Genomic DNA, 57,671 nt, shown 5'->3' with positions numbered 1-57,671 from the left:
CGTGTGGGGGAGCTTCCTGTCACCGCACATGTTGATCGAGCGACGTGCGATCAGGGGCGGTTGGTAGTCAGGGGAATTGATCCGTCGAGCAGTATTGAGCTGGTCAGTTCCGGGCGTCCAGCCAGTGATATGGATATCAAGATTGTGAATCCCGACACGCTCGAACGCTGCGCGGACGGCGTGATGGGCGAAATATGGGTCGCAGGAGCAAGCATCGCTCGCGGGTATTGGCGCAACGCCGAAGAAACCGCCAAGACATTCCATGTTCCGTTGGCCGGAGTAGCGGATTATCGGTATTTGCGCACGGGGGATATTGGTGCGTTGTTAGGCGATGAACTCTTCGTCACCGGGCGCCTGAAGGATCTGATCATCATCCGTGGCCGCAATGTTTACCCTCAGGATGTCGAATTGACCGTTCGTAATTCCCACGCCGCGTTCGCCGTGGTCAACGGCGTCGCTTTTTCGATCGAGCAGGGCGGTGAAGAGCGACTGGTGATCGTCCAGGAAGTGGATCGGGTGTTCAGAAAATCCATTGATGTCGACGAATTGAAGGCTATCGTGCGTGAGGCGATCTGGGCTGACCACGATATCCAGGTGGCTGACATTGTCTTCATCAATCGTGCATCACTGCCCAAGACCACCAGTGGCAAGGTGCAGCGCAAGGGTACTAGACAAGCTTATCTCGACGGATCGCTTGTCAGTATTGAAATAGCCGCTAAAGAATCGCCAGTGGCGGCGGAGCGTGACCGTGAAGCTCCAGTGGTCGGCCCATCTGTCGCAGAGCAGCGCGCGACCCTGGCTTCAGAGCATGTTGCATGGGTGCGTGACTATGCATCCCAACGGTTGAACATTCAGTTGATCGATGGTCGCCGGATGTTGCCTCCGTACGTGGCGATGGACCTCGCCGAGCGCGGGTTGATGGGCACGCTGGTACCCAAGGCTTATGGCGGTCAGGATCTGGGTTACGTCGCCACGCTCAGGGTCATCGAGCAGATGGCGGCGATTGATCTCACGTTTGCGCACTATGTGTTGGTGCACAGCTTTCTGGGAACATTACCGGTTCTGCTGGGCGGCGATGCAACCTTGAAGGACGAGGTCTTACCTCAGCTTGCATCTGGACGTCGGCTGGCCGCTTTTGCTTTGACCGAGCCGGGGGCTGGGTCTAACCCTCTGGCCGTTTCCACCACTGCGAGTGTCACGGCGCATGGGGTCAACCTGAGCGGCGAAAAGTGTTACAGCGGGCATGCGTCGTGGGCTGCGTTTATCAGCGTATTTGCCGCAGAAGTCGACGAGCGTGGGAAGCATCTGGGCATCAGCGGTTTTCTTGTACGCCAGGGGGCGACCGGTCTGAGGATGGGCAAGGAAGCGATGACCATGGGGATGCGTGGCATGGTGCAAAGCAGCTTCTCCCTGGTCGATACCCCGGTTGCCAACAGTTGGCGCCTGGGCGCGCCAGGCGAAGGGATGAAGGTGGCGCAACCTTCGATGACCGCCACCCGGCTGCCAATTGCTGTGGCGGCGCTGGGTGCGATGAAGCGTTGCGTGCAGTTGATGCATCGCTACTCATCAAGCCGGCAGGTGGCGTCCGGGCGGTTGCTGGATAACCCGACTACGGTGCTGGCGATCAAGGAAATCGTGTTCCAGATCGCCGAGGTCAAGGCGCTGGTGTATGGCATTGCAGAAAGGAAAGACGCAGGGACCCACGTGCCCATCGAAGTCCTGCATATCGCCAAGATCGTCGCGCCGGAATATCTCGGCAGGGCTGTGGATCGCCTGGTGCAAGTGCTGGGGGGGCGTGGCTACACGGAAAACAATATTGCTTCTCAGATGATGCGCGATGCGCGGGTCATGAGGATATTCGAAGGCCCAACGGAAACGCTTTTGGCGCATCTGGGGGCGAAACTGGCACACGACAGTGAAGAGTTCGATCACTTTCTCAGGCATACGCTGAGTCAGCCCGCGTTGGCCGATCTCTTGAAAGGTGCAATCGAGCAGGCTACCCGGCTTGAGTCGATGGCGCCTTTCGAGCGGGTTCAGGACCAGAAGAAATGGAGCCACAACCGCATCGCCGAAGTGGCGTGCCGAGTAGGACTTCACGCCTTTCTATTGTCCAGCACCGCGCTTCTGCACGACCCGCAGCGTGCCCAGATCGTCACCTGGTCCGAACTGCTGCTGGATGAGGCGCTGCTCAAACTGACACGGGTGACGCCGCTGGAGCAGCAAGGTTTCGCTGTTGCGGATATCGAATCCTCTCTGGGCTCGTACCTGGCCGATATCGGCGATGTCGAAATGAGCCTCCCCGGAGAGGAGTGGGAGCTGGATCCGTTGCTGCGTCGCAACCCGGCACCCGCGGTTACGCCGGTGTCGAGTAAACCCGCAGTCGTGAATACCGTGGTGGAACCGGTAGCTGACCTGAACCTGTTGCCATGGCTGCTGGCAAAAATTGCCGAGCTGGCGGAGCTGCCTGTGGATGCGGTGAGCGCCAGGGAAAGTTTCGGGGCGTTGGGCGTTGATTCGGTCATCGCCGCGCAGTTAGCAGCGGCGATTACGGATTATGCCGGCCTGGAAGTTGACCCACCGATATTTTGGCATTTCCCGACGCCGGAAAAACTGATTGCTCACCTGGCTGGGGCAATGGCTGCCTCCAAGGGGGCACCGGTGCAACAGGCTGTCGCGTCGGAGAAAACGACGCCATCCGCCGCTTCGTCGCTGCTCGCTCGGCTGCGGGCTGAGCTCATCTGATGTTTGAATTTTCCTTCGATTTCCAACCATTGTTGAGTATGCCGGATGAGTGAATCATACGTTTCGACCGCTTCCCCTCACGCGCCGCAGAATCAGTTGCCTGATGACCTCCAGGCACCCATAGCGATCATCGGGATCAATGCTCGCGTGCCCGGTGCCAATGACCTCGACAACCATTGGGAAAACCTGCTGCACGGCCGTCAACTGTTGACAGAAGTCCCGCCGTCTCGGTGGGACTGGTCGGCGATTTACGGTGATCCGGAAACGAGCGAGAAAACCCGCGCAAATCGCGCAGGGTTCATTGAAGATGTCGACAAGTTTGACGCGCGTTTTTTCGGGATCTCGCCCCGCGAAGCCAAGTTGATGGACCCCCAGCAACGCTTGTCGCTGGAGTCGGCGTGGCTATGCATCGAAGACGCTGGCTACGCCCCCGCGGACCTGGCAGGTTCGGAGACTGGTGTGTTCATTGGCGTCAGCAAATCTGATTACGAAGAGCTGCTGTATCGACAGGGTATTGCCGTTGAAGCAGGCACCAGCACGGGGGTTGCTTCATCGATTATTCCCAATCGGATCTCCTATGTGCTTGGGCTCAATGGCCCCAGCTTCCCGATTGATACGGCCTGTTCAGGATCACTGATTGCGCTGCATACAGCCTGTCAGGCGTTACGCGCAAACGACTGCACCATGGCATTGGCTGCCGGTGTCCACGTCATGCTGACCCCGACGTTGACGATCTCATTTGACAAGGCCGGCATGCTGAGCCCCGAGTCGCGTAGCAAGGCATTCGATGCCTCGGCCGATGGATATGCCCGGGGTGAGGGGGTTGTAACCTTGCTCCTCAAGCCCCTGGCACAGGCACAGCTTGATGGCGACCAAATCTACGGGGTCGTCCGCGGATCGGGCGCCGCGCATGGTGGCCAGACCAACAGCCTGACGGCACCGAACGCGTCCGTGCAGAAAAAACTGCTCAAGCGTGTCTGGCGCAGGGCGGGCATTGATCCTCGGACCATTACCTATATCGAAGCTCACGGCACAGGAACCCGGCTGGGCGACCCGATCGAGTTCAGTGCGATTCGCGAGGCCTTCAATGAAGCGTGCGAGGACTTTGCGCCCGCATCGTGGCAACCCAGCTGCGCCATCGGTTCGGTCAAGACCAACATCGGGCATTTGGAGGCGGCCGCCGGTCTTGCCGGTGTGCTCTCCGTGCTGTTGGGGTTTCGCCATGGGATTATTCCTGGCAACCCTAATCTGCGCGACGTTAACGAATACTGTCGCACCCAGGACACGCCGTTTTATTTCCCTGATAGCGCGCGACCCTGGCTGCGGTTGAACCAAGGTGTGGACTCACCGATCCCGCGCCGGGCGGGCGTCAGCTCTTTCGGATTTGGTGGAGCTTACGCGCATGTGTTGCTGGAGGAGGCTGCGCCAGCGGCGCTGCGCGCGCCTGTCGAAGTGCTGCCAGTGCTGCCGTTGTCGGCAAAGGATCCCGCCGCCTTACAGGCGCAAGCGCACGCGGCGCTGCAGCTCATCAATGCCGAGCTTAAATGTCGCACGCTGAGTGAAAATATTGCGCAGACATTGCATGAACTGATGAACAATATCGCCGGTGATTCCCAGTCGCTGGACCATCGAGCCCGCTTCCTTCATGCGGTGCAAGCCGCGTTCAAGGTGAAAGTCCCCGATACAGTCAGCGTCTCTCCCGATATCCTGGAAGCCTGTGGTGCCTGGCTTGCTGTCTATGATTGGTCTGCCGCTTCTTCGCGGCGCTGGGGGTCGATCCTGAGCACCTACCAGGTTGGTCGAAATGAATTGCCACTGCGCATCGCGGTCATCGCCGCTGATTGGCAGGGTCTTGCCGACGGCCTGCATGCCATCGTCGCGGGCCGGGAGCATGCGAACGTTGTCGGCCCGCACGGCAAAGGTCAGTCTGCTCAAGGGCCGGATGACCAGGAACTTCTTTCTCTGGCTGGCAAGTTCGCAGAGCGCTGGGTGGGCGGTGAGGTCAGTTTCAAAACTCTTTATGCCGATTCCGAGGCGCCGCACGCCTCGCTTCCGGGCTACCCGTTCTTGCGCACTCGCCACTGGTACGACACGCCCGCGTCGGTGGACTCGCCAAGCAAAGCCTTGGCAACCGATAACGTCCCGGTACCGACTGCATCCGTCGATATACAGGTACCCAAATCAGCACCCGCACAGCTCTCGGCCAAGGAACCCGTTGCTGAAAATGTGGCGCAAGACGTCGTGCGAATGACACGGCCTGCGCAGGGCGTGGTGCAGTTGGAATTGGCGGAGGTTGATCAGGCGAACATGTTTACCTCGGCGCTGACGGGCTCATTGGCAAAACATTTCGCAGAACTCGAAAATGATCACAGCGTGCGTGCCGTCATTGTCACGGGGTCCCCGCGGGTATTCAGTATGGGCGGCACTCCCGACTGGTTGAGCGGTATTGCCCGAGGCGAACGCTCTTTTACGGACGAGCCGTTCCTGTACAAAGGTTTCCTGACATCCCGCGTTCCGGTCATCAGCGCCTTGCAGGGGCACGCATTCGGTGGCGGCCTGTTACTGGGGCTGTATGCTGATGTACCGATCCTGTCACGCGAAGCGCTGTACGCGGCGAACTTCATGGAGTACGGCTTCACCCCTGGAATGGGCACGACACTGGTCCTGGGCGAAAAGCTGGGGCGCGCACTGGCCACAGAAATGATGTTCAGCGCCCAGAGTTATGCGGGAGCTGAATTGGCTGTGCGCGGTGCCGGGGTGTTGATTGTGCCATCCGTCGAGGTGCTACCGCGTGCACTTGAGATCGCCAAGCGAATTGCCGCGATGCCAGCCACGTCGGTCAGTGAGTTGAAAAAGGAGCTGGCCGGAGCACTATTGGAGAAGCTTGAGCCTTGTATCGCTCGTGAGGATGCCATGCATCGCCGGGTGATGGCTTCGCCGGAGATCTTGCATCGGGTTGAGGAAAGGTTTCTTGATAGCGCCGCTGCTGCCGCTGCTGCCGCTGCTGCCGCTGCTCCCGCTGCTCCTGCTGCCGCTGCTGCCGCTGCTCCCGCTGCCGCTGCTGCCGCTGCTCCCGCTGCTGCCGCTGCTCCCGCTGCTCCCGTAACTCCCGTGAGTCTCGTGGTACCTCGTCAGATTCCGCTGACACCCGTGAGTGCTGTCGTACAGCCTGCTGCGTTGCCCTCGGCACCAGCCAAAATCCAGTTGCGTACCCTGCACAGTCCTGCTAGCGAACAAAGCTCGGGTGCCGGGCAGAACCGAGTTTCCCACCTCTCGATGGTCATGCAGTTACTCGCCGGTGTGTTGCAGTTGCATAGCGATGAATACACCCCGCAAACACCGCTTCGCGATCTGGGACTCGACTCCATCAACAGCATCGAATTTGCCCGGGCTCTGGAAGGACAGCTTGGCGAGGGGATTGACCGGGATCGGTTGCGACACCTGGACTGCGCCCAGGCAATCGCCAATTGGCTGGATGGTCAGAGCCAGCCGCACACCGCTGTTGCTCAAGTCGAGCGCCCGGTGTCGCCGGTTGCGCCGAGCATACCGATGGTCACGCCCGCATCTTCTTTCCATGCGGTATTAGAGGTTGTCGAGGAGGTGTTGGGCAAGATCCTGCATCTGGCGCCCGAGGATTATGACGCCAACACGCCATTTCGCGACTTGGGTCTGGATTCGATCAACGCGATCGAACTGGTGCGTGCGCTCGATTCTCGTTTCGTGTCACTCGCCGGCCATTACAACAGCAGTGCATTGCAGGCGTTGGGCACGGCGCAGGCGTTGGCCGTTGACCTGGCTGAACGTCTGAAGACGTCAGGTAACTCTGACGGGGCCAAAGGGGTTGCCTTGAAGGATATCAATGAGCTTCTGGATGGCGTTCTTGGCGGAACGATGAGCGTCGACACTGCGCTTAGTCACCTCGCCTGAGCCCTAATCATCATGAACAAGGACAGTACGATATGGAGCTTGAACGCAACGTTCTAGACCAGTTGGTGCAGGGCAAGATCAGTAAGGCTCAAGCCAGCCAGCAATTGCGCTGGGCACGCCGGCATGCTCAGGCATCTGCCTCGCTGGCGCCGGTTGCGATCATCGGCCTAGCCGGGCGATTCCCGGCTGCAGCATCGATGGATGAACTCTGGCGTCTGCTGACGGATGGCAAAAGCGCCATCTCTCCAGTGCCTGAAGATCGCTGGGATATGGCCCAGTACCACGATCCCGATCGCAGCAAGCCGGGCAAGACCCCGTCCCGGTTTGGCGGCTTTCTCGACGGTTTCGATCACTTCGATCCGTTTCTATTCAAAATCGCGCCGCGCGATGCCGCCGCCATGGATCCGCAGGATCGCATCATCCTGCAGGTCGCCTGGGAGCTGTTCGAGGATGCGGGCTACAGTGTGGGACAACTCAAGTCGTTCCGTGAAGCCGGAGGACGGGTCGGTACTTTTGTCGGGGCGTGTTTCCAGCAGTACGGTTTGTTTACCGAAGCGGGCCAGTCGAAGGCGGACGCGCTAGTTTCTTCGTTCGGTGGCATGGTCGGCAGGTTGTCCCAGGCTTTTGACCTCAACGGTCCGAGCATTGCCATTGATTCTGCCTGTTCTTCGGCAATGATGGCGATGAACCAGGCCCTTGTGGCGCTGGATCGGGGCGATTGCCAGATGGCACTGGCAGGCGGCGTCAATCTGACCGAACATCCCTTGAAAATGGTTGGTCTCAAACACTTGCTGGGAACCAGAGACTTTTCCAGCCCCTTCGCCGAGGGGGACGGTTACCTCACGAGCGAAGGGGCGGGTCTGGTATTGCTCAAGCCCCTGGCAGCGGCACTTGAGGATGGCGACAACATTCACGGCGTGATTATCGGCAGCGCCGTCGGGCACAGCGGGCAAGGAGGTGGCTATCGGATCCCCAGCGCCCTGGAGCAGCGCGAAATATGTGCACGGGCACTGAGCGTGGCGCGTGCGACGCCCGGTGATATCGATTATGTCGAATCCGCTGCGATGGGCCTTCCCGCTGCTGACGTTGCCGAGATCGACGCCTTGACGGCGCTGTTTCCGGCAGACCAGCAGCGAAAGGTCATGCTAGGTTCGGTAAAGTCCAACCTGGGCCATGCCGAAGCGGCCTCGACGATGGCGCAAATGGCAAAAGTGCTCCTGCAATTCAAGCACTCGACGCTGGTACCGACGCTTAATTGCCGGCCGCTGCACCCCTCCATCGAAGCGTCGTTGGCCACCAGCGCATTACAGCTGTCGGAAGTTGCCCGCGGTTGGGACGGGCAACTGGCGCTATTGCATTCGGTGGGCGCAATGGGCGCCTCCGGGGCACTCGTGGTGCAAGCCTTTAGTCTGCCAGCAGACGCGGTGGATGACGAGGAGGGGTTGGTGTTCGTTCCGTTGTCAGCGTCCAGGCCCGAACTGTTGGCAGCCACTGCGAGCAGGCTGGCCGACTACCTCGAACGGCATCCACAGCTGCGGCTCACCGACGTTGCGTACACCCTTCAGTCAGGTCGTACCGACCTCAAGAGCCGGCATGTCCTCGCGGTGCGCTCGATCCCTGAACTCATCAACCGCCTGCGTGATCTGCGTGCCGATGAGGCGACGGCGTGCGTGGAGGAAGGGGTGCAACAGTGGCTGGGCGGTGCGAGTATCGACTGGAGCCGGTACAATCAGCCGGGCAACCGCAAGCGGATCTCGCTGCCGGGGATTGTCCAGGACGCGCGGCGGCTCTGGGTTCAGCAGCCTGACGCGGACGAGACTGTTCGCACACCCACTGGCGCAGTGCAACGGCCGGCTGCAGAGTCTCGCGACAGCGCACCCGCGACAGACCTGCCGGTGGTCGTGATTGGTGCCGGCCCGGCGGGTATCGCCACGGCGAAATCGTTGTTGGAGGAAGGACTGCGTCCGATCGTGCTTGAGCGCAGCAAGGTCATTGGCGGCATCTGGACGTATCGCGAGGATTACCACGGAGGCCCTTATAAATCGACCCAGACTCAAAACTCCAAGCATACGTTCTTCTACTCCGACTTCCCCCCGCTGGATACCGACCCGCTATTCTGCAATGTGGATTCGGTTCAGGCCTACTTTCAACGCTACATCGAGCATTTCAATCTTGCCTCGTTGATCCAGCTCGAAAGCCAGGTGCTGCAAGTCACAGCCGAAGGCGCGAACTGGCGCGTCACGTACTATCAGGCGAACAAGGGCGTGCAGCAGATCCTCGCCAGGGGCGTGGCCTGTTGCACCGGCGAGTTCTGGGAGCCGCAAGTCAGCCAGATACCGGGGCGTGAGCGATTTCGCGGATTGCAAATAACGTCCAGCGCCTACCACAGCGGCGCTTTGTTTACTGACAAGACGGTGTGCGTGATTGGCTCCGGGGTGAGCGGTGCCGACATCGCGGCAGATGCGGTGGAGAACGCAAGCAAGGTTCACTGGTCGGTCAGGAACCCTGCCTGGTTCCTGCCGCGCATGACCGGTTTCGTCCCTAACGATTGCAGCCAGTCTTACGTCGCCAGGGCGCATAACCGCGAGCGCAGCCCGGCACTTTTTGCCGAGCAGTTGCGTCAGGCGTTGCCCGATTACATGAAGCTCTATGAGCAAAGTGGTCTGCTGCCCACCGAGGTCGACACAACACGCATTCATATCAATGACCGGATCGTGGGGTATGCCGCCCAGCAACGCGTCGAGGTTTGCCCTGGCGCTGTAGCCATTGATGAAAACGGGGTGATTTTTGCCGACGGCAGCCGTCGTGATGTTGACGTGATTGTCTATGCCACCGGATTCGTCGCGCCGCGTTACGAGTATCTGCGCCCGCTGGCGCTGAACGATTTCTCGCGACGCCTGTTTTATCGAGACAACCCTTCGCTGTTCATTTGCAACCACCTGCCTGGCGCGTCCGGGTTTGGCGCTGCACTGCCGTACTTTGAATTAATGGCGCGCTGGTATGCCGGTGCGTTGAGCGGTCGCTATGCGCTGGGTGAGGGTGCCCTGGAAGGTACCCCGTGGGGGGCAGATGGCACCCCCGGGGTGTTCGATACCTGGACCGAGTCACTGGAAGTTGCCCAGGCCATCGGGGTATTGCCGGATCCGCAGACAGAGTGGGCGGCGTACTGGCAGTTCATCAACATGCCGCCGATTCCTGTTTTATTTCGCCTGCAGGGACCGCATGCCTGGGCCGAGGCGAGTGCCTACGCGGCCAAGGCGAAGCGCGGCTTTTTCGTCCGGCAAGATGAGCTTCAGGTACAGAAGGTGAAGAACGCGGTGCTGGCCGGCTTGGGTGAGAGTGCCCTAGCCAGCATGGTCGAGCGCCATGAGATCGGCGCCGAGGAACAGGCTGCGGCTCTGGCATATCGAGGGCGTCGGATGACGCCATGGTTGGCGTGGCAGGAGCCACAGAATCAGCGGTTGGTTAAGGCTGCTCAAACGTCGCGTTGACAGGGATTGAAACGGAGAATATGCACATGGCCAATAACGTAGCGACTTTGGTAAAGCAGCACCTCAGCCAATTGCTGGGGTTGCCATTGGATGAAATCAGCCCGGACTGTGCGTTGAGCGATTTGGGTATTGATACGGCAACATTGCAGCGTCTGATTACTGCGTTGAGCACGCAGCTGGAGATCCCTCTGGGTTATCAGGATATCAAGACAGGCCGAACCGTTCGCTCGGTCATCACGCTGCTGGAAACGAAAACGCAGGCGTCGACCGCAAGTCCGCAGTCTGTCGCTGACCAGCTCATGGCGCTGGCGGCGCAGGTCACCGGTTGGACCGTCAGTGATATGACGGGCGACACCGCATTGAGTGACCTGGGTTTTGATTCAATCAAGTTGACGGTGTTCGGCAACCTGATCCACGAGCAGTTTGACATCGTCCTGGAGCCGGTGGCATTTCTCAATCACGGGACGCTGTCGGCGTTGAGCGAGCACGTTTCCAGCAAGCTCGTTGTATTCCATGCCCCTCGCACGGAGACGACAGCCGTAATTGGCAACGCTGCAGCAACCACCGATACCATGATCGACAGGTTGATCGAATTGACGGCCGGTATCACCGGCTGGGCTATCAGCGATATCACTTCCGACAGTGAGTTGAGTGATCTGGGATTTGACTCAATCAAACTGACGGCATTCGGCTCCGCCATTACCCAGGCATTCGGGGTTGTTCTGGCCCCGGTGGTTTTTCTCGAGCAAACATCGCTTAAGGCGTTGGCCGCACATGTCGCCGGACTGGTGACCGCAGGTGAGCCGCGTGACGAAGACGTGGCGCAGCTGCCGCCAGCACGCCCTGAAGAGGTCGCCAACCTGGTGAACGCGGCGCCAGGGCGCAGTACCGGCCAGCGTCTTGCACCGGGTAGCGTGGTGGTGGTCGTGGGTGCCGGTCCGGGCGGGTTGGTGACCGCCAAGTGCCTGCGTGAAGACGGGATGCGGCCGATCATCCTCGAACGTACCGACCGGCTCGGCGGCACCTATGTGTTTCGCGATGATCACAAGGGCGGAGCATACAAATCGCTGAAGATGCAGAGTTCTAAGCACACGTTTTTCTTCTCGGATTTTCCGCCACCGGCGTCGACTGATCTTTTCCCTCCGGTCGAGCAAGTCAACGCCTACCTGCACGCCTACGCCGACCATTTCGGCATTCGCGAATGCTTGCGCTTTTCGCATGCGGTGAACGACATCGCCCGGTCCGGTGATGGTTGGGTACTCAATGTGCAAACGCCCGAGGGTGCCATCGACTTGCAGGCCGATGGCGTGGTGCTTTGCACAGGTAGCTACTGGGTGCCCAATGTGCCTGAGATCGCCGGTGCGCAGGAATTCAAGGGACAAGTGTTGACTGCCGACTGCTATCACGACAACAGCATTTTCGTGGGCAAAAAAGTCCTGGTCATTGGCGGTGGCGTCAGTGGCTGCGACGTGGCCAGCGAAGCCTCGGACACCGCGCAATCGGTGCACTTGGCGAGCCACAATCGTTTGTGGATTCTGCCCAGCATGCTGGGCTTTGTGCCCAATGAGTTGACTGCATCATTTGTTGATCGAGTGCTGAATGACCAGCTCGATGAGTCGGCGTTCAAGGCCCGACTCGCCGGTGTCATTCCCGATTACATGCGCAAACTGGAAGCCAGCGGATTGATGCCTGCTGGCATTCCCAACAACGCCATTGGGCGCAGCGACGAGATTATTGCGCGGATCGATAATGGCCAGGTGAAAGTGTCTGCTGAGATCGCCCGGTTCGATCAGGGCGGTGTGTGGTGCGCGGATGGCACGTATCAACCCATCGACATCGTGGTCTATTGCACGGGATACCGTGAATCGCCGACACCCTTTGCGCCGGCCCTCAGTTCCACTGATTTCTACCAATATACGTTCCTCCCTGAAGCACCCTCGCTGGCAAGAATGAGCGTGCCGTACGCCGTCGGCAAACAGAAGACAGTACTGGCCTCGGTATTGCCTTTCCTAGAATTGGTCGCGCGATGGTATTGCGGGGTCATCACTGGCCGCAATGCCTTGCCTGACGCGCCAGACATGCAAGCGTGGGTCGCTGAACGCTCGCGCTCGGGCCAGCATCCTGTGGTGTTTGACGGATGGCTCGAATCCCTGCGTATTGCGCTGGAAATCGGCGCGTTCCCGCGACCGGAAGAAGACTGGGCGCGTTATTGGGAACTGATCGGGTTGCCGCCGTTGTCCGCCCTGTTCCGCCTGGTCGGTCCACATGCCTGGCCGGGTGCCGAGCAGGCCCTGACGGCGGTCAAGCGACAACTTTTTCGAGGCAAGCGCCCAGCGGAGCACGAGTCGTTGCGGCTGGGCGTGCTTAAAGGGCTGGGCGTCGCCACCTTGCAGAAGATGGTCGAGCAAGGGCAGATCACCGAGTCTGATCTGCAGGCAGCAGCGCTATACCTGGGGCCGGCCTTGACGCCTGCCTTGCAACGGCTCGGTGCCAGCGATGTGCAGACGCCTGCGCCGCTCCCACGTTTGCAAGCGACGGCCAGTGCCCGTGCCGATGCACCGGCGACGGCTGACGCGGGTGTCGACAGTCAGGCGATTGCAATCATCGGCATGGCGGCGAGGATTCCGGGCTGCAAGGATCTTGGCGAGTTTCGTGATTTGCTCGAGCGCCAGGGCTCGGTCATCACTCAGGTGCCTGCGCAGCGTTGGCGTTGGCAGGATTTTGACGGCAATCCGGAGACCGAGCCGGGCAAAACCGATGCTCATCACGGAAGTTTTATTGCCGATGTGGAAGCGTTCTGTCCGGCAGAATATGGGTTAACCGATGCGCAGGCGATGTTTCTCGACCCCCAGGCGCGGCTGTTGCTGGATACATGTCGCGAACTGGTGGAGAGCGCCGGTTACGGCCGTGATGGCCTCAAAGGCAGAGACGTCGGGGTGATGGTCGGTGTGCAACGCCAAGAGTTCATGGCGCAGTTGCTGGATGCGCCGGAGCGGTTCACGCCTGCGGTTGAGAACGGCAGTTTTCATGGCCTGATGATCAATCGGATCGCTCATCATTTTGATTGGCGAGGTGGCAGTTATGCCGTAAATGCCGCCTGTGCCAGCTCTCTGGTGGCTATTCACAACGCGGTCGAAGCGCTGCGGCGCAAAGAAATCGAAGTGGCGGTTGCCGGTGGCGTCAACTTCCTGATGAGTCCGCTGTCGGCAATCGCCGAGCGCCAGCAACTGAGCATGTCACCGGGAAACACTGTTCGTGCATTCGATCAGCAAGCCGACGGAACCATTATCGGCGAAGGTTGTGGGCTGTTGCTGCTCAAACCTCTCGAGGCCGCATTGGCAGATGGCGATTGTGTGCTCGGCCTGATTGCCGGCAGCGCCGTGGGTAACAACGGTCGAACACTGCACGAGCTGGCGCCAAGCCCGGAAGGACAGGCTGCGGTATTGAAGCGAGCATTAAAGCGGGCGGGTGTTGAGGGTGCGAGCGTGGACTACGTGGAAGGTCAGGGCGCGGCGACTTCCCTGTCCGATCAAGCAGAACTGCATGCCTATCACCGAGTGTTCAGTGCCGCCCACGGCAGCCCGGGGCTGACCAATGCCAAGGCCAATATCGGCCACCTCGAAACGGCTTCGGGGGTGCTGGGCATCATCAAGACGTTGATCTCCATGAATACGGCTCAAGTGCCGGGTATCGCCAACCTGGCGCAGCTGAATTGGCCCGCGCAGCAACCGCTGGCATTGCGGCCTGTGCTGCAAAACGAAACATGGGTCCAGCATGATCCCTCACGTAAGGTCGCAGTGGTGCATAACTTCGGCGCAGGTGGCATCAATGCTGACGTGGTGCTTACCAGTTATGAATCACCTCGGAACGATGAAGAGCAAGGGCCGCGACTGTGCGTGTTTTCCGCACAGGACGAGCAGTTGCTGCGCAGTCACCTGAAGCGGCTGATCACCTGCCTGCGGGGGGCGGAACTCGCCTTGTATGGCTTTGACCGCGTCACGTTGAGCGATATCGCCACGAGCCTCTCTCGGCAACGGCAGCGCCGCACCCGATTCGCCGTTTATGCGGCCGACAAGGACCAACTGCTGAGCTATCTGGAGCAACGCCTATTCGGCGACGAGGCCTTGGCTGGGCAGATCGAGGCGGCTGGAGTGCCGATTCCGCCGGCCTCCTTCGCTGCCGCGCAGGCGTGGGTGCAGCATGGCAGCATCGAGCTGCCTGCGGGTGGGCGCGTCGTGCCCTTGCCGGCATCGCCGCTTGCTAAAAAACGCCTGTGGCCGTTTGACTTGCCGGTACCGGCGTCGCACATCGCAACGCTACCATCCGAGCGCGTGGAGCTGAGCCATGCGGCGAATGGATCGACGCTGCGTCAGGTGAAAAGCATCGCCTCGACACTGTTGACGGTGGACGTTGACGAGCTGGATGAGCATGAGACATTCGGCTACCTGGGGTTCACCTCGGTGTTGCTCAAGCAGTTCGCCAGCGACTTGTCCGCAGCCTTTGGTATTGCTGTCGGGCCAACTGTGCTGTTCAGCACCGCAACGCTGGGCAAGCTTGCGGGCTGGCTGGAGGAGCAGGGCGTCGTGCCGGTGCAACCGCCGATCCGCGACGCGCAAACGCGTGAAGCGTCGAGGCAATCCGCAGAAGCCCAAGACGATGCCATTGCGATCATCGGCCTTGCGGCTCGGTTGCCGGGGGCCGATAACGTGGAAGCGTTCGGGCAGAACCAGTTGCAGGGACGCAATTGTATCGTCCAGATCCCGGCGGATCGCTGGCAATGGCAAGACTATGAGGGCGACCCGCGACGTCAGAAAGGCAAGACGAATGCACGCTGGGGCGGATTCATTTCGGGTGTCGACCAGTTTGCACCGGAATTTTTCGGGATCCTGCCGTTTGAAGCGGAATTGATGGATCCGCAGCACCGGCTGTTTCTGAAAACGGCGTGGGAAGCGGTGTGGAGTGCCGGTATGGAACCCACGGCGCTGGCCGGGCAGTCGGTCGGGGTGTTTGTCGGCATGCAGTTTCAGGATTACCAGCAACTCTTGCTGATGCAGGGGCGGTTGGATGCGCAAACGTGCACCGGCAATGCGCAGACAATGTTGCCCAACAGGCTGTCATATCTGCTGGACATCAATGGTCCGAGTCAGGTGATTGATACGGCTTGCTCAAGCAGCCTGGTCGCGGTGCACGCGGCGGTCCAGGCGCTGCGCAATCGGGATTGCGAGATGGCCATCGTCGGTGGCAGCAACTTGATGTTGACGCCGGACATCCACATCATGGGCAGCCAATTGGGTGTGTTGTCGCCAACGGGGCAGTGCCGGACCCTGGACGCGGGTGCGGATGGGTATGTTCGCGGTGAAGGGGTAGGGGTCGTAGTGCTCAAATCCCTGGCCAGCGCGCGGCGCGATGGCGACCCTGTGGTTGGCGTGATTCGTGGTTCTGCGGTCAATCACGGTGGCAAGTCGGCGTCATTGACCGCCCCTAATCAGCAAGCCCAGTCAGCATTGATGGTCCGTGCGCTAGACGATGCAGGTCTCTCTTCCGACGCCATCAGCTATGTGGAAATGCACGGTACGGGCACTGAACTGGGCGACCCTATCGAGGTTGAAGCCATCACGGCGGCGTTTCGCGCACGTGGTACCCAGCGGCTTGCGCCTTGCGCCCTGGGTTCGGCCAAATCGAACATCGGCCACCTTGAAGCCGCGGCCGGGATGGCGGGGTTAATCAATGTGCTGATGGCCATGCGTTCCGGGCAACTGCCGGGCATGTCGTCTTTTCAATCGCTCAATCCTTACATCCAGCTGGGGCAAACCTTCGAAGTCCAGTCTTCGACGCGCGCCTGGGCCGATAATGGTCAGGGCCGGGTCGCGCTGGTCAACTCATTCGGTTTCGGTGGTACCAACGCCAGTGTTGTGGTCAGTGAACCGCCGCGCGGCTATGTGCCGACACATCAGCCGATTGCTGCCACGCCCTGGAATGACCGACGGTTCTGGATTCCAGGCGCTCCAGTGGTGACGACAGAGACCGCCCCCGGCCCCGCGACACAAGAAACGCATGTTGTTCTGGAGACGGTCGGTGCCGACCAGCCGGAGTCGCTACTGGCATTGCGCCCGGCGTGGAAGCCCGCGCCGTTGCATGCTTTGCAGAGCAATTCGCTGGAGAATCGCTCGGTCATTCTGGTCGGACGGTCAGACCGCGATCTGGCGACGGTTCATGATGCATTGCGCGGCCGAGGTGCCCACAGCGTTACCCGGCTGTCACTGGTCGACGATGAGGCCGATCCACTGGCTCGCCAATACGACACCCACTGCGCAATGGATGACCAGCTCAACCTTGCCGACCCACAGAGTTGGGCGACTCGATTGAGAGCGATCTGCCTCACCTCGGGAAACCCGGATGTATTGGTTGTTCTGGCGGATGAACAGGCTGACACCTCACCGTTGGGGCCGCAGACCGAGCGCTGGTTCCAGCTGTGCAAAATGGTCGTCGAAGGCGCTCTTCCGCGTTCAACGGCATTGATCTTCATGGCTCCGCCCAACAGCGTGGCGACCCCGGCCATCAGCGCGCTGGCGTCATTGCTGCAGACGGTTGTTCAGGAGGGCAATAATCCCAAGTTCATGATGCTCGATGTGGGCTGCTCGCTGGAGGAGCCGGCTGGCGTCAAACGCCTGCTGGAGGAAATCGAGCATTCGGCAGGCGCAGGGTGGGTAGCCTATCGTCCCGATCGCGTGCAGCGCGGCCTGGCTGTAGCCGACCTTTCGGCGTCAGATGAAAGGTCGCCACCAGGCTGGTTCAAGCACAAGGGGGTGTACCTGATCCCTGGTGGTGCTGGAGAGCTGGGTATTCAGTTGGCGAGCGCCATTGTGAGCACTTTCGACGCCACCATCGCGATGGTCGGTCGCTCCCCCGAAACGGGTGAAATCGCGCGCCGAATCCAGACATTACAAGCGTTGGCCTCGAACCCCACGAAGGTCATTTACTGTCAGGCGGACATCACTCAGTTGGCTCAGGTCGAAGCTACCGTGGCCGACGTGTTGCGCCAGTTCGGCCGAATTGACGGGGTTATCAACCTGGTCACTGATCACCGTGACGCGTTCCTTTACAACAAAAGCTGGAGTGATTTCCAGGAAGTGGCAGCGGCCAAAGCCGTTGGCACCGAGTTGCTTGATCGGGCTACTGCGGGACTGGATCTGGACCTGTTTGCGGTGTTCTCTTCCCAGGCTGCGCTTGGCATGGCAGGGGGGGCCGACTATGCCTACGGTTGCGCTTATCAAAATGCGTTTGCGGCGAGGCGGCATGAGTTGCAACAGCAAGGGCGCCGCCGGGGCCGTTCGCTGGCGGTCAGTTGGTCGCGGTGGGAGTGGGACAAGTACGTCACCCCCGAATTTGACCAATGGGTGGTCAGCCTCGGTTACCAATTCCTCAATGTCAGTGACGGCCTCGCGGCGTGGAAGCTTGCACTGGCAAGTGGAGAGCCTGAACTCTTTGTATTGAAAGGGGATCGTCAGCGGATTCTGGCCGGATTCGACCTTGAACTCGGCGCAATGACTGCCAGCAGGGCTGCCAAACAGCCGCTGGCGTCGACTCCGCCGGCAGTGGCGACCGTCGAGCCAGCGGCTCAGGTGGACACGTTGCTGTCGGGTCTTTCGGATGACGCGATCCGCGCGTTGGCAAAGAAATGGCTCGACGCCCCGCAGCCAGTGGCTGGCACCGTTGAGTCGAGAGACAGCCGAGACATTGGCGCAGAACTGATCGAACAGTTGAGGCGTTTCCTCAAAGTTGACCAGGTGGACGCGCATACCGATTTCCGGCGCCTGGGCATTGATTCGGTGATTGCATTGCAGGTGGTGAGGGAGCTGGAGAGTCTGTTCGAGATTGATATTCCATCGGTCTGGCTCTTCAAGTATCCGACAGTCAGCGCATTGGCCGCGCAGATTGAAGAGCAGCGTCGTGAGGTTGCCAGGTAAACCCGCAACAACCCTGGCAACAGGTTCTCCACTAAAAGGAATAGCAATGAAATATGGACTGATGTTGTTTTCGGAGTTGCAGCAGGAGGGGCCGTCGAACCCCTACGAGTTTGTTTCCGAGTTGAGTGGTTTTGCTGATCGGCAAGGTTTTGAAGCCATCTGGTTTCCCGAGCGCCATTTCAATCCCGTGGGTGGCAATTATCCCAACCCGGCACTTGCCGCCGCTTACGTGGCCGCCTGCACATCGCGCATTCGCCTGCGCGCTGGCAGTGTGGTCTTGCCGCTGCACCACCCGGCGGCCGTTGTAGAGGCGTGGGCAATGGTTGACCGCATGTCGGGCGGGCGGGTCGATCTGGGTGTTGCCAGTGGCTGGAATGCCGATGATTTTGTCCTGGCGCCGTCGTCCTTTGCTAACCTGAGGGATCTCTGGTTCGAACGCCTCGATCTGGTACGCAAACTCTGGCAGGGCGAGCCGTGTCGTTTTGCCAATGGCCATGGAGAACTGACGAATATTCAGACCTACCCGAGGCCCGTGCAGTCGTCCGTCAACCTGTGGATGGCGATCTCGAAACAGGCGGACTCGTTCGTCCGGGCGGGTGAACTCGGGGTGAATATCCTGACGATGTTGGCCGGGAGCAACCTTGAACAACTGTCCGAGAAAATCCAGATGTATCGCGCCGCGCGTGAGCGCTGTGGGCATGACCCTGAGGCGGGAACGGTGACATTGATGTTGCACACCTACCTGCATCCCGACGCGGCCACCGTCGAGCGCGTGGTTCGCGAACCGTTTCTCAAATACATTCGCAGCAGTCTGAGCAGTCACGTCAACGGTGGCGCAGTGAATGCCGGGGCCGCTACCTCCGCGCGCGAACTCGATCAATTGGCCGAGTATTCCTTTGAGCGCTATTTCACCACGGCAGCCTTGTTCGGCAATCTCGAGGACGGGCGGCGGATGGTTCGCCAGGTGTCCGCGGCAGGTGTCGACGAAATCGCTTGCATGCTGGATTTCATTACGGATGCCGACCATATCCGCTCAGGCCTGCCGCTGCTGAGCGCATTGGCCCGGGACGAACTCGTCCCTGCCAAAGGTTTCAAGGCAACCGAAAGGGAGCAAATCTGAAATGGATATCGAAATGCTCCGCCAACGATTGGCCAGCGAAATGGGGCTCAATTCGTCATTGCGCGACGAGGTGCTGCAGGCGCGTGATATCGATGACCACGGCGCTGTCCGGCCAGTGGTCAGCGATGAGGATATCGCCATCATCGGCATGTCCTGTCGCTTTCCGGGCGGTCAGGACCCTTGGGAGTTTTACCGTTCGTTGATGGAGGGGCGTGACCTTTTCTCGGGCTTGCCTGACGATCGCTGGCCCAATGCGTCCGGTGCCGGCACCCAAGGATTGAAAGTTGCCCTCCTGGACGACGTGCTGAGCTTTGACCATAAAACCTTTTCCCTGTCGGCTCGTGAGAGTGAGGCGCTCGACCCCCACCACCGACTGTTGCTGGAAGAGGTGCAACGGGCAATCATTGCGAGCAAAAACGACCCAACCAACTTTGGCGCGCGGCGTACCGGCGTCTTTGTTGCCATGTACAACCAGGACTTTGCTCATTACGCACGTTGGGGATGTTGGGAAGACCTGTCGAAGCTGTATCTGGCGACTGGCAATGCACATTGCATCCTGGCCAACCGCATTTCCTATCTGTTCAATCTCCAGGGGCCCAGCGAGATCATCGACACGGCATGCTCCAGTGCATTGGTCGCTTTGCACCGAGCTTGCCAGGCCATACGCTCGGGAGAGTGTGAGCAGGCCGTCGTCGGCGCGGTCAGTTTGCTACTCGAGCCTGGCCGGCTGTCGATGCTCAATAATCTCGGCCTGCTCAGCAATACAGGTATCTGCTCCCCGTTCGACCAGGCTGCTGATGGTCAGGTGATGGGTGAAGGGGTTGGGGCGGTCATCCTCAAGACCCTCGGTGACGCGCGTCGCGATGGCGATCCTGTGCTGGGGGTTATTGTCGGCTCCGCAGTGCAGCACCAAGGCAAAGGTGATGGCAGTCTGGTGCTGCCTTCGGCCGATGCTCAGCGCACGCTGGTTGAAAATCTGCTCAGCGCGCGCAACCTCGCGCCAAGTCATGTGAGCTATGTTGAGGCGCATGGCAATGGTGGAGGCGGTGACGGTATCGAGCTTCAGGCCATGCAGAGTGTCTATGGCCCTCAGGTTCGTCTGGGCTCCGTGAAAGGTAACGTTGGCTTTCTTGAAGCCGCGGGCGGCTTTTCGCAATTGGCCAAGGTATTGGGCGCCATTCGATTTGGCGTGATGCCGGCAACCCGCAATCACCAGCAGCTTCCCGCAAGCGCTGGCACGACACCGATTCTCAAGCGTCCGAGCGCATTGAGCGAGCTGGCAGCGCCAGCCTCGTTCATCGCGGCGATCAACAGTTACGGCCTGGGTGGCGTCAACGCCCACCTGCTGGTCACGCCGGATCCGGATCCCGAGCGCCAAGCTCCGGCGATCCCGCCAATCGGGGCCAACCGTCGATCCTTCCCGTTACCCAGACTGATGTGGGAGACCGCAGATATCCGGGCGCCCCAGGCACCAGCCAAGAACCTGGCGGGCGCGAGGGTGCCTGACATGCTGACGGCTGTTTGTGCTTGGACGGCGAAACAGGCGCAGGTTGAATTGGCTCAGGTCGATGTCGATCAGCCCATCAGTCGGCTGGGCCTGGACTCAATTGCATTGACCGGGTTCTGCAGCCTGGTGCGACGTGCGCTTGATGTAAACGTGCAAGCGTCGGCATTCGGTGCTTCGCCGACACCGCTGCAGATGGCCGACGCTCTCGAGATCTTGATCCAGTCGCGCGAGATGGACGGGGTTGAATCGCTCGCTGCGCTTGCCGATGTGCTGGATATCCTGCCGGGCTACGAACGTGTTCCCGTTGATCTCTTGGCGCGTCAGCATGAGATTGAGCGGCAATACCAGACGCTGTCAGCCGAGCTGGGCCCTCCCGGCACTCCGGCGCTTGCCTCACTTGCCGGCCGCTACAGGCAGACATTCGATCTGCTGCAAGACACCTCGGCAAACCTGTGGGTGTTCCTGCACATGGACGAAGGCAACACCTTTGATTTACCGGCGCTGGAAGCGTTGGTCGACATCCTCACCGCGGCCAGTCAGGCTGCCGACGCCGCGCTGATCAAAGGCGTTTTCCTGTCCCATCGCGGCCGTAACTTTTCTCTGGGCGGTAATCGACAAGCATTCGTCAACGACGCCGAGCAGCAGGACCACGGCGCTTTGGCACTGGTGGCGGGCAAATACCGGGACCTGCTCGACCTGCTTGAGCAGATGCCCTGTCTGACCTACGGCATTGCTTACGGGAGCGCCCAGGGCGGAGGGTTTGAGCTGTTGATGGCGTTGGATTATCAGTTTATTTGGCCGGGCGTCATGGTGGGCGTACCGGAAATCAAATCAGGGCTGATTGCCGGAATGGGCGGTATTTCCTACTTGGCTTCGGTTGTCGGCGCTGCTCGCGCGGCGACCCTTAACCTGACTGGCGAGTTACTGCCCAGCGAGGCTGCGGTCGATCTGGGACTATTGTCCGCATTGGCACACTCGCCGTTTCGCGACGCGCAGCGGTTTGACGCTGGGTTGCCGAATAAGCAGGTTGCTGTTCGGATAATGAAGTTGCTGCGACAGGAAAAACTGGCGCTCATGCGACGCGACATTAATGCGTGGGTAGCCTCGGTCAATGCCGGCGAGTTTATCGAGTTCAGTGACAAGATCCGTGAGGATTTTCAGTTGATTGCCCAATCTGGCGTGGTCCAGGCCGAGGAACCAATGAAGGCATCTACACACCTTGAAAACCGGCAAGGAGCACAAAGAATTGGATATTGATCAGGCTCAGGAAGGTTTGGTGACGCAACCCACCCATGGGTTACGCAAGACGGTCGGGTTGTGGGGTGCGGTCACGCTGGCAATCGGGATTGTGGTCGGGGCAGGCGTTCTGGCCTTGCCCGGCGTGGTATTCAGTGAGGCGGGTGGGGTGGCTTTGCTGTCGTGGGCCATGGATGGACTGCTGGTGCTGCCGCTGCTGGTGGTGCTAGCCACCTTGGGGCGTCGCTACCCGAGTGCAGGTGGCGTCGTAGGGTTCGTCGGGGTCAGCTTCCCTTGGGCCAAGGCAGGTAGCGGCTACGTCATCCTCAGTGCCTTCGCGCTTGGCTTGCCGGCGGCTGCCATTGCGGGCGCGGGGTATGTCGTGGCAACCATACCGACGCCCGTGCTGGCGGGCGTCGGATTGCGTGCGCATGACGCCATATCGCTGATTGCGGCACTGGTCACGGCTTTCGTCGTGGGCACCGCATGGTTTGGCGGACGTGTCGCCTCGACGTTGCAGAACATTGTCGTGACCCTGTTGATCGCCTGCATCGTCGGCGTGGTCATGCTTTCGGTTCCTTACTGGCAGCCCATTGACTGGACGGTATTGCCTTCCAACGAACTGGCCAATGCGGGCACTGCCACGCGGGTCTGGTACGGGATGAGCATTGCGTTTTTTGCCTTCACGGGCTGGGAAGTGCTCGCGTTCACTGCCGAAGAGTTCAAAAATCCAAAACGTGATTTCCCGTTGGCCCTGGCAATCAGTTTTGTATTCATCATGCTGCTTTACCTGGGTATCGGTATGGCCGTGCAAAGTATTGTCAGCCCCAATGACCCGCTGCTCGGCGTTGCGCCGTTGATGGTGATTGTCAAACATGCGGCTGGCGGTATGGCCGCTTCGATCATGGCTGTCATTGCCATCTTCATCATCATCACTAACCTCAATGGCGCGGTGTGGGCAGCTTCGCGGCTACTGTTCGACCTGGCCCGCGACGATCACGCGCCACGTCTGTTCCGTCATGTCGAACGCAGGAGCGCTGTACCTCGGCAGGCACTGCTAGGGATCGGTGTGCTGATGATGCTGGTGCTTGCCCTTTATCAATGGTCATGGCTGGACCTGTCGACATTGTTGCGGGTGGCGGGGCAGAACTGCTTTCTTTTATATCTGGCCAGCACCGCGGTTTACATCAAGGTCATGCAAGGTATCTGGACACGGGTGTTCGGATGCGCGGCGATGCTTATCTGCCTAGTGTTTGCGGCGGGGTTCGGCGGGGCGCTATTGTTCGCCGCGCTCGTGTTTGTCCTGCCTTATGTGATCAAGCCCGCGGGTCGATTACTGTCCGCGCGGGCCTGATTGCATCGCAGGCCGGGGGTCAGCTCCAGTCGTACTGTCGGTGATAGTCGCTGATCCCCTGGAGGGTCAGCAGCTTGCGGCCTTGATACGCGGCAGCATAGATATCGGCATAGGCATCGGGGTCCAATGAAATATTCTGGACCCCGAATGCCGTCTGTTTCTTCAAGTCCAGCAAGTGGTCATAAGCCTCAACGCTGAGTTCGACCCGGTCCTGATGGCTTTTGACGATGTTGCCCATGATTGACTTATAACTGTCAGGGGTCACGACACCGCTGAAAAATTCCGACACGCAGCCAGACCCGTAAGAAAACATCCCGATGCGAGAGGGCTGCTGGGGTGATCTGGTTTGCAGCAGGCTGACCAGCGCCAGATACAACGAAGCCGAATAGGTATTGCCTACATAGGACGCAATGTTCACCGACGCCGCGACACGCGTCTGGTAATCAGCCTCGATCTGCTGCCGATTGAAGCTCGTCAGGTCACGTGCCAGTTTGCGATGGGCGCCCTTCACCATGCCGGCGAACGGGGTGTGGAACAGGAGATATTGAAACGTCGTCTCGAAAACTGTATCGCTTACCTGGGCGGCATAGTCGTTGTAGGCTTCGCTCAAGCAATCCAGGTAGGAAAGCAGTGACAGATCGGCATCCCCGGTTTCCAGCTCACCGGTTGGGCGGCACGTGTCCATGATTTCGTAGCTGCACAAACCGGATGCGCCTTCATCGAGTGCCAGCACGTCGGGTTTGCGGCTGATCAGCATCGCGACGCCTGCCATGCCTTGTGAAGGCTCGGCGTAGGTCATGCGGGCTGATGGGCGTGCTTCGTCAGTGGCAATCACCAATGCCTTGAAATGCGGGTCCGCAGAGGCACTGACGGTGTTCACCGCCATCATCAGCGCGGCGGTGCCACCGTAACAAGCCTGCTTGACCTCAAACAGACGACATTGTCTCGGCAGGTCGAGGTAGTGCTGAATATAAGTGCTGATCGACTTTCCGAAGTCGACGCCCGACTCGGTGGCCACAATCAACAACCTGATGCTGGCCCGCTCTTGCGGCGTCAACGAATCCACGATGGGCTTGGCAGCATTGACGGCATGGGTGATCGAGTCTTCGCAAGGCAGTGCGATCGACTTTTCGTGCATCAGCAGGTTGTCGAGTCGGGCCGGGTCAAGGCCACGGGCCTCGAACAGGCGTTGCAAAGAGAGTTTGGCCCGGCCCACGTAGGCGTTGATTTTTTCGATGCCAACCGTCATGCGTCATTTCCTTTTGACCAGAGGATAGAAGTGTTAATGCCGCTAAACCCGAACGAGTTTTTCAATGCGTGGAAAAAATTCCCGCTGATGGCTGTATCATTCAGTAGGCATCCTGTTGTTTCGAGCGGTGAATGCAGGTGCCGAGTAGGATGAATCTGACCCCGGGCCAGTTGGCGCAGGGTCATGATCGATTCGATGATTCCGGAGGCCGAAAGGGTGTGGCCGATCCAGCTTTTGGCGCTATTCACCGGGATCCTGGCCGCCTCGAACACCTTGCCGATGGCCTCCAGCTCGACGGCATCACCAAGGGGCGAACCGGTACCGTGCGCGCTGACGAAATCCACCGCCGATGGCTGGAGCCCGGCAGACTCGATCGCCTGTTGCATGACCCGTGCTTCGGTGTCGCCGCAAGGCGTGGTAAATCGATGCGCCGCCAGTCGAAAGGCAGATCCCGTCAATAGTCCACAGAGCGGTCTGTTGCGTTTTGCCGCCGAATCGACCGACTCCAACAGCATCGCACCGGCCCCCTCCCCGAAGACGAAACCACGGTGGGTGTGATCGAACGGGTGATTGCGCACTATGCCGTCTTCGTCGCCCTGGGCCATGGCCCCGGCTTGCATGAACGCGTCGAACTCGGCCGTCGACAGACAAGGTGCTACGCCCACCACGAGGCAGGCATCCACAGCGCCGGACTGGATCAGGCGCGCGCCTTGAATCAGGGCGACCGAGCCAGAGGCAGAAGCGCCACCCACACTGAAACCCTCACCCCTGATGTTCAAGGCTTCGCTGAGACACCCCACCAGGTCGGTATCCATGAACTGGACGGCCCAAGAGGGCCGAACGGCGACGGCACCCCTAGCGATTTCAGCGTGTTCGCTGCCGTTGAGGTTGGAACCGCCGATGATCAGGCCCACGCGCTCCGGTAGAAAAGGCGTAGCGAAGGCATTTGCCTGGTGCCACGCCTGCGCAGCTGCCGCCATCGCCCAGGCATAGCCAGGCGGGCGCCGGTGGACGGTTTTTGCCAACACATGCACGGCGTCCGCCGCTATCCCGCTCATTTGCAGCGACTCGGCCAAATTGAACGGGGGCGTCGAATAGATGGCTATTTCGCTGATGGAGGCGTGTCTGCGAGCCAGGTCGACTGGCGGTTCAGTGACTAATGCGTCCAGCGCGGCGACTCCGACGCCGGCCGCCGTGACGGCGCCTGTGCCTGTGACCGCAACTTTGATGTCAGCGCCCATTAGCAGTGATCGCGGAGGGATCAAGCAGCCAGGAGTCAAACGTGTCAGCGATCGATTGCAAACTCAAACCTGCTACCTCGCGTAAGGTCACCGACCTGATGGAAAGGCCGATGGCTCTTGCGGTGACCATCAGGATTTCCGTTCTTTCGATAGAGCCGGCGTTGAGGTCGCTCAACGTCTGGGTGTCTTTGATATCCTGCTCATTGAGGTCGTAAATGACATCCAGGATAGTGTTTTTTAGCGTGAGTAAGGTGTTGGATGCGCTCATGATGAACTTGCCTGTTGAGTGGTGAGGAGGGGAGCTGATTGACGAGGTCGCCGTGGCCCAAGTGCAGCCTGAAAACGCTTTCGACGGCATTCAACGGTTGGAGAAGTTGTCTCACGCGGACATGGTTGATTCCCGAGCTTTTCGGTACGGCCAGTGACAGGACGGTGTCAGTGTCGATCTGCGCCTGCCATGCGAGCATTGATTCTTCACTGACCTGGGAGGAAAACTGGAAGCTGAATGCGCTGTGGTCGGACGCCAGATCACAGAAGATTTGTTTGAGGTCTGTCACTAGCCCGGTGCCGACTGATTTGAGTACTGCTTCCTTCAATGTCCAGTTTCTGAGGAAGTAGGTCTGCCTGGCTGTGTGCTGGCTCAAACTCTGAAAGGTTCGGTGTTCATGATCGGTCAACGAACAACTGGCGAGGGCGTCGATGTCCAGGCGCTGTTGATGGGTTTCGATGTCGAGGCCGATATTGCCTGGGCCGCTTTGACCATTCGCAGTCGCCGGCTGACCAAGCGCGATCGCTACATAACGATCACTGTGGGAGATGTTGAAATCACAGGTTATTTGACCTGGCATTGCATCAAGATAGGGTTTGCCCCACACGCCTTCCCGGAACCTGACCTGCTGCAGCGGTTGACCCGTTTGCAGGGCCAGCGATACTCGCGCCGTCGCGCGAGTCGCGATGTATTGCCTGCGCACTCGAGCCGAGCGGATACTCTCGGCGCGTTCCGCCTCTTCTTGGTCTAGAAAGCTGGCAAGACGATGCTGGTCAGCCTCCGTCAAGGCGTCCAGGCGCATGAGCATCACCTCGATTCCGTCAGCCATCGACGAGGCGTGGCGCACACCCACGCTAAACCCCTTGGAACGCGCTGATCTGGCGCGCCGCATCGCTCATCAGGGCTTGAGTCAACTGGTCGACATGGCGCTTTCTCCAGTCGCTCAGTTGTGTAGCACCCAACCAGTGATTCGCCGCACCGATGCTCGGCCCCGCCCATATCTGAAAATCGACTTTGCGAGTTTCATCGCCGGCCTGCGCATAACGACTGGCCTGCGAGCAGTACCATTTGAACACCTGCGCCATCTGGTATTTCGACCGGTCGCTGGCCGATAGATCGCAGGTAGTCGGACGTGCAGCCTCCAGCTCTTGCAAGACCATGGCAAATGACTTGCGAAAGTACTTCTCCTCAATGGATTGACGGATCTCGACGGGAATATCCAGCCAGCTGGAAAAACTGTTGTACAGCTCATACAGTTTTTTCGAACGGGCAGGGTAGAGCAGGCCTTTTTTCAGTACCTGAACTTTCGAACCGATCTCGAACATGTCCGACGACGGTGCGAAATCCGTGTCATTGGTACTGGCGCGGGACAGCATATCTTTCACCATATCACTGGTGGCAGCCTCTGGAGTACATTGGTTGATGGATCCCGTCACGACAAACTGCGCGCCCGACATGAAGGCGGCGGCGACACTTTCGGGCGAGCCCATGCCACCCGCCGCACCAATGTGGATGGTGTCGACAAATCCATGTTGTTTGATTGCATCATCACGTTGCCGGCGGATCGTGGGGAGAAGGTCAAGCCAGGTGGCTTTTCCGGTATGTCCGCCGGAGACACCTTCAATGCAGATATCGTCGGCAACCGCTCGATACGGGGCAAGGCTGGCTTGATGTGCTGTGATGGCGCCGCTGGCAAGCAATGCCTTGACCATATGTTCTGGGGCCGGAGAGAGAAACCGGGCAGCCACCGCCGGGTCCGACAGTTTGACGATCAACCTTGCCTGGCCGCCCGTTCGAGCGTGATCGTTGTCCCCCGGCGTTTTCGGAAGGGTGGCGAGGCGATACCTGACCAGTGCCTGTGTGACATCGACAAATGCGGCGGCCTCGACCACCGGGACGTTGTACTTGATAGCCAGATTGATAAGCGCGTCATCAGCGTGGCTGGCGACCAGGTTGAGTCCCCAGCATTTACCAGCGCACGAATCGGCAAGTGTCGCCAGTGCCCTTTCGGTTTCGTTGAGTGGCAGCCCACCGGAGCCGAAGAAGCCAAGAAGGTTGTTTTGCGCAAGTCTGGTGACCATGCGCGTGGAGGCGATTCCGCGCGCCATTCCACCTGCCAGGCAAGACAAATCGACCCTATAGCGTTCTCTAAAGGTGCTTGGACCAAGTGTATTTTTGAGCGTCTGGGTTTTCGGGAGTGCAGCTAATGGAGGTGGGGCAGGAGGGCTGATGTGGGTCGTTGCGGTCCGGGGAAGGGCGGTGGGCTGACCCTCTCGCGGTAGTTTTCTCAAAATGTTCTGCGTTAGGTTGGTGAGCGTTTTGCCTGGGCCCAGCTCAACCCATTCAATGTCCTGAAAGTCCTTGGCGACATTGACAACGCTGTCGAACCACTTGACCGGCATGGTGAGTTGATCGGCTAATAACTGTTGAGTCTGAGTCACAGTGTAGGGCTGGGCGGTGACGTTGGAAATGACCGGAAACTTTGCAGCATTGAAGTGCAACGCCCCCAGATACTCGTTGAACGATTGTTTCGCCGCTGCCATGTAGCGGGAGTGAAAGGCTCCGCTCACTGGCAGAACAAAAGCACTGGCGCCCAGTTCTTTTTCGATCAACTCGCAGGCTCTCGATATCTCGGTTGCCGGGCCCGCAATGACAAACTGTGTTGCGCTGTTTTCGTTTGCGATGTCGAACCCGTCAAGTGCATGTGCAGCGAGGAACTGCGCCAACTCATCGCGTGGGCGTCCGACGACTGCAATCATGCATCCGCCGCGTTGGGCCGCCATCAGTTCGGCGCGGCGCTTGACAATACTCAGGCCCTCTTCAAAGCTGAAGACGCCTGCAGCATATAGCGCGCTGTACTCGCCCAGGCTAAGTCCGGCGGTAACGGTCGGCAGGCGAGCGCTGTCTTCATAGTGAGCCTGGTAGTGCAGGGCGTTAACCAGAAACAGTGCAGGTTGGGTGTAAAGCGTGTTGTTGAGTTGTTCAACGGGGCCCGACGTACAGAGTGCCTGTACTGACCATCCAAGAATTTCTTCGGCAAGTTGTACTTGTTGGGGGAAGCGAGGGAATAGTTCCTTTCCCATCTCGAGATATTGCGAACCTTGACCTGGAAACAACGCTACATAAGGTTTCACGGATAGAGCGCTCCATTGCTCATGATCATATTGTCCGAATCTCGCACACTTCTGCTATACGTGTCTAGTTAGATCTACTAATCCTAACTTTTGGTTATAAGGATATAATTTTTCTCGTTGATAATCGTCCTCCCGGTCCAACAAACACGGTTGTAAGTTGGCGGGAGTCGATGGCAAACAGCACGGAATGGATGTTGATTGCAAGTTGGCGTCGGTGACGAAGCCTGATCCGTTTTATCGAGCCTGACGAAGTGGCCGGAAAAACGCTCGAACTTCTTCCGCAAGTGCCTGCGGTTGTTCCATAGCCGCGAAATGCCCGCCGCGGGGCATCATCGTCCAGCGTCGCACGTCGAAACAGCGCTCGACCCACGAACGTGGCGGCATCGGCAGTTCAACAGGAAATTGTGCAACTCCCAAAGGCGGCAACACTCGTTGGCCGCTTGCAAGATGCAGCGGTCGAGCGCGGCCCTCAAGGTACAAGCGAAACGATGAGCCGATGGTGCCAGTGAACCAATACACCGATAGGTTGGTCAGCAACTCATCCAGGCCAAAACCCTTTTCGATGTCACCTTGAAAGTCACTCCAGCCATGAAACTTCTCCAGAATCCATGCAGCCAGGCCTACAGGTGAATCATTCAGACCAAACGCCAGGCTTTGTGGTTTGGTCCCCTGGATCCGGCCATAAGCGCCTTCGGCATCAAGCCAGGCCGAGCTTGTTTGTAGGAATGTCTGCTCCTGCGCGGTGAGCGCTGGTTCGGCGTCGGTCAGGGGAGGGCGGTATGAGCCTGGGATGAAATTCAGGTGTACGCCCGTCACTCGCTGCGGAAATTGCCACGCCAGCCAGGTCGAAACGCCAGCGCCCCAATCACCGCCCTGCGCACCGAAGTGTTCATACCCTAACTGGGTCATCAGTCCGGCCCATAGCTGCGCCACTCGAGGTGAAGCGGTGCCGGGTGAAGTCGGCGCGGGCGAAAAGCCGTAGCCTGGCAACGATGGCACAACTACATCGAACGCATCCTGTGGATCACCACCATGACTACCTGGATCGGCCAGCAGCGGAATGATCGCCGCCATCTCCACGAAAGAACCCGGCCAGCCGTGGGTCAGGATCAATGGCATGGGAGCCGGGCCAGTGCCACGGCGATGAATGAAATGCAGCGACTGTCCCTCCACCTCGGTCATGAACTGACCTAACGCGTTTAAACGTTTCTCCTGTGCACGCCAATCAAAACTATCGCGCCAATAGGTCACGATGCGTTTGAGAAAGTCGGCGTCACAGCCTTCGTTCCAACCGCTGTCGGGTATTGTGTCGAGCCAGCGGGTGGTGCTCAGGCGTTGTTGTAAATCGCTGAGTGCGGCGTCGCTGATGGAGATTGTAAAAGGAGTGATGGTCATAGCCGGCGGGGTCCTTCCAGGGCGGGTTCCAGGGCGGAACTATGCCATGGTTTTCCACAGTCATCTACGATCAGAGGCTCACACATGGTCGCCGGTGTTTACGGCACTGGGGCACTTATTACCTTGACGAACATCGTTCAATACGTTTTTATTGCTTTCGCTTTCTTTCGAATCGAAATTTATGATGTCATATCGAAAGGTTGCCCGTGCCTTGGGCTCGCCGGGGTTCAGCCGTGTCATGGCTGAAGTTGTCCGAGAGTGATAGTGGGTGGATGGAGGCCGATAAAGTCAGGCGCAAGATCCTTGATCTGGCGCAGGAGTGGAGCAGCGTCCATACCTGAAACACCAATGATCCTCTGCCTCAAGGGGCACGCGAACGGATTCACGCCCGTGGCGTTACGCTTGTTTGCGCCGCAGTTAACCAGGAGAAAACTATGTGTGGAATTGTTGGCGCCGTTGCTGAACGTAACGTCACTGCCATCCTGTTGGAAGGCCTCAAACGACTCGAATATCGTGGCTACGACAGTGCCGGTGTTGCACTGATCAGCAACACCGGGATGTTAGAGCGTCGTCGCCGTGTAGGTAAGGTCAATGAATTGGACCAGGCTCTGGTCGCTGAGCCGCTGGCAGGTCGTCTAGGCATTGCCCACACTCGTTGGGCCACCCACGGTGCACCGCTGGAGCGTAACGCCCATCCACATTTTTCCAATGACGAACTGGCAGTGGTGCACAACGGCATCATCGAAAACCACGAAGTAGTGCGTAAATATCTTGAAGGTCTTGGTTATGTGTTCGCTTCGGAGTCGGACACCGAAGTGATCGTTCACCTGCTGCACCACAAACTAAAGGACATTCAGGACCTGACCGCCGCACTCAAGGCTACGGTGAAGGAGCTGCATGGCGCTTACGGTTTGTCGGTAATCAGTGCTAGGCAACCGGATCGTTTGGTGGCTGCTCGCAGTGGTAGCCCATTGGTGATCGGGTTGGGTCTGGGAGAGAACTTTTTGGCATCCGACCAGTTGGCATTGCGTCAGGTCACAGACCGTTTCATGTACCTGGAAGAGGGCGATATCGCCGAGATCCGTCGTGACAGCGTGCAGATCTGGAATTGCGATGGTTTGCCGGTCGAGCGTGAGGTCGTGCAGCATCGTGAGGATGTGCAAGCAACGGACAAGGGTGAGTACCGCCACTACATGCTCAAGGAAATTCACGAGCAACCGAAAGTCGTACAGCGTACGCTGGAAGGCCGCCTCGGCCAACAGCAGGTGCTAGTGCAGGCGTTTGGGCCACAAGCTGCCGAGTTATTCGCCAAGGTACGCAACGTACAAATCGTCGCCTGCGGCACCAGTTATCACGCCGGCATGGTTGCCCGTTACTGGCTTGAAACCTTGGCGGGCATTCCATGCCAGGTCGAAGTCGCCAGCGAATTCCGCTACCGCAAAGTTGCGGTTCAGCCTGACACACTGTTCGTGTCGATATCCCAGTCTGGCGAAACGGCCGACACCCTGGCCGCCCTGCGTAATGCCAAAGAACTCGGATTTCTCACCAGCCTGGCCATTTGCAACGTCAGCATCAGCTCGTTGGTGCGTGAGTCCGACCTGACCCTGCTAACCCAGGCAGGTCCGGAAATTGGCGTGGCGTCGACTAAGGCCTTCACCACGCAACTGGTTGCCCTGTTGCTGCTGACACTGTCCTTGGGTCAGGTCAAAGGTACTCTGGCCGCCGGTGTTGAAGCCGAATTGGTGGAAGAGCTGCGTCGTCTACCTACCCGTCTGGGCGAAGCGCTGGCAATGGACAGCACAGTAGAGAAAGTTGCCGAGCTGTTCGCTGAAAAACAGCACTCGCTGTTCTTGGGGCGTGGGGCGCAGTTCCCGGTAGCGATGGAAGGTGCTCTGAAACTAAAGGAGATTTCCTACATCCACGCAGAAGCCTACCCGGCAGGTGAGTTGAAGCACGGACCATTGGCGCTGGTAGACAGCGAAATGCCGGTGGTCACCGTTGCACCCAACAACGAACTGCTGGAAAAACTAAGATCTAACCTGCAGGTCGTCCGCGCACGTGGCGGTGAACTGATTGTATTCGCTGACGAACAGGCCGGTATGAGCAGCGACGAGGGCACCCACGTAATTTTGATGCCACACATCGTCGATGCTCTGACGCCGATCCTTTACACCATACCGCTGCAGTTGCTGTCTTATTACGTTGCCGTGCTTAAAGGTAACGATGTCGATCAGCCGCGTAACTTGGCCAAATCGGTGACTGTGGAATAAGTTATCCATCGTGGGAGTTGGCTGTACGACGATAATATGGTGCAGATACACAAATTTAGGTATCTGCACGATAATTCTGTACGTACGTTGGCTGCGTCAGCCTTACAAGGCTAGGCGTATGTCTTCCTTGAAGTGGCAGAGGAATCCGAGAAGTTCATGCCCACTCAGCGTTGCATGCCTGTTCGCGGGGGCTACCGAAACGACTCAGACGATAGGCCTGGGAACCTTGCCCAGGCACTCCGCTACAACCCTTTACACATTCGAGGCGGGAGAGCTGGTGCAAGTACATCGGGGGCTTTCGTTTGCCCTGATATTGGGTTCAAGCGTAGCCCTGGCGGAGCAGGGATGCAGGCGGTGAACCCCACTTGCTGTGTCTTCATCCGTCACGACAAAATGGCTTAGGATAATCGAAGGCTGGAGTAGAACATCTCGACTGAGGGACGCGACTTTATGGAAATCCCCTTTTCTCAAATCAGCGAGCGTTTGAATAATCGCCGATTTATGATAGCGGACAACATCCACGGGCTATCCGATGCAGGCACGATATTTCATTACCATGTTGAGGGAAATGCCATTTCAGGTACTTACCAAGGCGGCCTCATCCGTATGGGTAACCTAGTCGGACGCGTGACAGGTCCCGATACCATTGAACTTCTTTATCAGTGCTTAACTAGGGATGGCGAGATTCTTGCCGGTTGGTCTCGTGGCATGGTAGGCGTTGACCTTGCAGGACGTACCACTCTGACCTTCATATGGGGTTGGTTATCTGGCGCGACTGGAGGGGAGTCGAATCATGTGGAACTTGTCGAATAGCGGCAAGGATTTCTTGATTACTCTAATGTCTGTCTGTGCGGTAGCAAGTGGTTAAGATAACTCGATCCGTGAGTCGGCAGGCGTGTAAGGACGTAATTAAATGGGCGTACGGATCATGCCCGTTGAGCCATGCTGACTGGATCAAGCTCATGATTGACGGCGCACGTTTGCCGCTGCGTAGCGACTCGGCAAACAATCAGTTCGAACGACCAAATATCCAAAGCCGAATGTGGTTTTCGACCTATCTTTAAGGGCTTGGATGGCCTGCACCTATTACTCAGCTCGCAAGGCGCTAAGAGCTGGCATTTTCTTTTCTCGGTTGAGCAGACCCGCTTGCATTTCTGTAAGCGTCCGCTAATCCCACCCCTTGAACAAGTAGGCACTGCTCAATGGTCATGATCCGTATGGTTGTCTGAGGGACGTTCTCACGCGCCTGCCAACTCAAGGGCGAGTGATATTGCGCAATTGCTGACGCACATGGCGATGGATAGAATCCAATAGCCTTGCATAGAATTACCCTTTTTCGCTCTTGAAACACCCCGAAAACAAGTCCAGAATTGAGTCTTTTCCTGCTTCGGCAAGAAAATAAACCCTTTAGATTTCAATAGGTCGGACGCTAGATGCGAGTCTCGTTTCCCGCTCCAAGATTCAGAAAAAAGCCACTCAGATGAGTGGCTTTTTTTTTGTGCCTGGAAAATGCTTCAGCGTTTGGATACCTGTACTAGATGCTTGATCGTTAGAGCGTTATAACAAACGGCAAAAAACATACGGGTAGATCAGCATCACGTCTCACCACCGTGCGATTGAAGTGTCCAAAATCATTAGGCCAGTTCAGAATGACCTAAAACACCTTGCTTGCATGTTCATTCTGTCGACAAAAGGAGCAGGGTTTTGAATTTTATATGGGCTATCGGCTTTTTATTGCTGGCAGGATGCACAAATACCCCCGCAAATCTGATGTCTGATCCAGATGGTTACGATGGCTCGATCCAGGCGGACGTTACTGCTCAATCCGCTTACCGTAACATCCGTCAAGCAAGCAGAATCTGTTTGGAACACTCGCCCCTGGGGACCCCGGTTACAACGGAAGGCGAGTTCGATTCAGAACTCGGTAGCGGACAGATCACCCAGCGTATGGTGGCCAAAGGCGTAAGGCTCAGCTTGGCGATGATCACTATCGAGCCCACCCCTGAGGGTATCGCTGAAATAAAGCTATACACCCTCAAGGGCTGGAGCACGATTGGAGTCAAGGCGCCTACGTTAGACAAGCTTCGTTCTTGGATCAAAGGCGATCAATTCTGCTAAACGTCGACTGCTATGACGAAGTGTTCTGCGCTCCTCGCGAAGGGGCTCGGATGCAACGGGGGCTTGCATGAAAGCGCACCTGGTGGTGCGCTTCTCTAACACATGCAACATGACCATCCATTCAGCCCTGTGGAGCGGTGCTCTATCGCTACCATTGCTCAAGAATCTAAATCATGACTCACCAAGCTTCCGGAATTCGCTTCTCTGATGTCGAAACAGTTGTGCCTACGACCCCAGGCCTTTATCAGATCATCACTGACGAGGGCGAACTCCTGAAGGTTGGCATCAGCGGTAATCTTCGTAAGAGGCTGACACAGCATCGACAGTCAAAACAGTCTCGCCTGAAACTCAGGGAGGGAGGCGACTGGCACAACCCGGCTGACGTCATCAGCAAGCAATCGATCCTCGCCAAGCACCTTTACTTTTCACCACCAGTTTTGGGCTATGACTTGCAGACCGAAATCGGACGGCAACGCTATCTGGAGGAGCGGTGTCACCTTCTCATCACGCTGACCAAGACCCGGGAGGAGGCGAGGGATATGGAGAGACTTAAAGAAAAGAGCGGAGACTATCGATTTGGAGGAAGGGTTAAGGCTATCCCGCTCGACCGAGGCTAAGGCATGCACCCCATGGACTGTCTTGCGCAGCCTGCCTTGATTCTGTCGGTTAGAAATTCTCTAACTGCGATTTTCAGTGAGCACAGTTACGGCTTTCGCCCGGATGCAGCGCGCAGAACGCCGTTTTGGCTGTCCACGTAACGGGGAAGCCTCCCCATCCAGGCTATGCATGAGCTAGCTTCGTACGAGCGTTACGACGATGGAGTGAACGGGCAAATATTGCGTTCTCCCAATCACGTCGTACGTAGGGAAGTGAGCAGCAGCTAGCTTGTAGGGGGGGCTTTACCGGAAGTGGCAATATGGATACTGTGTAGGGAAATTTGAAACATGGATGTTCAACGGTGTATTCACATGATCTGGTTCTTTTTGATTCGCGCTATACGGGGGAAATCTCCTTAAGCCTGATCCCTAAATTTGGGCTCTTCGCCTTAGCTATTTACCACCTACTTAGGGGGCGACTGAGTGAGCGTGTAGCGCTTCGCAATCAAATTTCTGTCCCAATACGCGATTATGTGAACAGGAAAAAGCTGGACATAAAGTTATACGCGTTCAATGGCGGTGCTATTCAGTCTTGGGGAGTCGAGACTGTTGCTGTTTCGCGCGCTCAGCGACTCTTAAAAATTGCCGAACTTGTGCTCTTTACTCTTTCCAAAAAATTGGACATAGCTGCTTATGAGTTTTATTAGTTGGCGCACGAGTTCATAATTATTTTGATTTCGGGCAAATTATTAATTTGCTGTTCTGTGGTGAAGATGGCGAAAGTGACGAATTTTATCTTATGAATGAGCTTTACAAGGTTTAAGAGCTTGTAAATAGTAAGTAAGTGTCCATGAAGATAAGCGTTAGGTAGCGAGTAGGGAAGCGTGGAATGGGGACATTATTAGATTTGGCTAATGCAAGCTTGACAGCAATGACGCCTGAGCAGAGGCTGCAAGCAGCACTTTCAAAATATCTCTGTCAACACATTATGTACCCTCCTTTTCTGGAGCGAAAAAAAACTCTGCCAGATTTAAATTGGAAGTCGGTACCCTTTTGTGCGGCGTCTCGTGCCAGTATTCCTAAATTTCGAGGCGTATACGCATTTGCAGTTGCTCTTAACGATAGTAAGTTGCCGACTAATAGCCATATATTGTATGTCGGCAAGGCGGGCGACGTCACTTCTGATAATACACTTTGGCGGCGCTACTACGACTATATGGTTACGGAGCGAAAGAACGATAGGCCGCGTATCCACGAGATGCTTCAGCAATGGCAGGGACATCTTGTATACCATTATGCAGTAATTGATGACTCTATGGGGACGGCAGAAATTGAACGAACATTACTTGATATACTAGTGCCGCCATATAATCGAGGTGATTTTTCACCGGAGTTAGCTAGTTTGTTAAAGGGAGCAAACATACTATGACTCAAAGGCTGCTGTTACCATGTCTTCGAGGTGCTATCGGTACTTGGGTTACCTATACGTGTCTAATGCGGCTTTCAGATATTAAAGATTTGATCTCGTTCGCTGATGATCTTCATAAGAATAAAAACCTATCACAATTGATTCAGCGTCAGTTGAAGAGAGAGCGGAAGAAAGAGATAGGTGATTATCTTCTAAATGATGAAGAGGCTTTTTTTAACTCTCTAGTTGTTGCTGTTTACGAAGGCGAACCTCGTTGGCATCAATTTGATAAAATCGGTAATAATACTCTTGGGATCGAAGATTTTGAAACGCCTGACTATACCTTGGAAAGTATGGGGTATTTGAGTTTAAGCCGTGAAGAGAAAATATTTGCACTAGACGGGCAGCATCGGCTGGCGGGCATTCAGTATGCGCTCGAGAAGGACGAGGACATTGGCAGGCAACAGATATCCGTGATTTTTCTAGCTCACTTTAACGATGCTGCAGGATTGAAAAGAACTAGACGCTTGTTTACTACGCTAAACAAGAGAGCTAAACCTGTAAATAAGGATGCTATAATTTCGCTGGATGAAGATGATTTATGCGCCTGCGTCACCCGATATTTGGTCGAGGAGTCTAGTTTTTTTGGGGGTGACAGATTAAAGTACCAAGCTACAAATAATGTAGGATATGCAGATACTAAGAACCTTACGACAATCGGAAATTTATACGATTTAATTAAGGTTGTTATAAAGGAGGGTTGTGGCCTGTCCCCGAGAGAAATTGATAATTATAGAGGGGGGGAGGAGGAAAAAGGCAAATTTTTCAATCTGGTTGAAAGTATTTTCTCTTATATGTTTTCAACCATCCCCTGCTTGGCAGAATTTGATAATGCTGAGAGCCATGCCTCACGTGAGCAGGTTATAGCATTGTATCGCAATAGGGAAAACGGCGGCCATTTTTTGTATAGACCAGCTGGTCTTAAGATTTATCTTCAAGCAATGTGTAAATTTGCTAAATTAAACAAGTTCATGGACTTCGAAAGTGCTTGTTTTAGGTTTATAGAAAAAACGCAGGATGTTGACCTATGGCTGGAATCTGACTTTTTAAGAGATAAGGTCTGGGATGCAACGCAGAAAACTATTATGGTGATCAAGGCCGAGGTTCGAAAGTCTATAATAATGTCATTGGCAACTTTTGCGATAAAAAAATAGCTCTTCGGATATGTATTGTACTAATTCAAAGGGGTATCGATTATTAATAAATAGGTGGGGCATATGACCCACGTCCTGCTCAGCGGTTCTGAAGTGTGGGTGTGGGGGGGCGCAAGATGAAGCTGCACCTAGAGGGGGTGGGTAGCAAGAAGGCAATGGATTTGGCCAAGGCTGATCCATGGACGCTTCGCAATAAATTCGATGTGATGATCGAGAAGACGGCTCGTGAGCTGGCGGGAATATCGTGTCTGGAGCTGGATGAGCCGGATCCACCCAAGCAGGAAATCTGCTGTAGTCGGATGTTCGGCAAACGGCTCACCCAGTTAGCCCCCATCAAGGAGGCGGTAGCCACTTACATGATGCGAGCTTCGGAAAAGCTCAGGGTGCAGAAGTCGCTTTGCAAGAAGGTTCGGATCAGCATCCGTACCGGCATGTAAATTTGGCCAGCTAGCGTAGGTTCTGCACCGCGGCCAGCGTGAACTCATCTCTCTTCAATATGAGCTTAGATGCCAACTCCCACGCGCCAATAATAACTTCCAAAGTGGTAAATGCTATTTAGGTCCAGACCTGCATAACTAGGGCATCTCAATGATTTTGCAAACATTTAAAACATAATACTCTACCGCTCTTTTTATGGCTTGTTCCGAATAAAGCCCATAGTCACCCACAAGGCGGAGGGTCGGGATGTTTTTAAAGTCTCCAACAAATAACTTCAACTCTAACTCAAGGCCAATACGCGCAAGAACGAGTTTTGGATGCTCCTCAAGCATATCGTCAAATTCAACATAAACTGCTCCCCTCTCAGAATACACCTCAACTTTATGGTGTTTTTTTGAAAATAGCCCCATTTCGTCACGAGCTTTCATCAGGGAGCGCACATCATTTTGCATTGTGGTCACGACTTGATTTACGGCTGCTTGTGCGGCGCGATCACTACTGGAATCCATTGCTCACCTCGATAAATTTAACTAAAAAGTCCACCTTGGTAGCTCTACAAAAAAAGGCATAAATTAATCATCAATAAAAGCCCGCGAATGCATACATTTAAACACATTGACCTTGCAGGTCTAGACGAATCCGACCAGTAATGCTAGCGTTAAGCCACCCTTATGATGGCAAGCAAAATTCTTGCTGCAACCGAGAAAGAGCCCTCCGCATGAACGAGTCAGCTTTTAGCGAACAGGCGATGAACGCTGCTATAGACCAACAAAACAAGTGCACATCCTACCCAAAGGTAGGAGCGGTAATTGTGAAGAACGGAGAGATAATATCTACAGGTTTTAGGGGGGAGGTTAGTGGAAAGCATGCGGAACGAATTGCAATAGAAAAACTTCCCAACCCTGATCTTACAGGTACGACCATTTACACAACACTTGAACCTTGCGTCGAAATCCATGAGTGCCAACCTCATAAGCCTTGCGCTAGCTTACTTATGGATCTAAACGTAGAGCAGGTAGTGATAGGTGTTCTTGACCCAAATGGAAAAATATACTGCCAAGGCTATGATCGGCTTTTAAAGTCTGGAGTGAAGGTGGCCTTCTTCACCCCTGCACTTAGAAATAAAATTGAATCAAGTACCTTTAAATTTGACTGCAGCATAGGGTATGGCCCTTCAGGAAAAAGGCGTGTTGCGGTGGTTGGTAACGGAAAAAAATTCACGATTTACGCATCTCAAAAAAGTCCAGACGCTATGTCTTTTCGCTGGGATACGCTTCAATATGCACATAGCGTTGTTGATCTGATTGCAGATAATGAATCAATTGCATGCGCAATTGGCGCTGAAAAATTTGAAGATATATCAGACCCTCTTGTTTTCAGGGAGTCAGCTCACTACGCACGAATGAGATCGGGCGACATTGCCGTTTTGTACCCTCCGAAGGCTAGCTTCATTACTTTAATCAGGCTCGTAGAAATAACAGAGTTCGACATCACCTTTCAATGGCAGGTGAGGAACCGACCCTGATTTCTTACGCACTAAGGAGTATTTGGAGCTAGCGCTCAATGCGGTCTAAGCTCTGTACGAAACCCCGCCCCCCCAATTGCCGCCCCCTCGGAATTTTAGATTCTGTAGATTCCCCAGCTATCCATGGAAAAGAGTTCTATGATAGCGAAGCGTTACGCACTCTCGGATGAGGCCTGGAAGATGGTCACGATCTCTTCACCAAGCCCCAACGAACTGGGTGGCCCCGTCTGGGCGACCGACTGATGCTCAATGGCGTACGCTTGAGGCTCTGCTCGGATGCTGAGTGGCGAGGTGTTTGAGACCGATGATTACCTTGTTGATCTGAATCGAGGTAACGATGCAGTCGTACCGATCAACGAATTTTCCAGGAGCATAGGGTGTTGATGCTAGCCTAGTATGAGTTATACGAGTAGGCGCTTGGTTTTGCCGTGTCTGCGTGGATACTTAGGGGCATGAGTTACTTATAGCTGCATGATTAGATTTTCGGATGCGGCTGAACTTATTGAATTTGCTCAGGAGCTTCATCAGCTTGCTACGCTATCAGATAAAATTCAACGAGAATTGAATGAAGATCGAGCTAAAGAGATATCTGATTATTTTATAAGTACTGAAGAGGCCTCGTCTCTTGACGATTTCCAGATTGCGCTGAACATTGTTTAGGCTTTTTATCAATAACTAGAGATGAATTTTTTTTGTGCTTGACGGGCAGTATCGCTTGGCTGGAATAAAGTCTGCGGTGGATAGCAATGAGCTTGTTGGGAATGGTTTGATTAGCGTAATTATAGTTGCGCATTCGAATACCCCCGGATGGAAAGGTTAGGTCGAGAAGGCTTTTTACCACCCTCAACAAGAAGGCAAAGCTTGTAAGTAAAGACGCAATTATTGCATTTGCTTAGGATGATATTTCCGCCTGTGTAACTAGAGCGTTATTGAAACGGGTGAGGGTGAGCGTAACTTCAATCTGTCAATATATATGAGGCGTCTTTAAAATAGTAGTCTATAAACTTGGTGTTAAGACTTCAGAACTGGATCGGTACCGCTTCAAGGATAATAAGCATGTTCTGAAATTTTCAGTGGATTTTTCAGGTGTACGTTCAAGCACTGTCTTGAATTGAGAAAGCTTTATATAATAAAGCATCAGTGTCTGATTACAGAAGTGGCGATAATGGTGGTCATCTTTTATTCAGGTTGGTGGGAGTGGAACTTATGCGCGGATATTGTAATTAAAAGGTTGGAGCTCAGCAGTATCAAAATAGGGGAATGGTTAAAACGGTTCGTGCGAAGATTTGTATTTTGCTGGCTCTGTGTCGGCAAATAAAATATGGTTACCTAAAAAAGGATGCTGAGGTTAAGTTCTAAAAGATGAAAAAGTATAGATTGTGAACTTGTTGAGTAAGAGAGTTTTCCGCGGAAGGGCCTCGCCAATAATGTTCTGACGTTGTCAGTTCTCACGGTGCAAAAATGAGTAATTTGTTGCAGCTTAGCCTAAAGTGCGAGACTATTTCGCCAATCGTATAGGAGGCTCCCATGAAGCCGATACCAGCAGCTATGTTTTTTATCTGTTTCAGCGCAATGCCCGTGTCTGTGCTAGCGGTGGATGCTGACGATGCTGTAGCGTCTGGGAGCTCTCAGCAAATGCTTCCTGTGTCGGGAGTAGTATTTCCGGCTTATGTATTAGATCAAAATGAAAAAATTTCTGAAGTCAGCCAAAAAGTCGATAATGCTAACGAAGTTTTAACGAGCATCAGCTCTCAAATTTCCGCATTGAAGCAGTCTTTTTGGGAGCGGCTTTATCCAGCATTATTTGGTGTTCTGGGGGTCGCGATTGCGGGGCTGGTAAACTATTTCCTACAAGCTCGACAGATGACTCATAATGAAAGCGAGCGCAAAGAAAAATTTTCTTTCGATGCTAGACAGAAATTATTTGAGTACCGCAATAAGCAGAATAATGAATTTTATGGGCCGCTGCTTGTTCTACTTGCTCAGAGTAAAGAATTAAGTAATCAGTTGCATGAGCAATTGTCTAAGTTTGATCCATCTCGCTATAAGTTTGAGGATGATAGTAGTTCGGGGGTTGTTAAGTCGACACTATTTATTCATGAGCATGCTAGTAAGCGTCCGTTGCGACTTATTGAGGAACTTCCCTATCTTGGGCAACATGTTAAGGACCTGCTCCCCCAGGTTTTTGTAATCATTGCAGTGGGGGATCGAATGGCAGCGCTCATTGAAAAATCCTCTGGACTCGCAAATCCTAAAAACTCTGAGTTGAGTGGTTGCTTGGGGAAATACCTTGCTCACCTCACAGCACTTACAGACGCGTACAAGCAAGCAGAGCAGGGGAATCCCGGTGGTCCTACTCGGATCCATACAGCGGTCTTCCCAAGAAAGATTCAAGAATTGGTCAAAGCAGATTATGATGAGATCAATATACAGATTCAGGAATGGGAGTCAGAGGCGAAAGCATCTGCCGGGAGCGGAGTTGGAAATACTAGTGCCTGATATTGCGACGCTTAAGTACTATGAAGATACTTGTCGGGAATATGATAGATTTAGCTCCTCAATTGATATGGGCGAGCAGTGGGCGTCATTTGAAAGCATGCTGCCTTCTGGAGGCACCGTATTGGATTTGGGGTGTGGAACTGGGCGAGATATAAAGCATTTTCTTGAGGCGGGCTTTATCGTGGAGGGTGTGGAACCTTCGCTTGCGATGGCTAACTGTGCACGTTCGAAGACAGGGGCTAAGATATTTGATCTGGCCGCCGAACAAATTGCATTTGTAGAGAAGTATGATGGCATCTGGGCTTGTGCGTCCCTTATGCATATGCATAAATCTGCATTTGTTGTTACTTTGCCTAAAATCGTGAGATCGCTCAAGCCTGGTGGGCATTTTTATTTTTCACTGAAGCAGGGTTTTGGTGAAGCACGCAATGCTGACGGTAGGCTGTTCAGTTTTTATGAGATGGATGAAGTTATCGATCTGTTTTCGTTAATCGCGAATGCGCAGATCGTTAAACAATGGGTTTCGAAAGATTTGGCTGGGCGAAGCGAAACTCAGTGGTTAAACATCCTAGTTAAAAAACAGAGTTTTAAATAGTGTTGGAATAAAGCTGTTAAATGATGTCTTGGTGTTTTTCAATAAGGCTTAACGCCATTCAGATCTTTTAATGGTTGAGCCCATCTCTGAAGATGGGCTTTTTTTATTTTCTTGCTATCAGAAATGCTACGTCTTTCAGGGAGCGTACATGTCCCATTTTATGTAGGCCTACCTCGATGAGAGAGGCGACATGCCTGACGGGATCCCACTCCAGAGCACTTTGATGTGTGAACTGCCTGAGCAGCGCTTCGTAGATATCCAAGTGCTCGCCAAATAGAGTAGGGGCATTGAACTCCTGCCCGTCCAGGTCCGACACGCTGGCATTACCAAGGCCATTCTCGTCAGCCAGTGCAAGCGCGATTGCAAATCTACTCAAGATATTAGGCGTCAAACCTGTTTTCGATTTTAGGAACTTCAGCTTCGCGGTGGATGATGTTGATATTTTAAATTTGTGCGGAAATACGTTCATGTGTTTTGTGCCCACCGCCAGAAATAGCCTTCCTCTGCTTGAGTGGAGCGAGTTTCTGGGTTGTATACCAGATGATAAGAGTGCGAAATGCTGCCTTGTAGGCCTTCATAGAAGGCGTAATCAATTTCTGTATCTGTCGAGAGAATGATGACTTGGTGACTGGTTTTGGGGAAATAGTTTTCCACAAGCTTTTTCCGATGAACCGAGTCAAGTCGACCTAGTGGCGTGTCGATCACAACTGGCAGGCTTCGTCCTGAGGTGCGGGCCAGCGCTTCCAAAATAGAGATCGCAAAGATTTGCTTCTCGCCGGCCGACAGCTCTTCTTTACGAAGTATTATCCCTTCATCATCGATGAGTACGACCTCGAAGGAGTTCGGATCGATCTGAATGCTGAGATTCCGATCCTCTTTGCGAGCTAGGCCATTGAATGAGGTATAAAACTGTGACTCGAGCTCTTTGAGTTTTTCAATTCGAGCGCGAGTAGAGAACTCTTTCAATACATCTCTGGCATTTTGTGCAAGACAGGTCAGGCGCTCCTCTTCCTGGGACTCCGCTATTTCGGTGTAGAGATCGTCTAACTGGCGTGCAGCCACCGACAGACGTGCGAGGAGCGCCTTTGCCTCTTCAGCCATTACCGATTTCTGCTCCTCAAGAGCGGACAGCCGTCCTTGTAGCTGCCCTTGTTCGTTAAACAGTGGGATCAGTACTTTTTCGTCGGGCGCTCTAGCGATATTTTCCTGGGCGGATTCGATCTGGCTATCGGTTTCCTGAAGTGTCATCACTAAGCTAGCAGCACGCTGTTGCAGCGAGCCAACATCGTTCTGTAGGCGATGAGTGATGCTGAATCGTTGAGTGTCCGAGAGCTCGTGTACTGGAGATTGTTGTTCAGCGCTGTTCGACACCTCTGAGCCGAATGTCCTCAGAAAAATATCTTGAAGGGCAGGGAGCTGATCCTTTGTCATCGCGAAGGCAGATTCGATTTCTGCTAGAAAATTGCTCTGCTGACGTTGCAAGTATTCGGAGAGTACCTGCGCTTTTTCCGCGCGTTGCTCGGCATCAATCTGCGCTAGCAGTTTTTCGTTGAGGCTTTGAGTTATTGCGAAAGGTAGCAGGCCGCTGAGCATGTCATGCAGGGTGTGCTCCATAGCCTTTTTTGCGCTAACCAATGCATCGAGGTTGATCGTTTCCTCTTGCCTGGAGGCGCTCCAGGCGCCACCGCGTGCATTGATGCTCGCTTCGATGTTGCCAAGGTTCTTACTGGCCTCGACAGTATTCACGCGCATGAGGAGAAGCTTTTCGCGTATTTCTGCCAACTGCTCCTTCAGATCGTTAAATGTCCGTTCTGCATCGGCAATTTTTTGCTTGCGATCTTCAGAAGCCTTTTTGACCGAGCGCCCTCTGATGATAACGGAGAGGTCGGAGTGCAATCTATCGATGAGATCCAAGCCCAAAAGCTTGTTGATCGACTCACGCAAAGCATCTCCGGATGTTTCTTCGGCGAGACTCGCGATTTTTTCACCGTCGAAGAAAAACAGCTCAGAGACTCCGATCGGGATCAGCTCGTTGAGAAATGCTTGTGCCTGATCATAGGAAAGCTCGGTCAAGGGGTGTCCGTCCCTTGAAATGATCAGGCCTTCTTTTACCTTGCCAGCATGGTCAACAAACCAATCACGTGTCAGTTGATAGCTCGAAATAACGCCATATTGTGCGTAACGGAAGGTCAGCTCGACAGCCGCTCGCGTAGGCTTGGCGATGCTTTTGTGAGCTCTGTGGATACATTCACGAAGATACTGATGGTACTCGGCTACCGTTACGCCGGAGCCCATTGCGCCTTTGCCGTACAAGGCAAGCTTCAGCGCGCTCAGTATGGTCGTTTTGCCACCGCCGTTTAGGCCGCCAAACAAAACAATAGGCGCGTTTTTGCCTCTTTTGATCTTCGGAACCAGGTCAAAGTCGTGGGCTCCGCTAAACACGCGGAAATCTAGTACTGAAAGAGAGTCAATAATCATTGCAGCAAGCCATCTATGTCGGCTTTCAGAGATTCGAAAGCTGTCTTGTACGTGTCGGTAATTTTAGGTATTGCACGTCGCTCCATCGCTTCGTCCAATCCTCCCCAGTCTTGCTCCAGGACTTTCTGCAGCTCGTCCAAGATGCCTTTTCGACGTGAGAGCCCGGAGAACGACAACTCTGTATCGATAAGCTTCATGATCAGCACTGCTGGAACTCCGCGCTCAGCCTCGAGTGCGTTGAGAATGGCCGCATCAGGTTCAGTAAACGCGCCGGCATCATTTTTGATCCACTCGACTGTATCTTCCGGATAAACTTCTCCGTAGATTTTAGGAAGCGAATCAATCCAGTCCGGTTCATTTGGATCCTTGAGCCACTGTTGGCGAATCACTTGTAGCTCGTCGCGGCCGATCAGCTCAATGTCGCGATCGGTCTCACGAATGCCTTTCTCAATTTCCAAAAGTAGCTTCAGCCACTCTCGACGATATTTCATCCAGTACGGACCAGGCACGTGCTTGGCGGCGGTATTGGAGTCGTCATCGATCGCCCCTCTCGCGAAGGTCACTTTCCCGGTACGACGTTTGTAGTTACGGAATTCGGTTTTATTTTCGGGCAGGGAGCTGGCGTGCAGTTGGTTGCGGAACTGGAGCAGCGGCAGCATCCAGTCCTCTCCGCTGTTTACGAGCCCTTCGATCGCTTTGTCGTGTGTCACGACTGTGCAAGTCCAGCATCCGAACCGCGAGTTGCCGCAGGATGGTGTATTTGTATCGATGACGAGCGGACACTCTCCAGCATTGGAGTCTTTGTAGAGCTCAAACAGTACTCGGTTGGAGCCACCCCAAGGCCTGGCAGCGCTCATGAGGTATTCCCAGACGTCATCAGCATGCCAAAGCTCAATGGGCATGTAGGTATACGCATTGTGCAATGTCGTGTGTCGGCCAAGTGCAGAACCATCGATTTTGTGGCGTGTGATTACCTGGGCACGCGTGGAGCTTTCTTCTCGCCTGGAGCCAAGCACAACCACGACTTCACCGAAGCGGGCTACCTTGTCCTTGATGAACTCGCTCACAGGATCAATTTTCATCCGCTCAGTACACCAGCGGAATGCTTTGGTTGGGGCAGGGTAGCCTTTACCCAAGAGATTGGCCCAAAACGTCTCGCCGACGTCAGGAGTGACAGAGTGTGCTGTCATGGGAAGCTGGTCCTGAATCGCCTGAGCGTTCACTGAATCAAGCACTTGGCGGATCATGTCGACGACTACAGGGGTTTCCACTCGAGTGTCGGAGGAAACCACGTACACGTGTTTATGGCGTTCCTCAGGCGGCAACATCTTCAAGGCGTAGTAAGTGAGGGAAAGAATTACGGTGGAATCTTTACCACCGCTGAACCCTACTACCCAAGGGCGATTATCAGCCTTGTAAATGTTCTGAAGCTCGCGGACAGCGTCCGCTAATGGTCTACCAGCAATGATCGCTTCTTGGACGAAAGCATCGTGTGATGGATAGAGAAATTGATCATTACTCATTGTTGAGGAAACCTGTTTTCTAACTCTCGTTCAACCGTGGACAGCGGGACACCAAGTTTCTTCTTGATGAGACTGGCGGTGAGTGCAACGTTCGTGGTGGCTTTGGAGATCCGGCCGTGAACCATGGCCCGGCCTTCCCATTCAGGATTGGCTCTGGACCAGTCGATACTGCGCAGTTGGCTGATTGTTTTTTTCCATTCGGATTCTTTGCGGATAATCAGCTCAGCACCGACGAGTCCCATCGCTTGCAGCATCACCCCGTGGGCATGGATGTAGTTGTCACGTAACTCAGACGTCGAGAGCTCTTTGTTTTTGGCCCTTATCCAATCGGGCATCTGTAGAGATACCTCTTCCCAGTAAGATTTTGCGAGCTCTCTCTCGTTTTGCGCGATGAGATCACCTTTCCCTTTTTTCAACAGGACACGGGACGCATTTTTGATGGCGCTGAGAGTGAAAAGCTTGGAGCTGCGAGGGGATAGGCTGGACTTCTCCAGCTCAGTCATCCTGGAAAAGACATCTACATTTTTTGCTAGATACCTGGCCAGATCAGAAATCTGGTCGCGGTGGTCGTACAGGGTGCTGATTGAGTTGCTCGGCCGTACGGCATGCTTGTTGAGGTCGGCGAACATTTGCTGGCTGCGATTGAGACCTTCATCAATGAAGAAAAGGACTGGGATGTTGTCGTGACCAAGCTCTGGGTTCTCACGGATTGCTTGCTCGATGGCTGCGCGTCTATGTTGACCATCATTGATCAGAATCGGGGCTTCCATGGGGATCGTTAACGTTCCGATGCTTTGCCCTAGGCCCGTGTCGGAAGCGGGGTCGAATTTGACGATGCCATCCACCGATGCAGTGATCGCAGATAACGTATAATCGTCCCGGTTATCCAACAGATAAGCAGATATTTCGGGAACTCTTGCCAGATTTAGAGTGCGTTGGGCGCGTAAATCGGCTGGCACATTCTCCTCGTTGAAAATGAAAATCTTTGGCACAAGTCGCATCGGGCACATCGCTATGTAGCAAGGCCTACCAGCTTGGATGCCTCTGACACAAGGGAAGGAGTGAACGTAAGTATTCATAGGCCTGCATGTCTATTTCAAGCAAGTACGTCATTTTGCATATTTTTAACATACATGCAAGGGCAGGCAGTCCTTCCAAGCACGCTTCTGAGCCCTAGGCCATGAGCGGCTTCTTTTTGTGATGCTGGGGCATTTTGCTATCATTTGGGTGATTCACCGGATAGTCGCCGTCTCAATAACCTTTTTTGCGTGAGCGAATAAGGAAAGCAAATCTAAAGGAAATAGGTTCTAGCATGCAGATCAATCCTACACACGCTTCGTTCGGGGTTATCTTCGACGGGCGCTCAATTTTTGAAGTTCCGCGTTATCAAAGGGGGTATGCGTGGGGGGACGAAGCGCTCGACGACTTTTTGGATGATTTATCCGCTTGTTATGAAATCAGAAATGATGGTAAGGAAAGAGAGCATTTCTTTGGCGGAATATTGAGTATTCGCCGTCAAATGCAAGGTGTTGCGAATGAGTCAAAGTTTGAACTGGTAGACGGCCAGCAACGTGTGACCACGTTAACTCTACTGGCTGCCGTTCTATTTGAAAATTATCAATCAATATATTCGTCATCTGCAGTCGGGGGTGATGATTTTCGCGATAGGATCGATCTTCGCAAGTCAAAATTGAAAAATTGTTTCATCGAGTATTCACAAGAGGTTAATAAAGAAATCAAAAAGGTAAATGTGCTCACGATGTCAAAAAATGATGAGCCTTTTTTTAGATCCATGCTCTCGGGGGGGGGGGCAATTCCTGTGAGGGATTCACACGAAAAGCTGCAGAGGGCCTATTCAAAATTAAAAAAATATGTTTCTGAACTTGTTGGGCTGGTTAGCACTCCAGATGCGAAGTTAGATTCGCTGGAACGACTGCAAAACGTGTTGCTTTCGGATTTTTCAGTTCTTCATATGGTTGTTGATAACAAAAGTGATGCATATAGATTGTTTCAAGTTATTAATGATCGTGGTGTTTCATTGACTGATGGTGATTTGCTGCGCGCGAGGGTTCTCGAGGTTTTGGAGGGGCATGAAGCTCAACAGTCTGAGTCAGAGGCAATTTGGGATGACATATTATCTGATCAACCTAATGTGACCCTTAATTATTTACATTGGGTTTACGAGTCTCACGCGTTTGTTCGAGCTAAATCCTCATCCTTGGCTGATGATTTTTATTCTCGCTTTTTTCCTGCTGTAGGATATGGCGAGGTGAATAATGAACAGGCTAATCAGTGTATTGAGGGTATGCGGCTTATTCGCTCTGACATTAATTTGTGTCGAAAGTTGCTCGCTGGAGAATGGCCGTACGAAGAGACTCGGGCTGTCACTCCATGGGATAAGTCAAGATTAAAGGCTTTGATTGTCGATCTCGGGCATACCCTGTGCGTTCCTCTTTTGATAGCTTTGGCTCAACATGATTCTACCGTATTTAGAGATGCGGTATTGATGTTGGAACGCAGCTTTTTTAGATTCAAAGTTATTTGCTCTGAGCACGTTACTCCACTAAAGCGGCTGTATTATGAGGAGTCTCAGGAGATTAGATTGAAAGGGGGGCAGTACAGTGTGTCCTCGCTGCGAGATAAACTTAATCAATTGCTTCTCGACAAATCTCCGGTCATTGCTTTCAATAATGGGCTTAAGGCTTTGAAGTATCAGCCTCGAGATGGGGGTAATAAACCTATTAAGTACCTTCTTTCGATTTTGGAGAGCTATTCTGATTGGTATGCTAATGGTGCAATAGGCTCTCCGCGCTGTATAGAGGGTAACAGAGTTTATGATTTTAATAGTACGTCGATTGAGCATATTTATCCCCGAAATGCATCGCAAATTCATAAAGTTGCCGACCTTGAACCGTTGAAGAATTGTTTGGGTAATCTCACGCTGCTGGATAACGTGCCAAATACCCTGTCAGGTAATGCTCCATATGAAGAAAAACGTGAAATGTATGCAAGGTCTTCTCTATTTTTGAATAGGAAGATTGCAGAGAGTGAATGTTGGAGTGTGGTGGAAATAGGGGCTTATGAACAGTTTTTAATCGAAATGGCATCTGTAATATTTGTAGCGTAATCATCGTGATGTTAAAAACGCCCTTCGTATGAAGGGCGTTTTAGTTATGGTTAGCTGGAAAGGGCTCATGGTTGCGATATAAGTAGTAACTGCGATTAAAAGCATGACACCACTCTAGTTATTAGCTTGGTCTCTAACTTTTTTGTCGGTTTGGGTCTCGTCTGGGAGCAGTTGTGGATAGTAATACCAGTGGCGCGTCGGGCTGGCTTGACTGAAACATTTCGCCAACTTTGTCGAGGTACACCAAGTCGCTGGACAACAGATCCCTATCGGCCATGCTGCACGCATCCCACAAGGCAAGAGACGTGCTCAGCACTGGTACGCCATGGAGCCCCACACATAGATCATCTATCACGCACTTCCAAGGTCACCATGTCCATAAATCTTGATGAGCTACTGAAAACCGTAGACGACGAACAGACATTCATTGGCTTTATTGAAGCTCTAGGTATGGATTTCGCCGAGGAGCGCTTGCTGGAGGAGACCTCTCCGTCGTCTCCCATGGACCGGGGGTGTTGAGATGGGAAAACGGCTCTATTGATACTTTTTTTGATGCTGCCGCAGCGTGGGCGACCGCCAGCTCGCGCAGTTCCCCTGTGAGTGCCAGTAGATCAAACGTATGGCAACGTTGTGCGGCCATTTTGCTGGCTGGTAAATTTTATGAGTGAGCCCAGCCATTGCTATTCGAAGGAAAACGACCGAACGAGGCTGCCGGTCGTGAAAGTCCACTATCGACTTATACTGTTTTAAACCGCAGGTCTTGAACTGCTCGGCGGTGTTTTCACACAGCCTGGGCCGGTTAGCGACTGTTGCTTTGGTTAGCCATCCTTGTCCTTCCACACGTGGAGGACATGCCATAGACATCATCGCTGCCCGCAGCCGTCAGCCCTGGAACAAAGGAAATTAGTCGAGCAGAGACCCCCACTACTACTGAGTGGTATCTGGGCCATCCGAGTCAGGCTTCAAATCGCAGGAAGAACTCGGGATCTGGCTCACTTCGATCTGGCCATCGACAGCAAGCTTCGAGCTTGCGACTTAACCAAGCTCCGCGTGCGCGACATTGCCCATGGCCAGCACGTATCATCACATGCCATGGTTATGCAGCAGAAAACGCAAGCGTATGGTCCGTGCTCTGGATCAACAGAATCAGCCCGCAGCAGACGGGCACGACCGACCGCTTATGACCGATTCTGTTGAAAAAGTTGGCCATGGTTGGCGCATCAGGAAAGTACACGTCCGAGATTGAAATCCTTACTTTTGACAAAGCCTTCCGGGCTCGGATTTCACGTAGCAGCGTGCAAAACAGGCATTTGGACCAATCAATGATCAGGCCGTTTGGGCTGACCGACTTTTTCAACAGAATCGGCCAATAGCGGTCAGTCGCGATGCAGCTGCAAAATCAGGAGTCGCAACACTACTTGGCCTCTAGGACGCTGGCGAACGGTTGCTAGATAATGGTTGAGGTGCGGCGCAGGCGATTCCCTTCCCGCTCCGGAAAGCGGTTCAGGTATTCCAGAACGGACGCCACCTTCCATCACCACCCCACTAAAGCTGCGAGGCCGCTGATCCGGTCGGCAAAAGGAGTTGAATCCGTGAAAAATGTTGCAGCTACTAAAGCGCTTTTCATCAAGCTCGGCCCTAAGGGCTCTTGGGAGAAGGATTGCATCGAGAAGGGAATCCTCATGCTGGGCTATCACGAAGTTCCTCATGAACTGGCCTTGGCGGGTGAGTGGGAGAAAGCGCGGGGATCGTTCCCGTCGATTACTGACGCCGGTACTATCACTCGGCACATTGACCAAGTACGGCAATTTTACGAAGAGCCGGCTTCGACGCTTTGGGTTACGTTTTACGCTGACTGCCTGTGGTGGTGCTTCGCTGCGCCAGGTGTGACATGTAATGATGATCTAACAAAAACTCGTCACTGCGTAGGCGGTTGGTCGTGTCTGGACATACACGGCCAGCATCTTTTGAAGGGGCGTCTGAGTGGCAAGCTCCTTGCAGTTCAATCGTTCCAAGGTACAGTTTGCCTAGTTCGGGAACTTCTTTATCTGATGCACAAGCTTAATGGCACAAATGAGCCACGGGTGGCGGCAGCACAGGCGGCGATTGCTTCGCTGGTTAAGGCGACCATTCCGATTATCAAGAATCTGCACCCGAAAGACTTCGAAACATTCGTAGATTTGATCTTCCGTCAAGCTGGCTGGCAGCGTACAGGTGTGGCGGGGGGAGTAGAGCGTGACATTGATCTGGATTTACTATCGCCCATCACTCAAGAGCGGATTGCCGTTCAAGTGAAGTCGAAATCCACGCTGCCTGTCTTCCGGGACTACCAAAAGAAGTTCCAGGACATGCAGGGTTTTTCGCGCTTTTACTTCGTCACCCACTCACCAAACAACGCGCTTGCGACAATCCCCAAGGAGTCTGGAGACGGCGTCTTCATCATCTGGGATGAGGCCGACCTTGCCGGTCTTGCTGTGCGCAACGGCTTGATTGGATGGCTTGTCGACCGCGCCTCTTAAGCGCAATTCGGCTGAAATTCGGGTGATGGCCGTTGCCGAAATGGCAAAGACTAAGCTGCCGTTCATGACTTGCTTTCTCCAATCGGCGATTGTTCGGACGAGCTCTGCTAATGGTATTCGGCCTTTCCCCGCTGATGGGGCGCGCCGAAACCTTCGCATAAAAAGCAATAATAGGTCATCGATCAATCAACCCAGGATAGGATTGTTTCTCACCGGTGTCCGGAGCACGCATGGTTGAAAGTTTCGTATACGGTTGATGTTTGCGTGGGGAGGCGGTGCATTGTGGTGCGGAAATGAAGCCGCGTTAGCACAATTCTCGGTGGGATCAATCGAAGAAAAGTTACCACTGAACGCTATTACGCTCGAGAGGCTGGGTGGAATGACACGCTGGCACGACACCGACTTGAACTGGGACTACCCACCAGATCCAGGTCCTTGGGAAGCGGCCGAATATACGGAATTTGACGACGCTGCTGAGGCTTTGATTGCGGCTATCCAAAAGGAGCTAGGTGCCGGGTTTGGAGTAGTCTATGAAATGCTCTAGACGTTCAGGTTAAACGTTTGACTTGATCATCGTCCGCTTCTGTTCGGGTTCCGCCCGTTGCCGTCGTCAGCTCTGGGCAGAACGCAGTCGCCTGCGCATCTGCTCCTCGTTGATCTCTGCCTATGAAGGATTGCATAGTCGCCTTAATCCGGCACTGGCCCCAGCTTTGTTAACCCATGCGGCTAGGTGGGGCTGCAAAAAATGTGGCGTTTGTGATCATGCTTAACGCATGACCGTGAATGAACCCACGCTGAGATACCTTAGCCCATCATGTTGGAAGCCCGGGGCATGTGTTGGAAAAAGTAATCGATCCTTGTAATACACGCTTTGAAAGGCTACAGCAGTGGTTTCGCTAGAAATTGATCCTTATGCTTACGGGCCATTTTCGAGGAAACAACCTCAATGCAAGGAATGCAAAACGTAAAACTGGCCTCACTCCTCATCTTCCCACTGATAGCGGCTTGCACCACCCCTGGACCAACAGACGCTCCTGACACACCCAAGCTGCTCCTGACCCAGCCAACAACCATCGACAACTGCGCAGTCGGCTGCCCATCCGGTGGAAGCGATGTTACGCTCAACCGGCAGGCCTATACGCTAAACAACAACGGCTCTACGAAGTTCGCGAACTGGGTTGCTTACAAAATTACCAAGGAAACCCCAGCCAGCGGGCGTCCGCGAAACTGGAAAACCGACCCAGACGTTCCTGCTGACCAAACACTGAATCCGGTCGACTACAACGGAGCCAGCGTAGCCTTGAAAATAGACAGGGGCCACCAAGCGAATCTCGCATCTATGGGTGGTGTATCGGACTGGCAAACGCTGAACTATCTCACCAACATCACGCCTCAAAAAATGGACCTGAACCGAGGCGCATGGGCACGCTTGGAGGATCAGGAGCGCAGCCTTAGCAAGGCACCTGATGTTGATGCCGTTTATGTGACCACCGGCCCTCTGTACGAAAAGAACATTGGCTCGCTACCAGGCACAAACAAAGTCCACACGATCCCAAGCGGGTACTGGAAGGTCATCTTCACTGGCAGCACGCCCGAAAATGGACTGTACGCAGCATTCATCATGGAGCAGAGCACACCGCGCTCCGCCAATTTCTGCGATTTCCAGGTGACGGTAGATGAAATCGAGGAGCGCTCGGGATTGACCCTCTGGAGCGCATTGCCTCAGGACGTCCAGACAGAGCTGAAAGCGAAGAAAGGGCAGTTGTCCCAGAAAATCGGCTGCAATGCGGCAGCAGAGTTATCCCGCAGCTAGAGCCGCATAGAAAAACCACCTGTCATAGACAGGTGGTTTTCAGTACATCCAAGGTGATCGAAGGATCAGTGGATAAATTTCATTGCTGTGATCAAGATGCCTATCGTGGCTGAGAGCATGACGCCCATTCTTGTGGTGAGCTTGACTTCAAGCTTTGACAGGTCTGCGTGGATCTCTGTTTTCAGGATCGCAAGATCGCTCTTTGTAGCAAGCATGGTATGCATATCAGACTCCATTGCTTCGATTACGGCATGGGCTTTTTGCTCAGGGACGCTGATCGACATCAACGCTTGGTACAGAGCTAGGTCCATTTTCATTAAGGCCTCCAAAAAAATTAGGGCCTTGTCCCACGACGGGAAAAGGCCCGTCGTGGGTGAGAAATACTGTGTTTCCGAATCGACCGTTAAGTCGACCTAACCGCACTGCAGGAAACGAAGCGGTCATTGGGAGGGATCCTACGGATAAGCTCCGTAGCGCCGTCTGAAAGATCCTTGGCGGCTGGGCATGTAGCTGACTTTGTCAGCAAAACGCGTACATAAATTGCTTCCCTGGCGGTTGGCTGTCAACCCAAAAACCGGTTACCGAGTGTTTCCTAAAGTTGGAGTTTTGCGTTTCCGTGGCATCGAATCCAGCAGCTTGAGGTAAGGGTTGTTTAGCGCCAGGTCGTTCATGAGTCCTTCGTGTGACTTGAGTAGGTAGCCGTACAGCCTTCGGGTTTTGCGGGCGCCACTGACTTCACAGATCCAGATGTTCAGGTCATTGGGTTGCTTCCGATGCAGCTTCAATTCCTCGAACCGCTTTTGAATCCACTCCCAATCCAAAAGTTTTTCTTTCTTGGCGATGCGTGCCAGATGGGGATGTTCTTGGGCATAACGTAGGAAGACGCCTGGGGTAACCAAATAGAGGGTGTCGCTGACTGTATGCACAAGGGCGTTGGCGTCATTCATGATAATTCGATGAGATCGCAGCCCGTTGGTCAGCCATTCCATGAAATGAGCGCCGGACAGCTCAACGGGTTTGCTGTCCTGTGGAGACGCATGGGATGGCGAATGGTCAGTCTCTTCAAGTGGCGGGGTGAAATCTTCGGGTAGCGCTGGAGGCCCACCAAAAAGGTCCATGAGTGAATCGAGTGAATTCGGTGGAGATGAATCCATTGCGGTTGAACTTGATGGTGGGCTAGGGGGCATGTGCGACCCAGCCGACAGGTCCCTGACTGAGAGAGGAGCTTGATGGTGGGTAGAAGCGTCGTCGGAGAGTGTTGTGGCGCTCTCTAGCGGTATGACCGCCACCGAGCCTGTGAATATGTCTGGACGCTCTTCACGGTCCCAGATCATGGCTGGGGACAGCTTTAGGAACGTAAAACTATGGGACCAGCCTGTTTCGCTGGTGACGGTCGCTTTCCAGATGGCTTTGCCATTGGTGTTGGGGAGGGCAATGCCGTGCTCCTGGAGCACATTGAAAATGGCGATGTTTTGCTCCGGAATCCCATCGACACCTTGCGAAAGCAGATGAGCGCGTAATTTGTCTGAGACGGTTTTACTGACCAGCCAGAGGGCTTCTTGAGTAAGCCAGCCATCTGAGGCTTGAGGCTGATTGAGCTTGAGTTCTTCGCTCAGCAAATAGCGTAGACCTTCCAACAACTTACGTTGTAGAGCATGTTTGGGGGCTGCCATGGCCTTGGTAGGGTCACCGCCGAGTGCTTGAGCAACTGAGGCCTGGTCCGCTTTTGAGATCAGGATACCGAGCTCGCCCGCATGTTCGTTTTGTCCTGCACAGTTGAACATCAAAGCTGTCCATAGCTCAGGGAAGGTGCTGAGCCAATCCATTATTTCGCTGTTCAGAATCTTATGGATGAGCACTCCGCCTACAATGCCGTGGAGTCGGTATTGGCGGTTTTTTTTATAGCGCGCACGGTAGGGGGCTGAGAGTGGACCCTGCCAGGGGTGCCAGACGCGGCCGTCGCCATACTCGACATGCACGTCTACAGCGATCTTGCCCAGGTCATGGCCCAGGGCCGCGTATACGAGGGCGGCAGTCCAGGCCTCAGCCTGGATGATTTGTACTTCAGGCTGAGCACCAGAGGGAAGCAGGTAAGATTGCCTTAGCTTTAACGCGTAGATAACGACTTCAAGCCCATGATCAAGCATGCCGCCGGGGTATGCGTGGTGATGACTTTCAGAGGCGGGAAGGAGCTGAACCAGTTCGGCGTAGCGGCTGATCGGGTCGAGGTAGATCTCGTTGAATTGTGGGCGGGAGACGGCGGTGTGCTGCCATATTAGCTTCAGCAGTTTTTCCCGGCGCGGTGTGGCCAAGAGAGACTTTGCTGACTGAGGACGAGTCAGTCCTGCAGGTGCCGTTGGCTCGGTTGAATCGATGTGTTTTGGAGCGGGTCGTGACTTGCGATGAAACAGCGAGAGCATGATTGATCCTTTCGATTGGGTTTGCAGGAAGGCCTTTTCTGCTTTTCGGGTAGGGCCTTTCCCCTTCTGCTCCATTCCCTTGGTTTACCCCTTTTTCCCATTTACCTTTTGAGGGAGCGGTAGGCTATGGAGCCGCCATTTGACTCCTTTGCACAGCAGGGGACACTACGGGCAAAGGAGATGTTGATGAGCGAGCAGGAGCAATCTTCGAGCGCAGAAAAATTCGGCAATTATCTCGGACGATGCTGGAAGGGATACTCGCGGATTCTGGATAGGTTCTCGCGTTGCCTACAACGCGTGGGCGTCCCCTACGTTCTGTGTCGGATGATTGGGGTGGGCTTGCAGGCCGTTGTCCTCATAATTCTGTTGTACGTTGCTTTTTGGATAACGCTGATTGCCATATGTTTATTTGTCAGATGGGCCACTGGGGTCGCTATCGACGATGAGAGGACCCCGCAGTGGCGAGATGGCCCAGACGGGTTTGGATACTATGAAGG

At 54.7% G+C, this 57,671-nt stretch carries 34 protein-coding genes and 4 pseudogenes (2 of these 38 cut by a window edge); 24 read left to right on the top strand and 14 right to left on the bottom strand.

Annotation, left to right across the window (positions count from 1 at the left end; genetic code table 11):
- The 7 genes in view from BLQ55_RS13285 to BLQ55_RS13255 are tightly spaced (at most 46 nt apart) and all read left to right on the top strand, a layout consistent with a single transcriptional unit that may run on beyond the window.
- Positions 1–2,742: the 3' portion of an AMP-binding protein gene (locus tag BLQ55_RS13285; protein ID WP_092254304.1), read on the top strand. The gene continues 1,023 nt to the left of window position 1, outside the view; the window shows 2,742 of its 3,765 coding nt (coding positions 1,024–3,765); the start codon falls outside the window, past its left edge; it ends in the stop codon at positions 2,740–2,742.
- Positions 2,743–2,787: 45 nt separating this feature from the next.
- Positions 2,788–6,669: a beta-ketoacyl synthase N-terminal-like domain-containing protein gene (locus tag BLQ55_RS13280; protein WP_092254302.1), complete on the top strand. Its 3,882-nt coding sequence runs from the start codon at positions 2,788–2,790 to the stop codon at positions 6,667–6,669.
- 32 nt (positions 6,670–6,701) lie between these two features.
- Positions 6,702–10,160, top strand: a complete 3,459-nt coding sequence (locus BLQ55_RS13275) for a beta-ketoacyl synthase N-terminal-like domain-containing protein (protein ID WP_092254300.1) — start codon at positions 6,702–6,704, stop codon at positions 10,158–10,160.
- Positions 10,161–10,186: 26 nt separating this feature from the next.
- On the top strand, positions 10,187–18,127 hold the full coding sequence (locus tag BLQ55_RS13270; RefSeq protein WP_176814213.1) for an SDR family NAD(P)-dependent oxidoreductase: 7,941 nt from the start codon (positions 10,187–10,189) through the stop codon (positions 18,125–18,127).
- Positions 18,128–18,173: 46 nt separating this feature from the next.
- A complete protein-coding gene (locus tag BLQ55_RS13265; protein WP_092254296.1) occupies positions 18,174–19,247 on the top strand; it encodes a MupA/Atu3671 family FMN-dependent luciferase-like monooxygenase in 1,074 nt (357 codons plus the stop codon).
- 1 nt (position 19,248) lies between these two features.
- Positions 19,249–22,011 carry a beta-ketoacyl synthase N-terminal-like domain-containing protein gene (locus BLQ55_RS13260; RefSeq protein ID WP_092254294.1) on the top strand — a complete coding sequence of 921 codons (2,763 nt, stop codon included), beginning with the start codon at positions 19,249–19,251 and terminating at the stop codon, positions 22,009–22,011.
- Complete coding sequence (locus BLQ55_RS13255; RefSeq protein WP_092254292.1) at positions 21,974–23,344, top strand: APC family permease; 1,371 nt, start codon at positions 21,974–21,976, stop codon at positions 23,342–23,344. Before BLQ55_RS13260 ends, BLQ55_RS13255 begins: the two co-directional genes overlap by 38 nt.
- 19 nt (positions 23,345–23,363) lie before the next feature.
- Here the strand turns inward: BLQ55_RS13255 and BLQ55_RS13250 are convergent, their stop codons facing one another.
- The 6 genes from BLQ55_RS13250 to BLQ55_RS13225 all read right to left on the bottom strand — a co-directional run bounded on the left by BLQ55_RS13250 (position 23,364) and on the right by BLQ55_RS13225 (position 30,631).
- Positions 23,364–24,593 (bottom strand): hydroxymethylglutaryl-CoA synthase family protein, encoded by a 1,230-nt coding sequence (locus BLQ55_RS13250; RefSeq protein ID WP_092254290.1) that lies wholly within the window; start codon positions 24,591–24,593, stop codon positions 23,364–23,366.
- Positions 24,590–25,834 (bottom strand): beta-ketoacyl synthase N-terminal-like domain-containing protein, encoded by a 1,245-nt coding sequence (locus BLQ55_RS13245; protein WP_092254288.1) that lies wholly within the window; start codon positions 25,832–25,834, stop codon positions 24,590–24,592. Before BLQ55_RS13245 ends, BLQ55_RS13250 begins: the two co-directional genes overlap by 4 nt.
- Positions 25,824–26,102 carry an acyl carrier protein gene (locus BLQ55_RS13240; protein WP_143011730.1) on the bottom strand — a complete coding sequence of 93 codons (279 nt, stop codon included), beginning with the start codon at positions 26,100–26,102 and terminating at the stop codon, positions 25,824–25,826. The genes BLQ55_RS13245 and BLQ55_RS13240 overlap by 11 nt, the downstream gene beginning before the upstream one ends.
- Entirely contained in the window at positions 26,035–26,955 is a 921-nt protein-coding gene (locus BLQ55_RS13235; RefSeq protein WP_176814212.1) for a 4'-phosphopantetheinyl transferase family protein, read from the bottom strand. Before BLQ55_RS13235 ends, BLQ55_RS13240 begins: the two co-directional genes overlap by 68 nt.
- Position 26,956: 1 nt before the next feature.
- Entirely contained in the window at positions 26,957–29,236 is a 2,280-nt protein-coding gene (gene fabD, locus BLQ55_RS13230) for an ACP S-malonyltransferase (RefSeq protein ID WP_143011729.1), read from the bottom strand.
- A 234-nt stretch (positions 29,237–29,470) separates the two neighbouring features.
- Complete coding sequence (locus BLQ55_RS13225; RefSeq protein ID WP_092254280.1) at positions 29,471–30,631, bottom strand: epoxide hydrolase family protein; 1,161 nt, start codon at positions 30,629–30,631, stop codon at positions 29,471–29,473.
- 434 nt (positions 30,632–31,065) lie between these two features.
- Here BLQ55_RS13225 and glmS point away from each other — a divergent pair, with 434 nt between their 5' ends.
- Both glmS and BLQ55_RS13215 read left to right on the top strand, forming a co-directional pair.
- A complete protein-coding gene (gene glmS / locus BLQ55_RS13220) occupies positions 31,066–32,901 on the top strand; it encodes a glutamine--fructose-6-phosphate transaminase (isomerizing) (RefSeq protein WP_092254278.1) in 1,836 nt (611 codons plus the stop codon).
- Between the two features lie 450 nt (positions 32,902–33,351).
- Positions 33,352–33,714 (top strand): avidin-fold protein, encoded by a 363-nt coding sequence (locus BLQ55_RS13215; protein ID WP_092254276.1) that lies wholly within the window; start codon positions 33,352–33,354, stop codon positions 33,712–33,714.
- A 17-nt stretch (positions 33,715–33,731) separates the two neighbouring features.
- Here BLQ55_RS13215 and BLQ55_RS13210 read toward each other — a convergent pair.
- Positions 33,732–33,955, bottom strand: a pseudogene (locus BLQ55_RS13210) (transposase domain-containing protein); the annotation flags it as partial.
- Positions 33,956–34,093: 138 nt separating this feature from the next.
- Between BLQ55_RS13210 and BLQ55_RS32820 the strand changes: the two are divergent.
- From BLQ55_RS32820 to BLQ55_RS13185, 7 genes and pseudogenes are all read left to right on the top strand, one after another.
- Positions 34,094–34,215 (top strand): annotated as a pseudogene (locus BLQ55_RS32820) (transposase domain-containing protein); the annotation flags it as partial.
- Between the two features lie 390 nt (positions 34,216–34,605).
- Positions 34,606–35,019, top strand: coding sequence for a hypothetical protein (locus BLQ55_RS13205; protein WP_092254274.1), 414 nt, complete (start codon positions 34,606–34,608; stop codon positions 35,017–35,019).
- 173 nt (positions 35,020–35,192) lie between these two features.
- The gene (locus BLQ55_RS13200) at positions 35,193–35,636 is read left to right on the top strand and encodes a GIY-YIG nuclease family protein (protein ID WP_092254272.1); all 444 of its coding nucleotides are present in this window, start codon (positions 35,193–35,195) and stop codon (positions 35,634–35,636) included.
- Positions 35,637–35,977: 341 nt separating this feature from the next.
- Positions 35,978–36,322 carry a hypothetical protein gene (locus BLQ55_RS13195; protein ID WP_092254270.1) on the top strand — a complete coding sequence of 115 codons (345 nt, stop codon included), beginning with the start codon at positions 35,978–35,980 and terminating at the stop codon, positions 36,320–36,322.
- A 182-nt stretch (positions 36,323–36,504) separates the two neighbouring features.
- On the top strand, positions 36,505–37,044 hold the full coding sequence (locus BLQ55_RS31520; RefSeq protein ID WP_143011728.1) for a hypothetical protein: 540 nt from the start codon (positions 36,505–36,507) through the stop codon (positions 37,042–37,044).
- A complete protein-coding gene (locus BLQ55_RS13190) occupies positions 37,041–38,237 on the top strand; it encodes a DGQHR domain-containing protein (RefSeq protein ID WP_092254268.1) in 1,197 nt (398 codons plus the stop codon). Before BLQ55_RS31520 ends, BLQ55_RS13190 begins: the two co-directional genes overlap by 4 nt.
- Before the next feature lie 107 nt (positions 38,238–38,344).
- Positions 38,345–38,671 (top strand): annotated as a pseudogene (locus BLQ55_RS13185) (DNA polymerase V subunit UmuC); the annotation flags it as partial.
- 141 nt (positions 38,672–38,812) lie between these two features.
- Here the strand turns inward: BLQ55_RS13185 and BLQ55_RS13180 are convergent.
- A complete protein-coding gene (locus BLQ55_RS13180) occupies positions 38,813–39,184 on the bottom strand; it encodes a hypothetical protein (RefSeq protein ID WP_092254266.1) in 372 nt (123 codons plus the stop codon).
- Positions 39,185–39,393: 209 nt separating this feature from the next.
- Here BLQ55_RS13180 and BLQ55_RS13175 point away from each other — a divergent pair, with 209 nt between their 5' ends.
- The 3 genes from BLQ55_RS13175 (at position 39,394) to BLQ55_RS13160 (ending at position 43,294) form a co-directional block, all read left to right on the top strand.
- Positions 39,394–40,200, top strand: coding sequence for a CMP deaminase (locus BLQ55_RS13175; RefSeq protein ID WP_092254264.1), 807 nt, complete (start codon positions 39,394–39,396; stop codon positions 40,198–40,200).
- A gap of 1,527 nt (positions 40,201–41,727) precedes the next feature.
- On the top strand, positions 41,728–42,699 hold the full coding sequence (locus BLQ55_RS31515) for a hypothetical protein (protein ID WP_143011727.1): 972 nt from the start codon (positions 41,728–41,730) through the stop codon (positions 42,697–42,699).
- A complete protein-coding gene (locus BLQ55_RS13160; RefSeq protein ID WP_176814211.1) occupies positions 42,692–43,294 on the top strand; it encodes a class I SAM-dependent DNA methyltransferase in 603 nt (200 codons plus the stop codon). The genes BLQ55_RS31515 and BLQ55_RS13160 overlap by 8 nt, the downstream gene beginning before the upstream one ends.
- A gap of 103 nt (positions 43,295–43,397) precedes the next feature.
- On the opposite strand, the gene BLQ55_RS13155 is transcribed toward BLQ55_RS13160, so the two are convergent.
- Genes BLQ55_RS13155 through dndB form a run of 4 tightly spaced genes read right to left on the bottom strand, consistent with a single transcriptional unit; the run spans position 43,398 to position 48,374 of the window.
- Positions 43,398–43,763 (bottom strand): DndE family protein, encoded by a 366-nt coding sequence (locus BLQ55_RS13155; RefSeq protein ID WP_092254256.1) that lies wholly within the window; start codon positions 43,761–43,763, stop codon positions 43,398–43,400.
- Positions 43,760–45,772 carry a DNA sulfur modification protein DndD gene (dndD, locus tag BLQ55_RS13150; protein ID WP_092254254.1) on the bottom strand — a complete coding sequence of 671 codons (2,013 nt, stop codon included), beginning with the start codon at positions 45,770–45,772 and terminating at the stop codon, positions 43,760–43,762. Before dndD ends, BLQ55_RS13155 begins: the two co-directional genes overlap by 4 nt.
- The gene (gene dndC, locus BLQ55_RS13145; RefSeq protein ID WP_092254252.1) at positions 45,769–47,295 is read right to left on the bottom strand and encodes a DNA phosphorothioation system sulfurtransferase DndC; all 1,527 of its coding nucleotides are present in this window, start codon (positions 47,293–47,295) and stop codon (positions 45,769–45,771) included. Before dndC ends, dndD begins: the two co-directional genes overlap by 4 nt.
- Complete coding sequence (dndB, locus tag BLQ55_RS13140) at positions 47,292–48,374, bottom strand: DNA sulfur modification protein DndB (RefSeq protein ID WP_092254250.1); 1,083 nt, start codon at positions 48,372–48,374, stop codon at positions 47,292–47,294. Before dndB ends, dndC begins: the two co-directional genes overlap by 4 nt.
- A 233-nt stretch (positions 48,375–48,607) precedes the next feature.
- Between dndB and BLQ55_RS13135 the strand changes: the two genes are divergently transcribed.
- The 4 genes and pseudogenes from BLQ55_RS13135 to BLQ55_RS13100 all read left to right on the top strand — a co-directional run bounded on the left by BLQ55_RS13135 (position 48,608) and on the right by BLQ55_RS13100 (position 54,754).
- Positions 48,608–50,422, top strand: coding sequence for a DUF262 domain-containing protein (locus BLQ55_RS13135; protein WP_092254248.1), 1,815 nt, complete (start codon positions 48,608–48,610; stop codon positions 50,420–50,422).
- A gap of 856 nt (positions 50,423–51,278) precedes the next feature.
- Positions 51,279–51,535 (top strand): annotated as a pseudogene (locus tag BLQ55_RS13120) (integrase); the annotation flags it as partial.
- 479 nt (positions 51,536–52,014) lie between these two features.
- On the top strand, positions 52,015–52,941 hold the full coding sequence (locus BLQ55_RS13110; RefSeq protein ID WP_092254244.1) for a restriction endonuclease: 927 nt from the start codon (positions 52,015–52,017) through the stop codon (positions 52,939–52,941).
- A 946-nt stretch (positions 52,942–53,887) separates the two neighbouring features.
- A complete protein-coding gene (locus BLQ55_RS13100; protein WP_092254240.1) occupies positions 53,888–54,754 on the top strand; it encodes a DNA/RNA non-specific endonuclease in 867 nt (288 codons plus the stop codon).
- Positions 54,755–54,819: 65 nt separating this feature from the next.
- Here BLQ55_RS13100 and BLQ55_RS13095 read toward each other — a convergent pair whose 3' ends face one another.
- Complete coding sequence (locus BLQ55_RS13095) at positions 54,820–55,071, bottom strand: hypothetical protein (protein ID WP_092254238.1); 252 nt, start codon at positions 55,069–55,071, stop codon at positions 54,820–54,822.
- Positions 55,072–55,332: 261 nt separating this feature from the next.
- Entirely contained in the window at positions 55,333–57,174 is a 1,842-nt protein-coding gene (gene mobH / locus BLQ55_RS13090) for a MobH family relaxase (protein ID WP_092254236.1), read from the bottom strand.
- Positions 57,175–57,300: 126 nt separating this feature from the next.
- Here mobH and BLQ55_RS32815 point away from each other — a divergent pair, with 126 nt between their 5' ends.
- Positions 57,301–57,671, top strand: the 5' portion of a protein-coding gene (locus tag BLQ55_RS32815) for a DUF3742 family protein (protein ID WP_092254234.1). It continues 46 nt past the right edge of the window; the window shows 371 of its 417 coding nt (coding positions 1–371); the start codon lies at positions 57,301–57,303; the stop codon falls past the right edge of the window.

Origin of the sequence: Pseudomonas sp. NFACC13-1 (genome assembly GCF_900104425.1) — a bacterium.
Classification (GTDB): Bacteria; Pseudomonadota; Gammaproteobacteria; order Pseudomonadales; family Pseudomonadaceae; genus Aquipseudomonas; species Aquipseudomonas fluorescens_AA.
Note: the sequence above shows the minus strand (reverse complement) of the source record. Positions and strands in the feature narration are given on the sequence as shown.

What these genes read in the sequence shown, in the direction of transcription:
- BLQ55_RS13280 (WP_092254302.1), top strand. Translation starts at nt 2,788, where the DNA reads ATGAGTGAATCATACGTTTCGACCGCTTCCCCTCACGCGCCGCAGAAT.
- BLQ55_RS13275 (WP_092254300.1), top strand. Translation starts at nt 6,702, where the DNA reads ATGGAGCTTGAACGCAACGTTCTAGACCAGTTGGTGCAGGGCAAGATC.
- BLQ55_RS13270 (WP_176814213.1), top strand. Translation starts at nt 10,187, where the DNA reads ATGGCCAATAACGTAGCGACTTTGGTAAAGCAGCACCTCAGCCAATTG.
- BLQ55_RS13265 (WP_092254296.1), top strand. Translation starts at nt 18,174, where the DNA reads ATGAAATATGGACTGATGTTGTTTTCGGAGTTGCAGCAGGAGGGGCCG.
- BLQ55_RS13260 (WP_092254294.1), top strand. Translation starts at nt 19,249, where the DNA reads ATGGATATCGAAATGCTCCGCCAACGATTGGCCAGCGAAATGGGGCTC.
- BLQ55_RS13250 (WP_092254290.1), bottom strand. Translation starts at nt 24,593, where the DNA reads ATGACGGTTGGCATCGAAAAAATCAACGCCTACGTGGGCCGGGCCAAA.
- BLQ55_RS13245 (WP_092254288.1), bottom strand. Translation starts at nt 25,834, where the DNA reads ATGGGCGCTGACATCAAAGTTGCGGTCACAGGCACAGGCGCCGTCACG.
- BLQ55_RS13240 (WP_143011730.1), bottom strand. Translation starts at nt 26,102, where the DNA reads ATGAGCGCATCCAACACCTTACTCACGCTAAAAAACACTATCCTGGAT.
- BLQ55_RS13225 (WP_092254280.1), bottom strand. Translation starts at nt 30,631, where the DNA reads ATGACCATCACTCCTTTTACAATCTCCATCAGCGACGCCGCACTCAGC.
- glmS (WP_092254278.1), top strand. Translation starts at nt 31,066, where the DNA reads ATGTGTGGAATTGTTGGCGCCGTTGCTGAACGTAACGTCACTGCCATC.
- BLQ55_RS13215 (WP_092254276.1), top strand. Translation starts at nt 33,352, where the DNA reads ATGGAAATCCCCTTTTCTCAAATCAGCGAGCGTTTGAATAATCGCCGA.
- BLQ55_RS13200 (WP_092254272.1), top strand. Translation starts at nt 35,193, where the DNA reads ATGACTCACCAAGCTTCCGGAATTCGCTTCTCTGATGTCGAAACAGTT.
- BLQ55_RS31520 (WP_143011728.1), top strand. Translation starts at nt 36,505, where the DNA reads ATGGGGACATTATTAGATTTGGCTAATGCAAGCTTGACAGCAATGACG.
- BLQ55_RS13190 (WP_092254268.1), top strand. Translation starts at nt 37,041, where the DNA reads ATGACTCAAAGGCTGCTGTTACCATGTCTTCGAGGTGCTATCGGTACT.
- BLQ55_RS13180 (WP_092254266.1), bottom strand. Translation starts at nt 39,184, where the DNA reads ATGGATTCCAGTAGTGATCGCGCCGCACAAGCAGCCGTAAATCAAGTC.
- BLQ55_RS13175 (WP_092254264.1), top strand. Translation starts at nt 39,394, where the DNA reads ATGAACGAGTCAGCTTTTAGCGAACAGGCGATGAACGCTGCTATAGAC.
- BLQ55_RS31515 (WP_143011727.1), top strand. Translation starts at nt 41,728, where the DNA reads ATGAAGCCGATACCAGCAGCTATGTTTTTTATCTGTTTCAGCGCAATG.
- BLQ55_RS13155 (WP_092254256.1), bottom strand. Translation starts at nt 43,763, where the DNA reads ATGAACGTATTTCCGCACAAATTTAAAATATCAACATCATCCACCGCG.
- dndD (WP_092254254.1), bottom strand. Translation starts at nt 45,772, where the DNA reads ATGATTATTGACTCTCTTTCAGTACTAGATTTCCGCGTGTTTAGCGGA.
- dndC (WP_092254252.1), bottom strand. Translation starts at nt 47,295, where the DNA reads ATGAGTAATGATCAATTTCTCTATCCATCACACGATGCTTTCGTCCAA.
- dndB (WP_092254250.1), bottom strand. Translation starts at nt 48,374, where the DNA reads ATGAATACTTACGTTCACTCCTTCCCTTGTGTCAGAGGCATCCAAGCT.
- BLQ55_RS13135 (WP_092254248.1), top strand. Translation starts at nt 48,608, where the DNA reads ATGCAGATCAATCCTACACACGCTTCGTTCGGGGTTATCTTCGACGGG.
- BLQ55_RS13100 (WP_092254240.1), top strand. Translation starts at nt 53,888, where the DNA reads ATGCAAGGAATGCAAAACGTAAAACTGGCCTCACTCCTCATCTTCCCA.
- BLQ55_RS13095 (WP_092254238.1), bottom strand. Translation starts at nt 55,071, where the DNA reads ATGAAAATGGACCTAGCTCTGTACCAAGCGTTGATGTCGATCAGCGTC.
- mobH (WP_092254236.1), bottom strand. Translation starts at nt 57,174, where the DNA reads ATGCTCTCGCTGTTTCATCGCAAGTCACGACCCGCTCCAAAACACATC.